Source organism: Paraburkholderia unamae, from assembly GCF_003268775.1.
Classification (GTDB): Bacteria; Pseudomonadota; Gammaproteobacteria; order Burkholderiales; family Burkholderiaceae; genus Paraburkholderia; species Paraburkholderia unamae.
The window spans coordinates 1,254-56,788 of record NZ_QLSU01000021.1 but is presented as its reverse complement, the minus strand read 5'-3'; the positions used below and the strand labels follow the sequence as shown (position 1 = coordinate 56,788).

Sequence of the window (55,535 nt, the reverse complement as noted above, 5' to 3'; positions counted from 1 at the left end):
CGCGGTGGAACCGTCCACCGCCACGGGCGTCACGCCAAGGCGCACGCCCAGCTCGCGCGAGAGTCCCTCGTCCCCCTCGACGATACGCGCCTCGATCAGCACCTGCCGCGCTGGCGCGTCCAGACGCCGCACGAGCTCGCCGATCTGGTCGAGCCGCGCTGGCAGATCGGTGACGAACAGCAGGTTCGTGCGCGTATCCGCCACGGCAGCGCCACGCTTCGAAAGCGCGCGCTGCGCACCCGAGCCGCTCAGGAGCCGGCGCAAGTCTTCGGCGCGTGCATAGTGCAGCTCGAACGCGCGGCTCGCGAGCGGCTCCAGCTCGGCGGCCCGCGCATGCGCCTCGAAGCGCTGGCGCTCGCGCGCCGCGAGCTCGGCGGCGGGCGCGACCCAGATCACGTCGCCAATGCGCGACATCGCCAGGCCGTTCGCCTCGAGCAGCAGGTCGAACGCGGTGCGCCACGGCACGCGATCGAGGCGCAACGTGACCTGGCCGCGCGCCCGTTCGCTCGCGACGATATTGAGCTTCGTGAACTGGGCGAATGCATGCAGTACGGCCGTGAGCTCCGCGCGCTGGAAGTTGAGCGTGATGGGCCGGTCGGGCGGCAAACCGTCGTCACCGGAGGCGGAGTCGCTGAGCCGCGCCGGTGCGCGTATGGGCACGGGCGGCCCTTCGAGTGGCGCGGCCACCGGTGGGGTGCTGCTGGGTTCTCGTGCGGGCGGCGCGGCGCCGGCAGCCTCGTCGGCATTGTCTGCCGGGGTATTTTCTGGAGCCGCGCCCTCGCCGCCGCCCGTAAAAGGATTGGCCACCCATTGCGACGACGACGCTTCCGCGCCCCCTGTGCCTACCGTGTCTTTCGGCAACGGCGGCGCTTCGTAATGCGCGAGCGCCCCTGACTGCCGCGCCCACGCAGGCTGCGGCAATGGCGTGGCGGCCGATACAGCGACACTCCACAGCGATGCGCAGAGCACGCAAACGCCCCAACGGACCGCGCTCATTTCGCCGCCTCGGTCCAGCCGAGCGCATGCGTCGCCCCGCCCGCCAGCACGACAACACGCGCCGGCCCGACCTGCACGACGCGCCCGTCGCCAATCGCCTGCCCTGCCTGCGCCGTGACGACGCCTTCGGGCGTTTCCACGAGCGCGACAATGCGCTGCCGGTCCTGAAGGATGCCGGCGAGCCGCCAGCCGCTCTGAGCGCTTCCGGCCGCCGTGGCGCGAGCGAACGGGTCGGCAACCGCCCCGGCGCCTTCGGCGGACGCCAAGGCAAGCGGTGCGGCGGGCAGCGCGTCGTACACGCGCAATGTCGCCGATATCGAAAGGCCGGCGTTCGTGCGCCGGATCGCCAGTTCGGCTGGCACCGTCAAGGCAGGCTCGCTGACGAACGCTTCCAGTAGCGAACGCAATTGCGCAAAGCTGCCTTGCGCGACCAGCTTGATCGAACGGAACGCTTCGGCGTGAGCACCGCCGGCGGCACCTGGCTCCAGGGCGTGCAAGACGAGGCCCGCTTGTGCGGCAAGCTGCGAGATCCGGCGAATGTCGTCCGCAGAATTGCCGGCGTGCGGCACGTGCGCGGCCTCCCCGGCCGCTGCCTCGCGCAACGCGGGCAAGCGCGCCAACGCTCGCCTGGCGTCGTCGTAACGCATCTGGGCGTCCGCCAGCGCGGTGCGCCCCGCATGCACGCCCAGCGGATCCCCGACGATGCACGCGCAGCTCGCCACCGCTCCCGACAGGAATGCGATCGCCAACGCGACGGCAAGACGCCGGGGCGCGCTCCACGCATGAAGCGGCGGCCAGCCACGCCATGCAACGCTCGCTCGCGCCTGCACGGCGGCGCTCATTTCGCCTCCTTCGCTGCGGGACTTCGCTGCACGCCGGGCCTGTCGGCGCGCGGCACATCGCTCGCCCCTTGCCAGACGAGATGCGCTGCGACGCGAATCGGCTCCCCCTCCTGCGGGCGTGCACTTGAACTTGAACCTGCGCGTGCGCCGCCCGCCGGTGTTGCGCGCTTGAGCTCTCGCACGCTCACGGTCTCGACGCCGGGCAGCGCGCGCAACCGTCCAAGCCATGCTGCCGCAGCCGACTCGTCCGCCGCGCTCGCCAGCAGATCGGTTTCATCAGCGAACTGGGCAAGCTGCTCCAAACCTGTGCCCGGTGGAACGCCGCTCGCCAGCGCATCGGCGAGCGCGAAAAGGCGCGTTGCCGCCCGCGCATGCTGTCGCGCGAGTTGCTCGCCGGTACGCCGCGCCTCGGCCTCGCGCGCCAGCCGCTGCGCTTCGCCCAACGGAGCACGCCAGTGCGCAAGCGGTTGCTCCAATACGTCACGCCGCGCCTCGATCCCGCCGCGCTCCTCGAACTGCCAGAGCACAACCCCGAGCGCACACGCGCCGCCCGCGACCGCGGCGGCCAACCACTCGAACAACCGCCGCCGGCGCAGCCGACGGATCGCACGCTGCCGCCAAGGCAGCAGATTGAACCCGCCGAGCGCGCGTGGCGAGACAATGCGCACAGCACGCCCGCCCGACACCGCGCCCGTCATTCGCTCACCCCGCGCAGCGCGAGCCCGAACGCCACAGCGCACGCGGGATCATGCAGGAGGTGCGCATCGAGAGACCGTTCGATGTCGGCGAGCGGCGCGCACTCGAACGGCAGCACCGGCGCGCTCAGCGCGTCGCCGATGTCGGCCAGCGTGAAGTTCACGCCGCGCAGCATGGCAAGCTCGCCCGAAACCTGCACGCAGCCGGGCTGTTCGCCATCGACAAGATCGCGCAACGCCTCCACGAGGTCGGCATGCTCGAGCGCCGGAAAGTGCATCTGCCGAATAACCGAGTCGTCGACCAGATGCCAGCCGTGCACGCCTTCCTGTCCGATCCAGAGCGCCACCCAGGGTTCGTGCGGCGGCAGCTCGTAAGCCGCCGCATACCGCATGGCGCGCAACGCGGCGTGCGCTTCGTCGTCCATGGCGCATAGCGTGATGCCGGCCATGGCCGCACATTCGATGCGCGTTTCCAGGTGCTGCCGCGCCGTTGCCGCGATCGTGATCTGCGCTTCGCGCGCCTGCCGGGCGTCGAGGGCGGGCGTGGCCGGCAGCACGCTCCAGTCGACCGCGAGTTCGCCGCGCTCGACGCCGGCCACACGCTCGGCCTCCGCAAGCACGAGCGGCTCCAGGCCCGCATGAATGCCGGAGTCGTCTACCGGGCCGGATGGCGCGAAGCGCGCGAGCGGTACTGTCGCGACGAGCGTGGCGCTCGCGGGCAGCGCCATCGCGCAACGCAGCGACGCCGCCGCGCAAGCACGCGGCAACTCGCCAAACACACTGCGCAACGCACCGACAACGGCTGCGCGATCGACGATCTCGGCGCCCGCCAGCGCCTCGCGCGCGAGCGGCGCGCTCGCCAGCCATTCGAGCCGGGCCGGCCCCGCGCCGACGACGCGCTGGCTCAACACCACCAGCGTGAGGCCGCGCACGCCGAGATCCACGCCCGCGGCATAGCGGCGCGCGCCCAACAACACCGAACTCCCGAATCCCATTGCACTTCTCCCATACGCCCGCGCGCCGCGAACCATTCGCCGCGCGTCGATGGGGACATTGTGCGAACCCGCGCCTCGCCCGAATACTCGGCCATATGGCCAACGTTCGACCTGCGTGCTACCCACACGCGAGAGGCGCGTCTACAGTGCGGATATCGGGTTGCCCAATCGCATGGGTCCGCGTATGTAAGCATCTCGAAAGCCCCGCGGCGAGCGGCGGCTATAATCGCGGGACCGTTTTTCTGGTGTTCGTATGCAAGATCAGCTTCCTTCGTCCGTGCCGCCCTCCACGCCGCCCGAACCACCCAGGCGGCGCAAACGCCCATGGTGGGCTACGCTGCTGATCGCCTTTTTCGGCCTGATCTTCGCGGGCGTGGTGTGCGTGGCGCTGGTGCTCGGCTACGCGCTCGTCGTGGCCACCCCGAACCTGCCTTCGCTCGAGGCGCTCACCGACTACCGCCCGAAGGTGCCGCTGCGCATCTACACGCGCGACCACGTGCTGATCGGCGAATTCGGCGAGGAACGGCGCGACATCGTCCATTTCCAGGACGTGCCCGACAATCTCAAGAAGGCCATTCTCGCCATCGAGGACGCGCGCTTCTACGACCACGGCGGCGTCGACCTCGCGGGCATCGCGCGCGCGGGCGTGGTCGCGCTCACCAATGGCCACGCCACCCAGGGCGCGAGCACGATCACCATGCAGGTGGCGCGCAACTTCTTCCTTTCGAGCGAAAAGACCTACACGCGCAAGATTTACGAGATGCTGCTCGCCTACAAGATCGAGTCCAAGCTCTCGAAGGATCAGATTCTCGAGGTGTACATGAATCAGATCTATCTGGGTCAGCGCGCGTATGGCTTCGCGAGCGCCGCGCGCGTGTATTTCGGAAAGGATCTGAAAGATCTCACGCTCGCCGAATGCGCGATGCTCGCCGGGCTGCCCAAGGCGCCCTCGGCCTATAACCCGGTCGTCAATCCGAAGCGCGCGAAGGTGCGTCAGGAGTACATCCTCCAGCGCATGCTGGAACTGCACTACATCACGCAGGAGCAGTACGACACGGCCGCGGCGCAACCGCTCGTCGTCAAGGGCGCGGGCAAGGAGTTCAGCGTCCACGCCGAATACGTGGCGGAAATGGTGCGCCAGATGATGTACGCGCAGTACCACGAAGAGGCGTACACGCGCGGCCTGAACGTCGTCACGACCATCGACTCGGCCGATCAGGACGTCGCCTATCACGCGCTGCGCAAGGGGCTCATGGACTATGAGCGCCGCCACGGCTATCGCGGGCCGGAAGCGTTCATCGACCTGCCCTCCGACGCCGAGGACCGCGAGCAGGCCATCGACGACGCCCTCGTCGAGCACCCCGACAACGGCGAGCTGGTGGCGGCCGTCGTCACCGCCGCGAGCCCGAAGGAAGTGCAGGCCACCCTCATGGACGGCAACACTGCGATCATTACCGGCGACGGTCTGCGCTTCGCGCAGTTCGCGCTGAGCACGCGCGCGCAGCCGTCGCAGAGAATCCGGCCAGGCGCGATCATCCGCGTGGCGCGCAACAACGCAGGCGAATGGTCGATCACGCAGTTGCCGCAGATCGAAGGCGCGTTCATCTCGATCGTGCCGCAGGACGGCGCGATCCGCGCGCTCGTGGGCGGCTTCGACTTCAACAAGAACAAGTTCAACCACGTCACGCAGGCGTGGCGGCAGCCCGGTTCGAGCTTCAAGCCGTTCATCTATTCGGCGTCGCTCGACAAGGGCCTCGGGCCGGCCACCGTCATCAACGACGCGCCGCTCTTCTTCAGTGCTGCGGAAACCGGCGGCCAGGCGTGGGAGCCGAAGAACTACGGCGGCGGCTTCGACGGCCCCATGAGCATGCGCACGGCGCTCATGAAGTCGAAGAACCTCGTGTCGATCCGCATCCTCAACCATATCGGCACGAAGTACGCGCAGCAGTACATCACGCATTTCGGCTTCGACGCCGACCGCCACCCGGCCTACCTGCCAATGGCGCTCGGCGCGGGTCTCGTCACGCCGTTGCAGATGGCGGGCGCCTACTCGGTGTTCGCCAACGGCGGCTATCGCGTGAATCCGTATCTGATCGCCGAGGTCACGGACCAGCGCGGCATGGTGGTCGCCCAGGCGCAGCCGCTCGTGGCCGGGCAGAACGCACCGCGCGCCATCGACCCGCGCAACGCGTACATCATGAACAGCCTCTTGCAGAGCGTCGCCCAGCGCGGCACGGGCGCGAAGTCGAACGTCCTCAAGCGCACCGACCTGGGCGGCAAGACCGGCACGACCAACGACTCGCGCGACGCCTGGTTCGCCGGCTACCAGCACACGCTGGCCGCGATCGCGTGGATCGGCTACGACAACCCGCGCAGTCTGGGCGACAAGGAAACGGGCGGCGGCCTCGCGTTGCCGGTATGGATCGACTACATGCAGAAGGCGCTCAACGGCGTGCCCGAGTACAAGATGGCGATGCCCGACGGCATCGTCACGCTCGGCGACGAGCTTTACTACGCCGACGCCACGCCGGGTCGCGGCTTCGTCTCCACGGTGGGCATCAGCCAGGCGGCGCTGGAAGCCTCGGCGAGCGGGGCTTCGGGCGCGGGCGGGGGTGACAGCGCCGGCGCGGCGCCCACGCCCGAGCACGTGAATGCGAAGGAAAAGGAAGACATCATGAATCTGTTCCGGGGGCACTGAATCTCGCCGGAACCGGAACCATGAAAAACGGGCGCCAGCTTTGCAACTGGCGCCCGCTTTTTTTACGTGCTCACGCTTTTGGCTTCAGGGCGCGAACCGAACCGGCTCGCCCGCCTGCTCCGTCGCGTAGGCCGTGAGCGCCGAGAAGAACTCGGTGCCCGTGCGCGTATCGCGCCACTCGCCGTCGATGAAGCGATAGTGGAAACCGCCTGCCTTCGCCGCGATCCAGATCTCGCTCATCGGCGGTTGCAGATTCACGATGATCTTCGTGCGATTCTCGAATTCGAGCGTCAGAACGTTGCCGCTACGCTCAAGTTCGATGTCGGCCTCGGTCTCGTCCACGGCGCGCTCAACGGCCGCCAGCACGGCCTCCGCGCGGCTCAGGTAGTCACTGTCTGGCATGCTAAACTCCACCGGTTATTCATTCAGGGACAATTATGCGTGTCATTTCAGAGATGCGCGCAGCGGCATCCCGCGTATCGACCCGCGCGATTCTAGCGGCTTTTGCGATAAGCGCCGTTGCGCTCGCGGGTTGCGGCCAGCGCGGGCCGCTGTACATGCCCACCGTGCCGCCGCTTCCGCCCAAGCCCAGCTTCGAATCCGAGCCGCAGGACACCGGTGCGAACACGCCCGCGAATGCGCCTGACTCGGCATCGGCGGCGTCGGCTCCGCTCGGGACGATTCCCGACACCTCGGGCACGCCGCTCTCGTTGTCCCCGGACACCGAACTCAGCACCCCACCTTCGGCCACCGGCAGTCCGCAACCGGCTTCCGGCGCCGAGCCAACCCAATAAGATGCTCGCATGACCCAGTCCGCTTTTCACCGTGACAACGGCACGCTCTTCGTAGAAGGCGTGTCCGCCGCCGATCTCGCCGCGCAGTACGGCACGCCGCTTTACGTGTACTCGCGCGCGGCCCTCACCGCCGCATGGCACGCCTATGCCGACGCCTGCGCCGGCCGCCACGCCAAGGTGCACGTCGCGGTGAAAGCGAACAGCAACCTCGCGGTGCTCAATCTGTTCGCGCGCGAAGGCGCCGGCTTCGACATCGTTTCGGCGGGCGAGCTCGCGCGCGTGCTCGCGGCGGGCGGCAAGGCGCAGGACGTGGTGTTCTCGGGCGTCGGCAAGACCGCGGGTGAAATGCGCGAAGCGCTCGAAGCGGGCGTCAAGTGCTTCAACGTCGAATCGATTCCCGAACTCGACCGCCTGAACGACGTGGCGGGCCAGCTCGGCAAGAAGGCGCCGGTCTCGCTGCGCGTGAACCCGGACGTCGATCCGAAAACGCATCCGTACATTTCCACGGGCCTGAAGGCGAACAAGTTCGGCGTCGCGTTCGAAGAGGCGCGCGCCACTTATCGCGCGGCCGCGGCCATGCAGAATCTCGAAGTGGTCGGCATCGACTGCCACATCGGCTCGCAGATCACCGAAATCGCGCCGTACCTCGACGCCATCGACAAGCTGCTCGAACTCGTCGACCAGATTGAAGCCGACGGCGTGAGCATCCGCCACATCGACGTGGGCGGCGGCCTCGGCATTCGCTACGACGACGAAACGCCGCCCGATATCGGCGAGTTCGTGCGCACGGTGCTCGACCGCATCGAGGCATACGGCAAGCAGGTCGGCCGGGCGCGCGAGGTGTATTTCGAGCCGGGCCGCTCGCTCGTGGGCAACGCGGGCATCCTGCTCACCACTGTCGAATTCCTGAAGCCGGGCTCGGAGAAGAATTTCGCGATCGTCGATGCGGCGATGAACGACCTCGCCCGCCCCGCGATGTACGACGCGTATCACGCGATCGAGCCGGTCGTGGAGCGCAATGCGCAGGCCCACACCTACGACGTGGTCGGCCCGGTGTGCGAAAGCGGCGACTGGCTGGGCCGCTCGCGCGACCTGGCGATCGAGCCGGGCGACGTGCTCGCGATCCGCTCGGCGGGCGCTTATGGCTTCGTGATGAGCTCGAACTACAACACGCGTGCGCGCGCGGCCGAGGTGATGGTCGACGGCACGCGCGTGCATCTCGCGCGCGAGCGCGAAAACGTGGCGCAGTTGTTCGCTAGCGAGCGCGTGCTGCCGGACTAAGCGCTTGCGGTGCTCAGTCCATGTGAAAAAGCGACGCCCCGGCGTCGCTTTTTTGTTGTCTGCTCGCGCGAGAAACGCCTGAGAAGCGCCTGTATGGCGGCTACACGGCGCGAGCGCCCGCCCGCGCGGCGCGCCATCGCGCAAGCAGCCACACGCCCAGCCGCCAGCCGAGCAACACCAGCATGATCGCGCCGTAGAGCTTGGGCAGCGCGAGATCGTGCTTGCCCGCCTTCATCCACCAGAAGTGGAGGATCGCCAGCACGCCGATCGCGTAGACAACGCGATGCAGCGTCTGCCAGCGCCGCCCTAGCCGCCGCGCCATCGCACGCGTGGACGTCACCGCAAGCGGAATCAGCAGCACGAACGCCGCAAAGCCCACCGTTATAAACGGCCGCTTGCCCACGTCCTTGAGCATTGCGGCGACGTCGAACCACTTGTCGAACCAGATGTAAGTGGTGAAGTGCAGCGCCGCGTAAAAGAACGCGTACAGGCCCAGCATGCGGCGAAAGCGGATCAGCGCGTTCCAGCCGGTGAGTCGGCGCAGCGGCGTGACCGCGAGCGTGATGCAGAGGAACACGAGCGTCCAGAGGCCCGTGGAACGCGTGATGAACTCGATCGGATTCGCGCCCAGCCGATCGGTGAAGCCGAAGAACACGATGCGTGCGAGCGGATACCACGCGGCGACGAACACCGCCCCCTTCGCCCATGGCAGCCAGCGCGGGCCGGTGGCGCCCGCCGCGCGCGCGCCCGCTTTCGCAGCCTTCGCACGCGGCAAGGCCGCTGCCTGCGGTGTGGTTGTCGATTCCATCTCTCGCTCCATCGCGCGTGCGCCGCTCAAAAGTTCTTGCGCAGATCCATGCCCTGATACATCGACGCCACGAGATCGCCGTAGCCGTTGTACATGAGCGTCTTACGCTTGGGCTGGAAGAAACCGTCCTCGCCGATGCGCCGCTCCGTGGCCTGGCTCCAGCGCGGGTGATCGACATTCGGGTTCACGTTCGAATAAAAGCCGTATTCGCTCGGCGCGTACTTGTTCCAGCTCGTGGGCGGCTGGTTCGCGACGAAGCGGATCTTCACGATCGACTTCGCGCTCTTGAAGCCATACTTCCACGGCACGATCACACGCACAGGCGCGCCATTCTGGTTCGGCAGCACCTGGCCGTACAGGCCCACGGTGAGCAGCGTGAGCGGATTCATCGCTTCGTCCATGCGCAGGCCTTCCGAATACGGCCAGTCGAGAATCGGCTCGGCGAGGCCCGGCATCTGCGAAGGGTCGGCAAGCGTGACGAACTGCACGTAACGCGCATTGCCCGTAGGTTGCGCGCGGCGAATCAGTTCGGAAAGCGAAATACCGATCCACGGAACGACAATCGACCACCCCTCCACGCAGCGGTGCCGGTACACGCGCTCTTCGAGCGGCGCGAGCTTGAGGATCTCGTCGATGTCATAGACCTTCGGGTTCTTCACCTCACCTTCGACGCTCAGCTTCCACGGACGTGGGCGCAGCGTGTGCGCGTTCTGGGCCGGGTCGCCTTTATCGGTGCCGAACTCGTAGAAGTTGTTGTAGGTCGTGACGTCCTTGTAGGGCGTGACCTTGTCGAGCGCGACGAACTTCGTGTTCGTTTGCGCGGCGAGCTTCTGGGCCTTCGGGTCGCTGGGCGCGTATTCCGCGAGCGCCTGCGTCGCGCCGAATGGCCCCGCAATGCCGCCCAGCGCGAGCGCGCCCGCCGCCTGCAAAATGCGTCGGCGCTGCTCGAACACCTTTTGCGGCGTGATTTCGCTCGCGGGGATGTCGTCACCGTTGAGCAAGATCCTGCTGCTCCGCTTGATCCACATGTTGCTGCTCCTGCTTCCTGCGCGGCTTGGCGCCACCGGCGCGTTGATGGTGTCGCGATCCGTCCCTGCCGCGACTCGCGAGGGGGCGCGGGGTGGATCGACTGGATGACCTCAAGCGGGCAAACGCACGTGGCGCGCAAAGCTTCCAGGCTGACGAAAAAAAACCGTCGGAGCGCGAGGCATCCGACGGTTAGTTCGTCCTGCGAGCGGTTTCGGTTACAGCTTGCCGTAGCTGTGCAGGCCCGAGAGGAACATGTTCACGCCAAGGAACGCGAAGGTCGTGACGAGCAGGCCCGTGAGCGCCCACCAGGCCGCCACGCCGCCGCGCAGCCCCTTCATAAGCCGCATGTGCAGCCAGGCCGCGTAGTTGAGCCAGACGATCAGCGCCCAGGTTTCCTTCGGGTCCCAGCTCCAGTAGCCGCCCCAGGCCTGCGCGGCCCACAGCGCGCCAAGGATCGTGGCGATGGTGAAGAACGCGAAACCGACGGCGATCGACTTGTACATGACGTCGTCGAGCACGTCGAGCGAGGGCAGGCGGTCCGCCAGCACGCCGCGCTCCTTCATGATGTAGGCCACGCCCACCATGGCCGAGAGCGCGAAGCTGCCGTAGCCGATGAAGTTCGCCGGGACGTGAATCTTCATCCACCAGCTTTGCAGCGCGGGCACGAGCGGCTGGATCTGCTGCGCGTCGCGCGCGATCGAGTACCACATCAGGAAGCCCACGGCCGCGCTGATCACGAGCAGCACGAACGCGCCGAGCGCGCGCGTGTTGTAGTGCTTTTCGTAATACAGATAGAAGAGCGCCGTGATGAGGCTGAACAGCACGAACACTTCGTAGAGGTTCGAGATGGGAATATGGCCCACGTCCGCGCCGATCAGATACGACTCGTACCAGCGCACCATCAGGCCGACGAAGCCCATTAGCACCGCCGCCCACGTGAGCTTCGTGCCGATCGCGCCGCCGGTGGCCGAGCGCGAGAGCAGCCCGATCCAGTAGAACAGCGTGGCGAGCACGAAGAGCGCGCTCATCCACAGAATGGCCGACTGGCTGGAGAGGAAATACTTGAGGAAGAAGGCTTGATCGGCGCGCGCGAGGTCGCCCTGGTAGATCTGGATGGCCCCGATCGCGAGCACGGCGATGCCGGCCATGAGCAGCCGCGCCGGTTTCCAGCGCCAGCCCAGCACCACGAGCGCCGGTGTCGTGCCGCAGAGCACCAGCTTGTCGTAGTAGTTCATGTGCGCGTGGTAGCGCGAGAGCGCGAAACCCGCGCCCGCCACGAGCGCCAGCGCGAACAGCCAGTCGAGCGCGCTCAGGCGGCGCAGGAACGGGCGTTCGTCGAAGAAGTCGTCCGTGTGGAGGTCGTGAGCGCCCGCGGCGTCGCGCGCCGCGGAGCCGGCCAAAGCAGCGCGTTCGGCGCGGCGAGCCTTTGCGGAAGAGGAAACCTGAGTCAAGTCCATGGGCTTACCGGTGTCGATCGTGAATATCCTGGATCACGGCGCACGGTCCGTGCCGTTGCCGTTCGCGTCGCCAGTCTTCGGCGCCGCGCCCAGCGCGCGGCCGACCGCGTCGCGGGTACGGGCGAACTCCTTCTCGAAGTCGAGGGTACGGCGGGCGGTCGACATCGCCATGATGACGTCGACGCCGTGGCCCTCGCCATCCGGATCTTTCCGATCCTTCAGCCAGAACCACAACCGCCGCTCACGCACGTAGAACATCGAGAAGATGCCAAGCACGAGCAACAGGCTGCCAAGATACACGACTTTCTTGCCCGGCGCGCGCGTCAACTGAAATACCGAAGCTTGCACCTGCTTGAATGAATCGAGCTGTAGATAGACAGGCGATCCATACAGGAAGCTGTCGGATATGGCATTGATCGAGTCCTGCACGAAGCGCGCGGAATCGGCATCGGGCTTCAGGTCCGGCTCGCCGGCCTGCTCGCGGGCGAGCTGCCACAGGTCCCACGTCGCGCCTTCCAGCATGCGCAGCAGCAGGCCCGCAGCCTTTTCCTGCTGGTCCTTCGGCACCGATTTGTCGATGAAGGTCGCCACCGCCTGGAAGCCGCCTGCCGGCGTTGCCGCGCCCGTCTTCGGCGCGTCCGTGCCTGCGAAAAGGGTCAGCACGCGTTCCGCGCTCTCCTCCAGATGCTGTTGCAGTTCGCGGTTCGAATCGGGGACGGAGCGCGTCGCGAAGCGCTTCGCCGCCTGCACGCGCAACGCGGGATCTTCGAAGGCCGCGCGCAACATCATCCATTCTTTGGGCGTGCCGCCGCTGTCGGCGGGAATGCGAAGGTAGCGGAACGGATCGTCGGGATTCTCGCGCATGCCCGCGAGGAACATGCGATCGCCGCCGCCCACGTCCACGGGCAGCATGTAGTTGTTGTACTCGCGCGCCTGGCCGTCCTTGTCACGCACCTTGTACTGCACCGAGGGCCCGACGTTATGCAGGTCGAGCGGCTTCGAGCTCTTCGCGCCGGAACCGAGACGCTCGTCGAACGCTTCCTTGAGCGACTGGTGTGCCACGCCGCGCACGTCGTTCGCCCCGCTGCCGTTCGAGATGTTCTCGACGTTGATCGCGCGGAAGTCGGCGAATTCGATCGTCTGGCCGTCCATGCCCGGCAGGCTCTGGCCCGCGGGCGCCGCGAGCGGCGCCGAATTGCCGATCGTGCCGCCGAACGGGAAGCTCTTCATGCTTGCGCCCGCCATGGGCCATGCGGTCATCGACATCTGCGAGCCGCCGTCCTGGAAGCTCGACTGATAGATCGACACGCCGTCGTACTCGAACGGCTCGTTCACCTCGATGCGCGCCGGAACGCGCTGGCCCGTCTTGTGGTCGATCACGACGATGTCGCTCGCGAACAGCTTGGGCATGCCGGTCGAGTAGTAATCGACGATGAACTTGTTGAGCTGGATCGAGAACGGCAGGTCCTGGATCAGCGAGCCGTCGGGCTGGTTGAGGATGGCCGTGGACACATACTGGCCCTCCGGCACCCACGCGTAGCCGCGGAAGGTCGGGTTCGACTGCGAGAGCCGGTGCTCGGGCGGAATGTCGTTGATGACGGCATTGCTGCGAATGGGCGTCTTGTCGAAGAGCCACATCTGGAATTTGATCGGCAGATTGCTGTCGAGCAGGCCGCCGATGCAGATCACCACGATCGCGAGGTGCGCGAAGATGTAGCCGATCTTCGTGAGCGCGCCGCGCTTGGCGGCGATGAGCGTGGCGCCTTCGGTTTCGCGCGTGACGAAGCGGTAGCCCATGCGGCCCGCGAGCTTGCCGAGCGTGGCCGCGGTTTGCTCGCGCGTGCCGCCTTCCACCGCGAATTCGCCCTTGTGATGGAACGCGCGCAGGCTGCCTTCGCGGACCTTGTCCTTCCAGCTCTTCATGTCCGCGAGCATCTTCGGCGCGTTGCGGATCACGCACAGCGAGACCGACACCACGAGAAAGCCGAGGATCGTCATGAACCACCACGCACTGTAGACCGTGTAGAGGCTCAGCGAGCGGAAGATGTCGGCCCAGAACGGGCCGAACTGGTTGACGTAGTTCGGGTAAGGGTCGTCCTGCGTGAGCACCGTGCCGATGATGCTCGCAATGGCGAGCACGACGAGCAGCGCAATCGCGAAGCGCATCGAACTGATCAGCTCGACGGCGCCTTTCACCGCCTTCTGGCGAACATTCAACTGCAAACCCTGCGTGGTGACGCTCATTCAAACTCCGCTTTTCGCTTCTCGCTCGTGCGTCGGTTTCGCACGCGTGTCAGACGCTACAGCAAAAAAGGGTGCAGGCGCGCCGCTGGCGTGGCGACGTCCTCACCCTTTCTTGTTCTCCTGCCGGCCGCTTCGATCGACGCGCGGCAATCGCGCGGCAAACTCACAGTCAGTGCAAGCCCGCGGCGTAGTCGGCGACGGCTTTGATTTCGTCGTCCGAGAGCCGGTGCGCGACGGTGCGCATCGGGTCGTTGTTGTTGCGCGTGCCCTGCTGGAACGCGTTGAGCTGCGCGACGATGTACTCCGACCACTGGCCCGACAGGCGCGGGTACTGGATCGGAATGCCCTGCCCCGTGGGCCCGTGGCAGGCCGCGCACGCCGGCACGCCCTTGTCGGCGATGCCGCCGCGCCAGATGGCCTGACCTTGCGGCACGGTCTTCGCGTCGTGCGCGTAACCGGGCTTGGGTGTCTGGGAGGCGAACCAGGCTGCGACGTTGATCATATCCTGGTCTGACAGCGCTGCCGCAAAGCCCGCCATGATCGGGTTGGCGCGCGCGGCCGGCTTGCCGCCGGGCTGTGGCTTGAAGTCCTTGAGTTGCTTGACGAGATAGTCGGCGTGCTGGCCGGCGAGCTTCGGATAAGCGCCGCCGGCGCTGTTGCCGTCGGCCGCGTGACAGGCCGCGCAAACCTGCGCGGCGATCGCTTGCCCCCGGGCGAGATCGGGCTTGGCCGGCGTGCCCTGCTCCGCCGCTTTTGCTTGCCCCGCCATCATGACTAAACTTGCTGTAAGACCCGCCGCTATCGCACTCTCGAACACCTTCAAGGACTTGCCCAGTCGATTCATTCGCGCACCTTGTTTCGTCTTGTGGGAATCAGGTTCTGCAATGGACGACAGCGACCGATCTACCTCGAAAGGCCCGCGCTGGCCTCACTGGTATTCAGTAAACCATCGCATTGTACAATAGCGCGCAAGGCGTCACCGCGCCAGTCGGGCCTCGCCCCGATATCCCAGATTCCATCCCGGGCGCTTCCGGGCCCGGCGGGGCCACCCGCCGCGTTGTTTCATAATGTGGTCCTTTTCCGATGGCCTTCCTGCTGCATCAAGCCCGCTTCTTTACGACGGTCAACCACCTGCGCGATCTGCCCGCCACGGCGCGGCCCGAGGTCGCGTTCGCCGGCCGCTCGAACGCCGGCAAGTCCACCGCCATCAATCTGTTGTGCAACCAGAAGCGCCTCGCCTTCGCCTCGAAGACGCCTGGCCGCACCCAGCACATCAACTATTTCGGCGTCGGCCCCGCTGACGAACCGGCCGGCTATCTCGTCGACCTGCCGGGCTACGGCTACGCCGAAGTGCCGCTGGCCGCGAAGGCGCACTGGGAGCAACTGCTCTCGCTGTATCTGCAAACGCGCGCCCAGCTCGTGGGGCTCGTCCTGATGATGGACGCGCGTCGCCCGCTCACCGACCTCGACCGCCGCATGATCGAGTGGTTCGCGCCGACGGGCAAGCCGATCCACGCCCTCCTCACGAAATGCGACAAATTGACGCGTCAGGAAAGCGTGCTCGCGCTGCGTACGACGAACAAGGCGTTCGACGAATATCGTCAGCAAGGCTACGAAGGGAAATTGAGCGCCCAGCTTTTCTCCGCGCTCAAGCGCGTGGGGCTGGACGAGGCGCACGCGGTGATCGAAAGCTGGATCGTGCCGCAGGCATCCGAGGAAGAAACCGGCGCGGCAGCGAAGTAACGAAGTAACGCCGCTCGGGGCTGCGGCCCGCGCCAGCGGGCGTTTGGCGCGCTTTCGTCTGACCTTCCGGCAAGACGCGCAGCCTTGAGACCCGCTATGTGCGCTACCGCACACAACGCTCACCGGCTACGGCCGTCAATGCCCTTTGCGGGCCCGCTCGCGGCGCCAAAACCGCGATTTTCAGCCTCCCAGAAAAAAACCCGCCGTAAATGCCGGCGGGTTAAACAGCCTTATCGAAAAACGACAGGCACCCGCTCAGGGAGGAGAAGCGGGGAGCTCGGCGCCAGGCGCCTCGCTCGATCGGTATGATATACCATTGTCCCGAAAAGTTTCCCGCGCCCCGGGACCCATCCCGTTTCAAGATATCCGCCGACATGAGCTTCTACCCGCATCATCGTCCGCGCCGCATGCGACGTGACGATTTCTCGCGCCGTCTGATGCGCGAAAACCTCCTCACCACCAACGACCTGATCTACCCCGTGTTTGTCGTCGCGGGCAACAACGTGCGCGAAGCCGTGCCGTCGATGCCCGGCGTCGAGCGCGTGTCCATCGATCTGCTGATGGGGGTCGCCGAGCAGTGCGTCGAACTCGGCATTCCGGTGCTCTCGCTCTTCCCCGTGGTCGACCCGGCGCTCAAGACGCCCGATGGCGTCGAGGCGACGAACCCGGACGGCGTGATTCCGCGTGCCGTGCGCGAGTTGAAGAAACGTTTCCCCGATCTCGGCGTGCTCTGCGACGTTGCGCTCGACCCGTACACGAGCCACGGCCAGGACGGCGTGCTCGACGAAAACGGCTACGTCATCAACGACGAAACCATCGAGATCCTCGTCGCGCAGGCGCGCACGCAGGCCGAAGCGGGCGTCGATATCGTCGCGCCTTCGGACATGATGGACGGCCGCATCGGCGCGATCCGCGAGATGCTCGAAAGCGAGAACCATATTCATACGCGCATCATGGCGTACTCGGCCAAGTACGCTTCGGCGTTCTACGGTCCGTTCCGTGACGCCGTCGGTTCGGCGTCGAATCTGGGCAAGGGCAACAAGATGACCTACCAGATGGACCCGTCCAACTCCGATGAAGCGCTGCGCGAAGTGCGCCTCGACATCGAGGAAGGCGCGGACATGGTGATGGTCAAGCCCGGCATGCCGTATCTCGACATCGTGCGCCGCGTGAAGGACGAGTTCCGCTTCCCGACCTACGTGTACCAGGTGAGCGGCGAGTACGCCATGCTCAAGGCCGCCGCGCAAAACGGCTGGCTCGATCACGACAAGGTGATGATGGAGTCGCTCCTCGCGTTCAAGCGCGCGGGCGCCGACGGCATCCTCACGTATTTCGCGCTCGACGCCGCGCGTTTGCTGCGCGCGCAGAAGTAAGCGTCGCGTACCTCATATGCAAAAGGGCACGTCCACGGACGTGCCCTTTTGTTTTTGCGGCCGCGCTCAGGCTGACGGAGAAGCCTGTGGTTGCGCTGCGGGCGCCGTCACGCGATCGAGCCGCGCGAGGAAACGGTCGGCGTTTTCGTAGCCCACCACGCGCAGCACTTCGCGCCCTTGCGCATCGAAGAAGATGATGCCCGGCGGCCCGAACAGGCCAAAGCGCTTGAGCAGCGCCTGATCGTCGGGATTGTTGGCCGTCACGTCGGCGCGCAACAACCCGAGTTGCGCGAGGCGCGCCTGCACGCGTGGGTCGCTGAAGGTGAACTTCTCCATTTCCTTGCAGCTCACGCACCAGTCGGCGTAGAAGTCGAGCATCGACGGCTTGCCTGCCGACTTGAGCGCCGCGTCGAGTTGCGAAGGCGAACGCACGGGCGCAAACGCCAGCGCATCGGCTGCGTTCGCACCGGCGTTCTGGTTTCCGGTCGCGGCGGCGGAAGCGCCCACACCGCCCGCACCACCCTCGCGCGCGGCGAGCACCGCGAGCGGACGCAGCGGGTCGCTGGAGCCGGCGGCAAGCCCGACGATGAGCGTCGCCGCCCAGATGGCGAACGCCGCGCCCAGACCGCGCCCAAGACGGCGCCAGACGTTGGACGACCCCGCATTCGGCGTGAACAGGCCGAGCGCCGCCGCCGCGAGCAGCAGCCAGAGCGCGGCGAGCAGCATTTGCGCGGTCGCGCCGAGCACCGGCCAGACGATCCACAGCGCGGCGGCCAGCAGCACGACGCCGAAGAACACCTTCACGCCATCCATCCACGTGCCCGCGCGCGGCAGCAGCGCGCCAGCGCCAAGCCCGAGAATCATCAGCGGAACGCCAAGGCCCAGGCCCATCGCAAAGAGCGCTGCGCCGCCGAGCACGGCGTTGCCCGTGTGGGCGATGAACGCGAGCACCGCGAACAGCGGCGCGGTCATGCAGGCGCCCACCACGAGCGCGGAAAGCGCACCCATCAGGGCGACCGCCGCGAATTTTCCGCCCGAGCGGCCCTGCGTGGCGCGCGAGGCGCCGTCCTGCCAGCGCTGCGGCAGCGCGATGTCGTAGCCCGCGATCAGCATCACCGCAAAGGCCGTGAGCAGCACCGCAAACACGCCGAGCACCCACGGATTCTGCAACCACGCGCCCAGACTCTGGCCCACGAGGGCGGCAGCAATGCCGAGCGCGGTATAGACGAGCGCCATGCCGAGCACGTAGACGAACGAGAGCGCGAAGCCGCGGCTCCGCGTCACGCGCGCGCCCTCACCGACGATGATCGCCGAAAGGATCGGGATCATCGGATAGGAGCAGGGCAAGAGGCTCAGCACCATGCCCGCGACGAAGTACAGGCCGACCACCGCGAAGAAGCCGCCGCCTTGCAGCAGTGACTGGGCGTAGTCTGCGCTCGTGGCGCGCTCGTACCAAGGCTCGGCATCAGACGGGGCCGGTGCGGCGCTCGTCTGGGGCAAGGGCGCGGGCGTGGACGGCGCCCGAGCCGCGTCAGGCACGACGCTCTGGCCTGCCGTGGCGGCCTGCAAAGCCGCACCGCTCACGTGATAGACGTGCTCCGCCGGCGGATAGCAGATGCCCGCATCGGCGCAGCCTTGCGATGTCACGGCGAGATCGAACGGGCCGCCCGCCTTCTGCACCGGCACGCGAATCGTCAATTCGCCGCGATAGGTCTCCACGTTCTTCTGGAACGTCGGATCGAACTTCACGTGGCCAGGCGGGATCTGCGCATCGCCAAGTTGCGTCGTACCGTTGCGCGCGGCGAAGGCGAAGCGCTCGCGGTACATGTAGTAGCCGTCCGCGATCTTGAAATGCACGTCGACCATGCCTGGCTCCTCGCTCGCGCTGAACGTGAAGGCTTGATCGGGGGGCAGGAAGTCATCGTCGGCGGCACGCGCCAGCGACGCGCCGAACAGCAGCGGCAGCAGACAGCAGACTAGTGCGAAGAAGCTGAAGAGCGAAGGCGCGACGCGCGAGCGCCGATTGATGCGGTTAGACATGTAGGGGACGCTGAGTCTCGGCATTGACCCACTGCCCATAGGCGTTCGACGCCGTGGCCTGCCACGAGAGAATCTCGGGCGTCTCGTAGGGATGCTGGGTCTGGATGAACTGTTCGAGCTCGGCCGCGCGGGCGAGGCTCGTCTTGAAAAGCAGCTGGATCTCTTCGCCCGACTCGATCTTCCCCTGCCAGTGATATTCCGAATGCACGACGCCAAGACGCGTCACGCAGGCGGCGAGGCGCTGCGCAAGCGAGCCGGAGGCAAGCTTTTCGGCCGTGCCATCGTCGGGCACCGTGGTCAGCATCAGGGTCACATTGAGGGTCACGACGAACTCCGGCGTGGCGCCCGCGCGCGGCAGCGAACGCGGGCTTCGGGGCAGAACGTAATCGTACCATCGGCGCCGATTGCCTTCTCTCGTGCGCCATGTGGCAAAAGGGACCTGCGACCGGTAAACACGACTCGGCGCGTTTTAATCCGCGCCCAAAAACAAAAAAGCCAGGCTAGGCCTGGCTTTTTCGCGCGCCGCTCGATCGTGAGATCAAGCGACTGAAAGCTTATTCCGCTTCCTGGATGTTCTCTTCCGTGACTTCCGGACGGTCGAGCAGTTCGACCAGTGCCATCGGCGCGTTGTCGCCAACACGGAAACCGAACTTCAGGATACGCAGGTAGCCGCCCGGACGGTTCGCGAAACGCGGACCGAGCACGTCGAACAGCTTCGTGACCGAGTCACGATCGCGCAGGCGGTTGAACGCCAGACGACGGTTTGCCAGCGACGGCTTCTTGCCCAGCGTGATGAGGGGCTCGACAACCTTACGGAGTTCCTTCGCCTTCGGCAGCGTCGTCTTGATGACTTCGTGCTCGATGAGCGAGTTGGACATGTTACGGAGCATTGCCAGACGGTGGCTGCTCGTGCGGTTCAGTTTCCGCAGACCATGACGGTGACGCATTTCAATTTCCTTGAAACAAAGTTTTGGTCCAGCTCTTCTATCGCCTTTCCATGAAGGCACGGGCCGGTACGTGAAAAAGGCAAGACGCGGATTCTAAAGGAAAATCCGCGTCTGTGCCACATACATTACTTGTCGAGACCAGCCGGCGGCCAGTTTTCGAGCTTCATGCCGAGCGTGAGACCGCGCGAAGCGAGCACTTCCTTGATCTCGTTGAGCGACTTGCGACCCAGGTTCGGGGTCTTGAGCAGCTCGTTCTCGGTGCGCTGGATCAGATCGCCGATGTAGTAGATGTTCTCGGCCTTCAGGCAGTTCGCCGAGCGAACCGTGAGTTCGAGATCGTCCACCGGGCGCAGCAGGATCGGATCGATCTGCGGTGCGCGCGAAGGCGCTTCCGCGGCCGTTTCCGTGCCTTCCAGAGCAGCGAACACCGACAGCTGATCCACGAGGATGCGCGCCGACTGGCGGATCGCTTCCTCAGGCGAGATCACGCCGTTGGTTTCGATGTTCATCACGAGCTTGTCGAGGTCGGTACGCTGTTCGACACGCGCGCTTTCCACGGCGTAGCTCACGCGGCGAACCGGCGAGAACGACGCGTCCAGCACGATGCGGCCGATGATCTTGGCCGACTCGTCGCCATAACGGCGCACGTTGCCCGGCACATAGCCGCGGCCCTTTTCGATCTTGATCTGAACGTCGAGCTTGCCGCCCTTCGTCAGATGCGCAACCACGTGTTCCGGATTGATGACTTCGCAGTCGTGCGAGAGTTCGATGTCACCAGCGGTGACAACGCCTTCGCCTTCCTTGCGCAGCGTAACCGTCACTTCGTCACGGTTATGCAACTTGAACACCACACCCTTCAGGTTCAGCAGCAGGTTGACCACATCCTCTTGCACACCATCGAGCGTCGAGTATTCGTGCACGACGCCTGCGATCGTCACTTCGGTCGGCGCATAGCCCACCATCGACGACAGCAGCACGCGCCGGAGCGCGTTACCCAAGGTATGGCCATAACCGCGTTCGAACGGCTCCATGACCACTTTCGCGTGGTTGTCGCCGAGCGATTCCACAGCGATGATCTTGGGTTTCAACAAACTGGTTTGCATAGGTTTTCCTTTTCAATACCCTCGGCTCGTTACACCGATAAGGCTGAGATGGCCACAACCTGAAATTAAACAGCCGAGGCCACCTCCTGCGCGAAGCACAGAGGTCACCCCGGCCGTTAATCCGATTACCGCGAATACAATTCGACGATCAGGCTTTCGTTGATGTCGCCAGCGATGTCGCTGCGCTCAGGCATGCCCTTGTACGTGCCTTCGAACTTCTTCGCGTCGACCGAAACCCAACCTGCGATGCCGCCTTGCTCTGCCAGCGACAGGGCTTCGACGATACGCGCCTGCTTCTTCGCCTTTTCGCGGATCGCGACGACGTCGCCAGCCTTCACTTGCATCGACGGGATGTTCGCGACGACGCCGTTCAGCGTGAGAGCCTTGTGGCTCACGAGCTGACGCGCTTCAGCGCGGGTCGATGCGAAGCCCATGCGGTACACGACGTTGTCGAGACGCGACTCGAGCAGCTTCAGCAGGTTTTCGCCGGTGTTGCCCTTGATACGGTCCGCTTCCGCGAAGTAGCGGCGGAACTGACGCTCGAGCACGCCGTAGATACGCTTCACTTTTTGCTTTTCGCGAAGCTGCGTGCCGTAGTCGGACGTACGGGCACCCGAGGTGCGGCCATGCTGACCCGGCTTGCTGTCGAGCTTGCACTTGTCAGCGAGCGAGCGGCGTGCGCTCTTCAGGAAGAGGTCGGTGCCTTCACGGCGGGACAGCTTGGCCTTCGGGCCGATATAACGTGCCACGTTGCTTTCCTTCGATAATTGATCACGCGAAGTCTAAAACGGGAAGACCCGCGACTCGCGCTAGTTCGGCCCTTTGGACCGAACGGTGGGCTTAGTCAATTCAATAGCGCCGAGAGCCTGGGACGCCGTTTCCGGCGGCTCAGGCGATCGGCAAAAGCGACGCCTTAGATGCGACGGCGCTTCGGCGGACGGCAGCCGTTGTGCGGGACCGGCGTCACGTCGGAGATCGCGGTGATCTTGATGCCAAGACCATGCAGCGCGCGCACCGCCGATTCGCGGCCAGGACCGGGGCCCTTGATCCGCACTTCGAGGTTCTTCACGCCGTATTCCATCGCCACGCGGCCAGCCGATTCGGCTGCGACCTGAGCTGCGAAGGGGGTCGACTTGCGCGAACCCTTGAAGCCCTGACCGCCCGAGGTTGCCCAGGCAAGCGCGTTGCCTTGACGGTCGGTGATCGTGATGATGGTGTTGTTGAACGACGCGTGAACGTGAACCACGCCCTCGGCGACGTTCTTCTTAACCTTCTTGCGAACGCGTTGCGCCGCGGAGTTGTTCGAAGCCTTAGCCATTACGTTTTCCTGTAACTGTCAGATCCGCTTACTTCTTCAGCGACTGTGCTGCGCGGCGCGGACCCTTGCGCGTACGTGCGTTGGTACGCGTACGCTGGCCACGCAGGGGCAGGCCCTTGCGATGGCGCACGCCGCGGTAGCAGCCGAGGTCCATCAGGCGCTTGATGTTCATCGTCGTTTCACGGCGGAGATCGCCTTCGACGACAAACTTGCCCACTTCCTCACGCAGCTTTTCCAGATCCGCGTCGTCCAGGTCCTTGACCTTCTTGTTGAACGGCACACCCGCGGCCACGCAGATGTTGCGCGAACGCGTGCGGCCAACACCGAAAATTGCCGTCAGGCCGATTTCAGTGTGCTGGTGGTTCGGGATGTTAACCCCTGCAATACGAGCCATTGTTTTTCCTCAAACAAAAAGCGCAAGCGCGCTAATCAGCCTTGGCGCTGCTTGTGGCGCGGGTCCGAGCTGCAGATCACGCGAACGACGCCGTTACGCTTGATGATTTTGCAGTTGCGGCAAATGCGCTTTACCGATGCCATCACTTTCATGATATTACCCTTTTTCCTAAATCACTTCGCCCGGAACACGATCCGCGCACGCGACAGATCGTAAGGCGTCAACTCAACCGTCACCTTGTCGCCCGGGAGGATACGGATGTAGTGCATCCGCATCTTTCCGGAAATATGCCCTAGAACGACATGGCCATTTTCCAGCTTCACCCGGAAGGTTGCGTTGGGGAGGTTTTCGATCACCTCGCCTTGCATCTGGATTACATCGTCTTTGGCCATAGGTCCTTTCAACGCATCGGGACGCCGCCGCCCTTGAAGTTGGCCTTCTTGAGCAGCGATTCATATTGTTGCGACATCACGTACGACTGTACCTGCGCCATGAAGTCCATTGTGACGACGACAATGATCAGCAACGACGTTCCGCCAAAATAAAACGGCACGTTCCAGCGCAGTACCAGAAACTCCGGCAGCAGGCAAACGAACACGATATAGATCGCACCGGCCAGCGTCAGACGCGTGAGGATGCGGTCGATATAACGTGCCGTCTGATCGCCCGGGCGGATGCCAGGAACGAACGCGCCACTTTTCTTCAGGTTGTCGGCCGTTTCCCTGCTGTTGAACACCAGTGCGGTGTAGAAGAAGCAGAAAAAGACGATCGCCAACGCGTACAGCAACACGTACACAGGCTGGCCAGGCTTGAGAGCTTCGGCCACGTTGTGCAGCGTGTCCGCGAACCAGCCGGAACGCGAACCCGAACTGAACCAGTTCAGAACTGTCGCCGGGAACAGGATGATCGACGACGCGAAGATCGGCGGAATCACACCCGACATGTTCAGCTTGAGCGGCAGGTGAGACGACTGCCCGCCGTAAATCTTGTTACCAACCTGACGCTTCGCATAGTTCACGAGGATCTTGCGCTGGCCGCGTTCAATGAACACTACCAGATACGTCACGGCCGCAATCAGCAACACGATGATGATCGCCGAGACGGGGCCCATCGAGCCAGTGCGAACCAGTTCGAACAGACCGCCGATCGCATTGGGGAAACCCGCCGCGATCCCGCCGAAGATGATGATCGAAATGCCGTTGCCAAGCCCGCGTTCCGTGATCTGCTCACCAAGCCACATCAGGAACATCGTGCCGGTCACGAGCGTCACGACCGTCGTCAAGCGGAACACCATGCCCGGATCGATCACGAGGCCGGGCTGGTTCTCCAGCGCGACCGCGATGCCGAACGCCTGAAACGTCGCCAGCACCACCGTGAAGATCCGCGTGTACTGCGTGATCTTGCGTTGTCCAGCCTGCCCTTCCTTCTTCAGCGCCTCGAGCTGCGGCGAAACAATCGCCATCAGCTGCAAGATGATCGACGCCGAGATATACGGCATCACACCCAGCGCGAAGATCGTGAACCGCGACAGTGCGCCACCCGAGAACATGTTGAACATGCCAAGGATGCCGCCCGACTGGCTCTGAAAGAGCTTCGCCAGTTGGTCCGGATCGATACCCGGAACCGGAATGTGCGCGCCGATGCGATAAACGACCAGCGCCAGCAGCAGGAACACTGCACGCCGACGCAGGTCGCCGAACTTCGGTGCGCTGCGACCGGTTTTTGCGAGACTCGGGCTGTTAGCCAAGTAGCTTCTCCGATGCAGATGCTAGTGACGGCGGGCAAGCCCGCACGCACCACTCACAATCACTCGGCAAAAGAACCGCCTGCTGCTTCAATCGCAGCACGCGCATTCTTCGTCGCACCCAGGCCCTTCACGACGACCTTGCGCTTGATCTCGCCGGTGGCGATGATCTTCGCGCTGCGGGTCAGTTCGCCCACGAGGCCTGCCTGCTTGAGAGCCAGCAGATCGATTTCGTCGACCGGCAGCTTCTCGAGGTCGGCGAGGCGCACTTCACCAACGAATTCCTTCGTCAGCGAGGTGAAGCCGCGCTTCGGCAGACGACGTTGCAGCGGCATTTGACCGCCTTCGAAGCCAACCTTGTGGAAGCCGCCCGAACGCGATTTCTGACCCTTGTGACCACGGCCGGCAGTCTTGCCGAGGCCGGAGCCGATGCCGCGACCGACGCGACGCTTAGCGTGCTTCGCGCCTTCTGCCGGCTTCAGGTTATTCAATTCCATTTCAAACTCCTGGAGTCTTTTGGTCCGCGTGCGCGTTAACCGATGACCTTGACGAGGTACGAGACCTTGTTGATCATGCCGCGCACAGCCGGCGTGTCCTGCAACTCGGAAACCGAGTTCAGGCGGCGCAGGCCGAGACCGCGCACGGTGGCACGGTGCGTTTCGCGGGTCCCAATCAGGCTCTTGACGAGCTGAACCTTGACAGTTTTTTCAGACATGGTGCCCACCCTTAGCCCAGAATGTCTTCGACGGACTTGCCGCGCTTCGCCGCGATGTCAGCCGGGGTCGACTGCTTGCGCAGACCGTCCAGCGTGGCGCGAACGAGGTTGTACGGGTTCGTCGAACCGTGGCTCTTGGCCACGACGTTCTGCACGCCCATCACGTCGAACACTGCGCGCATCGGGCCGCCGGCGATCACGCCCGTACCTGCCTTCGCCGGAGCGAGGAGGACGACCGATGCGCCATGCTTGCCGTGCACTTCGTGTTGCAGGGTGCCGTTCTTCAGGGGCACCTTGAACATGTTGCGGCGAGCTTGTTCCATCGCCTTCTGGACAGCAACCGGCACTTCCTTCGACTTGCCCTTGCCCATACCGACGCGGCCATCACCATCGCCAACCACGGTCAGTGCGGCGAAGCCGAGAATACGGCCGCCCTTCACAACCTTGGTCACGCGATTGACCGAAATCATTTTTTCGCGAAGGCCGTCGTCGCGTTCGTCAGCCTGAACTTTCGCTTGCATCTTTGCCATGACGAATTCCTTCCTTAGAACTTGAGCCCGGCTTCGCGCGCTGCATCAGCCAGCGCCTTGACGCGGCCGTGGTAGCGGAAACCCGAGCGGTCAAAGGCGACGGATTCGATGCCGGCGGCCTTAGCCTTTTCTGCAATACGCTTGCCGATCAGCGAGGCAGCGGCGACGTTGCCGCCCTTGCCCGACTGGTCAGCCAGTTGCGCACGCACTTCAGCTTCAAGCGTCGACGCGCTGGCCAGCACCTTGGTGCCGCAGGGCGAAAACACTTGCGCGTAGATGTGCGTGTTCGTGCGATGCACGGCCAGACGCGCGACCTGAAGCTCAGCGATCTTGAGACGCGTCTGACGAGCGCGGCGCAGGCGAGATTGAACCTTATCCATGATTGCGCACCCTTACTTCTTCTTCGTTTCTTTGAGGATCACGACCTCGTCGGAATAACGCACGCCCTTGCCCTTGTACGGCTCAGGCGGACGATAGCCGCGCACTTCTGCTGCGGTCTGTCCGACTTTCTGCTTGTCGATCCCCTTGATCACGATTTCCGTTTGCGACGGGGTTTCGGCCTTGATGCCTTCGGGCATCTGGTGCACCACGGGGTGCGAGAAACCCAGCGACAGATTCAGCTTGTCGCCTTGCGCCTGAGCACGGTAACCAACGCCAACCAGCGTCAGCTTGCGCTCAAAACCCTTCGTCACGCCTTGCACCATGTTCGCGACGATCGCGCGCATCGTGCCCGACATCGCATTGGCTTCGCGGCTGTCGTCGGTCGGCTCAAACTTGAGCGTGCCGTTGTCGTTCACCACCTTGACGAGGCGGTTCGCAGCTTGCGAAATCGTACCCAGCGCGCCCTTGACGGTAATCTTCTCGTCGCTGAGCGTCGCTTCTGCGCCTTGCAGCGCGACCGGGCTCTTACCTACTCGAGACATGTTTCTTCTCCTTAGGTCTTAAGCGACGTAGCAGATAACTTCGCCGCCGACGCCAGTAGCGCGCGCCTTGCGGTCCGTCATCACACCCTTCGGCGTCGAGACGATCGCAACGCCCAGGCCATTCATGACCTGCGGGATGTCGTTACGGCCGCGGTACACGCGCAGACCCGGCTTCGAGACGCGTTCGATGCGCTCGATAACGGGACGGCCAGCGTAGTACTTCAACGCGATGTTCAATTCCGACTTCGCACCTTCGGTTTTCACCGCGAAGTCGTCGATATAACCTTCGTCCTTCAGAACCTGCGCAATCGCAATCTTCACTTTCGACGAGGGCATAGCAACCGAAACTTTCTCGACCATCTGCGCATTGCGGATGCGAGTCAGCATATCGGCGATAGGATCACTCATGCTCATTTATGTTTCTCCTATTACCAGCTCGCCTTGGTGATGCCAGGGATCTCACCACGGAACGCGATTTCACGAATCTTGTTACGTGCGAGACCGAATTTGCGGAACGTGCCACGCGGACGACCCGTGATCGCGCAGCGGTTACGCTTGCGGGTCGGGTTCGAGTTGCGGGGCAGTTGTTGCAGTTCGAGGCGAGCTGCGTAACGCTCTTCTTCAGACTTGCTTTGGTCGTCGATGATCGCCTTCAGCTCTGCACGCTTCGGTGCAAATTTCGCTGCCAGACGAGCGCGCTTCTTTTCACGTTCGATCAGTGCCAGTTTAGCCACGGTAACCTCAGTTTCTGAACGGGAACTTGAAGCTGGCGAGCAGTGCCTTCGCTTCTTCGTCGGTCTTCGCAGTCGTCGTGATGCTGATGTTCAGCCCACGCAGCGCGTCGATCTTGTCGTAGTCGATTTCGGGGAAAATGATCTGCTCTTTCACACCGATGTTGTAGTTACCACGGCCGTCGAACGCCTTGCCCGACACGCCACGGAAGTCGCGCACGCGGGGGAGCGCAACCGTCACGAAACGGTCCAGGAATTCGTACATGGCATTGCCACGCAGGGTAACCATCGTACCGATCGGGTAGCTTTCGCGGATCTTGAAACCAGCGATTGCCTTACGCGACTTGGTGATGACGGGCTTTTGGCCGGCGATCTTCGTGAGGTCGCCAACGGCGTGCTCGAGGACCTTCTTGTCAGCGACGGCTTCACCGACACCCATGTTCAGGGTGATCTTGGTGAGGCGCGGCACTTCCATGACCGACTTGTAACCGAACTTCTCGATCAGGCCAGGAACGACCTTCTCTTTGTAAAATTCTTGCAAACGTGCCATTTTTTACTCCGCAGCGTCAGGCGCTCAGAACAGCACCGGTCGTCTTCAGGAAACGAACTTTCTTGTCCCCTTCGACCTTGATGCCCACGCGCGACGGCTTACCGTTCGCGTCGACCAGTGCGACGTTCGAGATAGCCAGCGGCATTGCCTTGGCTTCCACGCCACCCGTCGTACCCTTCATCGGGTTCGGCTTCACATGTTTTTTGACAATGTTGATGCCTTCGACAGTAACGCGCTCTTCGCCAATCGCCACTACGACGCCGCGCTTGCCCTTGTCTTTGCCAGTGACGACGATGACTTCGTCACCCTTGCGAATCTTGTTCATCGCGACTCCTTACAGCACTTCCGGCGCCAGCGAAACGATCTTCATGAATCGTTCGCTACGCAGCTCACGCGTAACCGGCCCGAAAATACGGGTGCCGATCGGCTCAAGCTTGGTGTTCAAAAGCACGGCGGCGTTGCCATCGAACTTGATCAGCGAGCCGTCTTGACGGCGCACGCCCTTCGCGGTGCGAACCACAACGGCGTTGTAGATTTCGCCCTTTTTCACGCGCCCACGCGGCGTTGCTTCCTTGACGGTCACCTTGATGATGTCGCCAATGCTGGCATAACGACGCTTCGAGCCGCCGAGCACCTTGATGCACATGACTTCACGCGCACCCGTGTTGTCGGCTACTTCAAGCCGAGTTTCGGTCTGGATCATGGTTTATCTTTCCCAACTTAATCCGGTTGCGCCACCATGGCACATCCAGTCAGTCTTGGTCCCGTCAGCCGCGCCGCCACTAGAACGACCGCTCAGCTGCTTGGGTTAGAACAGCAGCGACGGCAAACGAAACCGGCCATCGCATTCCGGTGAATCTTGCAGATCCGGACTGGCGCCCGAACCACCTCCCTCACTACTTCTGCCCGTTGCTTTGCCAACAACGTGCTCATAAAGAGGGAAGACCAAGACTATAACTCGATAATCTTGGTCTAGCAAGCGAAATCTTTAGCGATTTCAACAACTTCTGCATCCCGGAGAATGGCTCCCCGGGATGTTGCTGCTTTACAACTGCGCTTTTAGATCACGCGTGCTGCTTCGATCAGCTTCGACACGGTCCAGGCCTTCGTCTTCGAGAGAGGACGGGTCTCCTGGATTTCAACGAGGTCACCCTCGTTGTACGTGTTCGCTTCGTCGTGAGCGTGGTACTTCTTCGACTGCACAACGTACTTGCCGTAGATCGGGTGCTTGACGCGGCGCTCGACCAGAACGGTGACCGTCTTGTCCATCTTGTTGCTGACGACCTTGCCGACCAGCGTCCGCTTAAGCGAGGTTTTCACGCTTTCGTTCATTTCTGGTTCGCCTTCTCAGTCAGGACGGTCCGCACACGTGCGATGTCGCGACGAACCTTCTTCAGCTGGCTCGTGTTCGTGAGCTGCTGGGTCGCGAGTTGCATGCGCAGGCCGAATTGCGCCTTAAGCAGGTCCGACAGCTCCTTGTTGAGCGCGGCCTGGTCTTTCTGGTGAAGTTCGGATGCCTTCATCATTCACTCCTTAGGCGCCGAGCTGGCGAACCATGAAGACCGTCTTCAGCGGCAGCTTGGCTGCGGCCAGACGGAAGGCTTCACGGGCCAGTTCTTCGGACACACCATCCATTTCGTACAGCATCTTGCCCGGCTGAATCTCGGCGACGTAGTACTCCGGGTTACCCTTACCGTTACCCATACGCACTTCCGCCGGCTTTTGCGAGATCGGCTTGTCCGGGAAAATACGGATCCAGATACGGCCGCCGCGCTTGATGTGACGCGTCATTGCACGACGCGCTGCTTCAATCTGACGCGCGGTCAGGCGACCACGACCGATAGCCTTCAGACCGTATTCACCGAACGAAACCGCGTTGCCGCGCGTTGCGATACCGGTGTTACGACCCTTCTGCTCTTTGCGATACTTCCTGCGTTTCGGTTGCAGCATCGTTATTCTCCACTCTTGCCGTCACCGCCGGCGCCACGGCGCGGTGCGCCACGACGGGCACCCGGTGCGCCTTCGCCATCACGGCGCGGACGACGATCGCCCGGACGCGCATTGCGGCGCGGACGCTTTTCTTCGGCGACTTCTTCCACCACCGGTGCGTCGTTGCGGCCGAGCGTGTCGCCCTTGTAGACCCAAACCTTCACGCCGATGATGCCGTACGTCGTCTTCGCTTCCGAGGTTGCGTAGTCGATGTCAGCACGCAGCGTGTGAAGCGGCACTCGACCTTCGCGGTACCACTCGGTACGTGCGATTTCGATACCGTTCAGACGGCCGGCGCTCATGATCTTGATGCCCTGGGCACCCAGACGCATTGCGTTCTGCATCGCGCGCTTCATTGCGCGACGGAACATGATGCGGCGCTCGAGCTGCTGCGTGATCGAGTCGGCGATCAGTTGCGCGTCGGTTTCCGGCTTGCGAATTTCTTCGATGTTCACGTGAACCGGAACGCCCATGCGCTTCTGGAGTTCGGCCTTGAGGAGTTCGATGTCCTCGCCCTTCTTGCCGATCACCACACCCGGGCGCGAGCTGTAAATCGTGATGCGAGCGTTCTTTGCCGGACGCTCGATCACAACACGGCCCACCGAAGCGTTCTTCAGCTTCTTCTTCAGGTACTCACGAACACCGATGTCTTCCTTCAACATCGCCGCGAAATTGTTGTTGTTCGCGTACCAACGCGAAGCCCAATTGCGGCTGACGGCCAAACGGAAGCCAGTCGGATGAATTTTCTGTCCCATCGTATGGCTCCTTAATTCCCGACCGTCACAGTGATGTGACAGGATTGCTTCTCGATGCGGTTGCCGCGGCCCTTGGCGCGCGCGGTGAAACGCTTCAGCGAAGCTGCCTTGTCGACGTAGATGCTCTTGATCTTGAGCTCGTCGATATCAGCACCTTCGTTGTGTTCCGCGTTTGCGATCGCCGAGAGCACAACCTTTTTCACGATGCCAGCCGCTTTCTTCGGCGAGAACGTCAGAACGTTCAGCGCCTTGTCGACCGGCAGACCGCGGATCTGGTCAGCCACAAGGCGCGTCTTCTGCGCCGAGATGCGGGCACCGCGATGAATTGCCTTCACTTCCATCTTGATTGCCCCTTATTTCTTGGCCTTCTTGTCGGCTGCGTGACCCTTGAACGTACGGGTCAATGCGAACTCGCCAAGCTTGTGGCCGACCATGTTTTCCGTGACATACACCGGAACGTGTTGACGGCCGTTGTGAACGGCGATCGTCAGGCCGATGAAGTCCGGCAGGATCGTCGAACGACGCGACCAGGTCTTGATAGGTTTCTTGTCGCGCGTAGCTGCTGCCGCCTCAACCTTCTTCAGCAAATGGGCGTCGCAGAACGGACCTTTCTTAATAGAACGTGCCATTGCCTACTCCTTAACGCTTGTGACGGCGCTGGACGATCATGCTCGTCGTGCGCTTGTTGCTGCGGGTGCGGTAGCCCTTCGCCGGCGTGCCCCACGGGCTCACCGGGTCGCGACCAGCAGCAGTCTTGCCCTCACCACCACCGTGCGGGTGGTCGACCGGGTTCATTGCAACGCCACGGACCGTCGGGCGGATACCGCGCCAGCGGTTCGCGCCAGCCTTACCGATTTGACGGAGGCTGTGCTCTTCGTTGCCGACTTCACCGATCGTCGCGCGGCATTCAACGTGCACGCGGCGGATTTCGCCCGAACGCAGACGAACCTGCGCGTAGACGCCTTCACGTGCCAGCAGCATGGCCGACGTGCCAGCCGAACGCGCGATTTGCGCGCCCTTGCCCGGCAGCATTTCGATGCAGTGGACCGTCGTACCGACCGGAATGTTGCGGATCGGCAGCGTGTTGCCTGCACGGATCGGCGCTTCCGAACCCGACATCAGCTGCGTGCCAACCGTCACGCCCTTCGGCGCGATGATGTAGCGGCGCTCGCCGTCTGCGTAAAGAACCAGCGCAATGTTCGCGCTACGGTTCGGGTCATACTCGAGACGCTCCACCTTCGCGGGGATGCCATCCTTCGTACGACGGAAATCGATCACGCGGTAGTGATGCTTGTGACCACCACCCTGGTGACGCGTCGTGATGCGACCATTGTTGTTACGACCGGCCTTCGAGGATTGCTTTTCGAGCAGCGCAGCATGCGGCGCACCCTTGTGCAGATCCTTGTGGACGATCTTCACCATCGCACGGCGACCCGGCGAGGTCGGCTTAACTTTCACGATTGCCATGATTACTTGGCCTCCGCTTCAAAGTTGATTTCCTGGCCGGGCTTCAGGCAGACGTAAGCCTTCTTCACGTCCTTGCGCTTGCCGTTGAAGCGGCCAAAGCGCTTGGCTTTGCCCTTCTGGACCAGCACGTTGACGGACTCGACTTCCACCTTGAACAGCAGCTCGACAGCAGCCTTGACTTCCTGCTTGTTCGCGTCCGGCGCGACTTCGAAGACGACTTGCTCGTTCTTCTCCGCAACCAGCGTCGCCTTTTCGGAGATCACCGGTGCGAGCAGGACCTGCATCAAACGATGATCGTTCTTGCGAATCTCGCTCATGACAGCAACTCCTCGATCTGGGCGACCGCTGCCTTCGTGATCAGCACTTTCTTGAAGTTGATCAGCGAGAGCGGGTCGGCAAAACGCGGCTCAACGACTGCCACGTGGGGCAGGTTGCGCGACGCGAGATACAGGTTCTCGTCGACCGTGTCGGTGATGACCAGCACGGATTCGAGACCCATGGCCTTGAACTTCTCGGCCAGCAGCTTCGTCTTCGGCGCTTCGAGCGAGAACTCTTCCACCACCGAGATGCGGCCTTCGCGAGCCAACTGCGAATAGATCGAGCAGAGGCCTGCGCGATGCATCTTCTTGTTGACCTTGTGCGAGAAGTTTTCTTCCGGCGAATTCGGGAAGATACGACCACCGCCGCGCCACAACGGGCTCGACGACATACCGGCACGAGCGCGGCCCGTACCCTTCTGACGCCACGGCTTCTTGGTGGTGTGCTTGACCTGTTCGCGGTCCTTCTGTGCGCGGTTACCGCTACGCGCGTTCGCCTGGTAGGCGACAACGATCTGATGGATCAGCGCTTCGTTGTAGTCACGGCCGAACACGACGTCCGACGCGTTGACTGCTACGCCTTCCTGACCATTAGCGTTCAGGAGCTTCAGTTCCATTATTGCGCTCCTTTCTTGGCGCGCGCCTTGACGGCGGGCGTCACGAAAACCTTGCCGCCCTTTGCACCCGGCACGGCACCCTTGACCAGCAGCAGCTTGCGCTCTGCGTCGATACGGGCGATTTCGAGGTTCTGCACCGTCACGGTTTCGTCACCCATGTGACCGGTCATGCGCTTACCCGGGAACACACGACCCGGATCCTGCGCCATACCGATCGAGCCCGGCACATTGTGCGAGCGCGAGTTACCGTGCGAAGCACGACCCGAAGCGAAGTTGTAACGCTTGATGGTACCGGCGTAGCCCTTACCGATCGAGGTGCCTTGCACGTCGATCTTCTGGCCTTCTTCGAAGAGTTCCACACCGATCACAGCGCCAGCGGACAGTTCGGCGGCCTTAGCGGCGTCGATCTGGAATTCCTTGAGGATTTCACCGGCTTGAACGCCAGCTTTGGCGAGATGACCTGCGAGCGGCTTCGTCACGCGCGATGCGCGGCGAGTACCGAAAGCAACCTGCACGGCCGTGTAGCCGTCGGTTTCTACAGTCTTGATCTGCGTCACGCGGTTGTCGGACACGTCCAGCACGGTCACGGGAATCGAATCCCCGTCAGCCGTGAAGATACGCGTCATGCCAACCTTGCGACCTACGAGTCCAAGGCTCATCGTTTTCTCCATTCCCGACTGCGATTGGTCGGGGCTAATTTACAAAGTACCGGCGCGTTTTCGAGGTAAAGGCCCGAAAGGGACACACCGATTTTTTGCGCAAACGCGCGAAAAGACGTCAAGTATAACGTCCTTTCTCGTTTTCCGCAAGCAATCAAAGACTTAGCGCGATCAGGCTATCCTGGCCGCGCGGGAGACCCTTATTGCAGCTTGATTTCGACGTCCACGCCAGCCGGAAGGTCCAGCTTCATCAGCGCGTCAACGGTCTTGTCCGTCGGGTCGACGATGTCCATCAGGCGCAGGTGGGTGCGGATTTCGAGCTGGTCACGCGACGTCTTGTTGACGTGCGGCGAGCGCAGGATGTCGAAACGCTGGATACGCGTCGGCAGCGGCACCGGACCGCGGACGATTGCGCCCGTGCGCTTCGCCGTATCGACGATTTCAGCAGCCGACTGGTCGATCAGGCGATAGTCGAAAGCCTTCAGGCGGATACGGATTTTTTGGTTCTGCATGATGATTCCTTGAAAAGAGCGAGGCGGACTTGCGCCGCCAGACGATATAAAGAGCGCAGGACCGCCCCGCGACATGGCGTCGCGAGGGCGGTCCCAGGGTACATCAACTTCTACAGCAAGCCGAGTATTCTACTCGATTTACTCGATGATCTTTGCAACCACGCCGGCGCCGACGGTACGGCCACCTTCGCGGATTGCGAAGCGCAGACCTTCTTCCATCGCGATCGGAGCGATCAGCTTCACCGTGATCGACACGTTGTCGCCCGGCATGACCATTTCCTTGTCCTTCGGCAGCTCGATCGAGCCCGTCACGTCCGTCGTACGGAAGTAGAACTGCGGACGGTAGTTGTTGAAGAACGGCGTGTGACGGCCGCCTTCGTCCTTGCTCAGCACGTACACTTCAGCCGTGAAGTGCGTGTGCGGCGTGATCGAACCCGGCTTCGCCAGAACCTGGCCACGCTCCACGTCTTCACGCTTCGTGCCGCGCAGCAGGATACCCACGTTGTCGCCTGCCTGACCCTGGTCGAGCAGCTTGCGGAACATTTCCACGCCCGTGCAGGTCGTCTTCACCGTCGGCTTGATACCGACGATTTCGATTTCCTCGCCGACCTTGACCAGACCGCGCTCGATACGACCCGTCACCACCGTGCCGCGACCCGAGATCGAGAACACGTCTTCCACCGGCATCAGGAACGCGCCGTCAACTGCGCGCTCCGGCGTCGGGATGTACGTGTCGAGTGCGTCGGCCAGGTTCATGATTGCCACTTCGCCCAGCTCGCCCGTGTCGCCTTCCAGCGCCAGCTTGGCCGAACCCTTGATGATCGGCGTGTCGTCGCCCGGGAAGTCGTACTTCGAGAGAAGCTCGCGCACTTCCATTTCGACCAGCTCGAGCAGCTCGGCGTCGTCGACCATGTCGCACTTGTTCAGGAACACGATGATGTAAGGCACGCCAACCTGACGGGCGAGCAGGATGTGCTCACGCGTTTGCGGCATCGGGCCGTCAGCGGCCGAGCACACCAGGATTGCGCCGTCCATCTGTGCCGCGCCCGTGATCATGTTCTTCACGTAGTCAGCGTGGCCCGGGCAGTCGACGTGTGCGTAGTGGCGGTTAGCCGTTTCGTACTCGACGTGCGCGGTGTTGATGGTAATACCACGTGCCTTTTCTTCCGGTGCCGCGTCGATCTGGTCGTACGCCTTCGCTTCACCGCCAAACTTCTTGGTCAGAACCGTCGTGATCGCTGCCGTCAGCGTGGTCTTGCCGTGGTCAACGTGACCGATCGTGCCGACGTTGACGTGCGGCTTGGTCCGTTCGAATTTACCTTTTGCCATGTTTCTCTTCTTTCAAAAAAGTTGTGAATCGGTGACTGTGCGATGTGGACCAGACCCATGCCCGATCCACACCATGCTCAAATGAGCGCCGATGCTTACTTCGCCTTCGCGCTGATGATCGCGTCGGCCACGTTACGCGGTGCTTCTGCGTAGTGCTTGAATTCCATCGTGTACGTTGCACGACCTTGCGACAGCGAGCGCAGCGACGTCGAATAGCCGAACATTTCCGACAGCGGCACTTCGGCGCGAACGATCTTGCCGCCGCCAACCATGTCTTCCATGCCCTGGACGATACCGCGACGGCTCGACAAGTCGCCCATCACGTTGCCCATGTAGTCTTCCGGCGTTTCGACTTCCACAGCCATCATCGGTTCGAGGATGACCGGCTGCGCCTTGCGCATGGCTTCCTTGAACGCCATCGAACCGGCCATGCGGAACGCATTTTCGTTCGAGTCAACGTCGTGGTACGAACCGAACGTCAGGTGAACCTTGACGTCGACGACCGGGAAGCCCGCCAGCACGCCAGCCTTCAGCGTGTCCTGGATACCCTTGTCGACCGCCGGGATGTATTCACGCGGAATCACACCACCCTTGATCTCGTCCAGGAACTCATAGCCCTTGCCCTGCTCGTTCGGCTCGAGCGTGATGACCGCGTGACCGTACTGGCCGCGACCACCCGACTGCTTGACGAACTTGCCGTCCACGTCCTTCGCCGTGGCGCGGATCGTTTCGCGGTAGGCAACCTGCGGCTTGCCGACAGTCGCTTCCACGCCGAATTCGCGCTTCATGCGGTCAACCAGAATTTCGAGGTGGAGCTCGCCCATGCCCGAAATAATGGTCTGGCCCGATTCTTCGTCCGTCTGGACGCGGAACGACGGGTCTTCCTGCGCCAAGCGGTTCAGGGCGATGCCCATCTTTTCCTGGTCAGGCTTGGTCTTCGGCTCGACGGCCTGCGAAATCACCGGCTCCGGGAACACCATGCGTTCCAGAATGATCGGGTTCGCCGGGTCGCACAGCGTGTCACCCGTGGTCGCTTCCTTCAGGCCGACCGCAGCAGCGATGTCGCCTGCGCGAACTTCCTTGATTTCTTCACGGTTGTTCGCGTGCATCTGCAGAATACGGCCGAGGCGTTCCTTCTTGCCCTTGGTCGAATTCAACACGGTGTCGCCCGAATTGACGATGCCCGAGTACGCGCGGAAGAAAATCAGTTGGCCGACGAACGGGTCGGTCATGATCTTGAACGCGAGTGCAGCGAACTTCTCATCGTCGGCTGCGCGGCGCTCTGCCACGTCACCGTTTTCGAGCTCGCCCTTAACCGGGGGAATGTCCACCGGCGACGGCAGGAAGTCGATCACGGCGTCGAGCATGCGCTGCACGCCCTTGTTCTTGAACGCAGTGCCGCACAGCATCGGCTGGATTTCGCACGCGATGGTCCGGTCGCGGATCGCCTTGACGACTTCCGCTTCGCTCAGCTCTTCGCCGCCGAGGTACTTTTCCATCAGCTCTTCGCTGGCTTCGGCCGCCGACTCGATCATCTTTTCGCGCCACTCGTTGCACGTGTCAACGAGTTCCGCCGGGATGTCGACGTAGTCGAACTTCGTGCCTTGCGAGGCCTCGTCCCAAATGATCGCCTTCATCTTGATCAGATCGACGACGCCCTTGAAGGTGTCTTCCGCACCGATCGGCACCACGACCGGAACCGGATTTGCCTTCAGGCGGGTCTTCAACTGGTCGTAGACCTTGAAGAAGTTCGCGCCGGTACGGTCCATCTTGTTGACGAATGCGAGACGGGGAACCTTGTACTTGTTCGCCTGACGCCACACCGTTTCCGACTGCGGCTGCACGCCGCCCACTGCGCAGTAGACCATGCACGCGCCGTCGAGCACGCGCATCGAGCGCTCGACTTCAATCGTGAAGTCGACGTGGCCCGGGGTGTCGATGATGTTGATGCGGTGTTCCGGGTAGTTGCCGGCCATGCCCTTCCAGAAGGCGGTGGTAGCAGCCGAGGTAATCGTGATGCCACGCTCCTGCTCCTGCTCCATCCAGTCCATGGTCGCAGCGCCGTCGTGAACTTCACCAATCTTGTGGTTCACGCCGGTGTAAAACAGAATGCGCTCGGTCGTCGTCGTCTTGCCGGCGTCGATGTGAGCGCTAATACCGATGTTGCGGTAGCGCTCGATAGGAGTCTTGCGAGCCACTTTGATCCTCTATGGGGAGGTGCGCGCCGGGTCCGACCCAACGCGCCTGAACACAAACGGGCGAGGCGCTCGATAAGCGCACCCGCCCGGAATTTTTTCCGCGTTTTGAGCAAACCCCGGTAGGGGTTTTCTCTTAGAAACGGAAATGCGAGAACGCCTTGTTCGCTTCTGCCATCCGGTGAACTTCGTCGCGCTTCTTCATCGCGCCGCCACGGCCTTCGGCCGCTTCGGAGAGTTCACCTGCCAGACGCAGGGCCATCGACTTCTCGCTGCGCTTCTTCGCGGCTTCACGCAGCCAACGCATCGCCAATGCCATACGACGCGAGGGGCGCACTTCGACCGGAACCTGATAGTTCGCACCACCAACGCGGCGGCTCTTCACTTCCACCACCGGCTTCACGTTGTTGAGCGCGACAGTGAACACTTCCAGCGGGTCCTTGCCACCCTTGGTCTGGATCTGTTCGAAAGCGCCGTACACGATACGCTCGGCAACCGACTTCTTGCCGGAGAGCATCAGCACGTTCATGAACTTGGCTACATCAACGTTGCCGAACTTCGGATCCGGCAACACTTCCCGCTTGGGGACTTCGCGACGACGCGGCATGTTTCTTCCTTTAACTTTTCAGTTGAAGCGCGGGTGTATCCCTTGCGCTCCGCGGCCACCAACTAACCCGATTCATCTCACGACTTACCAGCCTGGTCGGGTGACCACTTACTCGACAGCACCGGCCAATCCGGCACCTGTCGCTCTTATCGCCCGCTCCCGAAAAAGCGAGACGACGCTTGACTCTTACTTCGCAGCCTTCGCGCGCTTTGCGCCGTACTTCGAACGAGCCTGCTTACGATCCTTGACGCCCTGGGTATCCAGCGAGCCGCGAACCATGTGGTAACGCACACCCGGCAAGTCCTTCACACGGCCGCCGCGGATCAGCACAACCGAGTGCTCTTGCAGGTTGTGGCCTTCACCACCGATGTACGAAATGACTTCGAAGCCGTTCGTCAGACGAACCTTGGCGACCTTACGAAGTGCCGAGTTCGGCTTCTTCGGCGTCGTCGTGTACACACGGGTGCACACGCCGCGACGCTGCGGGCAGTCCTGCAGGGCCGGCGACTTGCTCTTCGTAGCTTCCGAAGCGCGGCCTTTGCGAACCAGTTGATTGATGGTTGGCATTGTTTATTCCTGAAATTGAACAAAATCGACGCATTTATTCCCGGGCAAAGCGGAAAATCACGCGCCTTATACTCCTACGGAACTCCGAATCTCTTTATTTGACGTTAGTTTTCGTCAAATCAACTGACGAGCGCACACGTCCCAAAGACCGGAACCCAGCATGATATTCCGAAAATACCAACTGAGTCAACGGCTTGCGACATTTCGGACGACAGAGGAAGTGACAGCGCCGTGACAATCCGGCGGCGACAGGCGAGCGAGCGACTTATTCGTCGCCCACGACCTCGACGAGTTCCTCGCCGAAGCGTTCGAGCTTGCGCGCGCCGATGCCCGGGATATCGCGCAGCTCGTCCACCGATTCCGGGCCGTTGCGCGCGATTTCCGCCAGCGTGGCGTCGTGGAAGATGACGTAGGCCGGCACGCCCTCGCTCTTGGCGGTTTCCGTGCGCCACAAGCGCAGACGCTCCCAGCGCGAACGCTGGCGCGGGCTCATGCCGAGGGTCGGATCGGCACGCTCGCTCGTGCGGCCCGACGAGGCGCGCGTACGCGTGGGCTTCACGTAGCGGCGCATCGTGACGTTCTGCTCGCCCTTGAGGACGGCTTTGCTGGCCTCGGTGAGGACGAGCGAGCCGTACCCGTCGTGGTCGACGGTGAGATAGCCGAACGCCACCAGTTGCCGGAAGATCGCGCGCCATTCGGGTTCCGAAAGCGCGGAGCCGATGCCGAAGGTGGAAATCTTCTCGTGCCCGCGCTGCAAGATCTTTTCGTTGCGGTTGCCGCGCAGGATGTCGATCAGGTGGCCGGCGCCGAAATTGAAGCCGCTCGCGCGCTGCGCGCGGAACACGCAGGAAAGCGCCATTTGCGCCTCTCGCGTGGCGTCCCATGTGGCGGGCGGCTCGATGCACGTGTCGCAGTTGCCGCACGGCTGGCTCTCCTCGCCAAAGTACGCGAGCAGGCGCACGCGGCGGCATGTGGCCGTTTCGCACAGGCCGAGCAGCGCGTCGAGCTTGCCGGTCTGCACGCGCTTGTGCTGCTCGTCGGCTTCGGACTCGTCGATCATCTTGCGCTGCTGCACGACGTCGCCGAGACCGTAGGCCATCCATGCATTGGCCGCCAGCCCGTCGCGGCCCGCGCGGCCGGTTTCCTGGTAGTAGCCTTCCACGCTTTTGGGCAAATCCAGGTGCGCGACGAAACGCACGTCCGGCTTGTCGATCCCCATGCCGAACGCGATGGTCGCGCACATCACCACACCCTCTTCGCGCTGGAACAGTTCCTGGTGCTTCTGGCGTATCTCGAACTCCATGCCGGCGTGGTACGGCAGCGCGCGCACCCCCTGCCCCTTCAGCCACTCCGCCGTTTCCTCGACCTTGCGGCGCGAGAGGCAGTACACGACACCCGCATCGGTGGTGCCGTCGGCGCGCGTATGCTCCGCGCGGATGAAGTCGAGCAACTGCGTGCGCGCATTGTCCTTCTCGACAATGCGATAGCGGATGTTCGGACGGTCGAAACTCGAAACGAACACGCGCGCGTCGTCCAGCGCGAGGCGATGCGCGATCTCGTCGCGCGTGATGGCGTCGGCGGTGGCCGTGAGCGCGATACGCGGCACGTCCGGAAAGCGCTCGTGCAGCACCGAGAGCTGGATGTATTCGGGGCGGAAGTCGTGGCCCCATTGCGATACGCAGTGCGCCTCATCGATCGCGAAGAGGCCGATGCGCGTGCGTTCGAGCAGGTCGAGAAAGCGCGGGGTCATCAGCCGCTCGGGCGCAACGTAGAGCAGATCGAGATCGCCCTCGCGTAGCGCGCGCTCGGTCGCCGCCGCTTCCGCGCCGCTCAGCGTCGAATTGAGATAAGCGGCGCGTACGCCGACTTCCGTGAGCGCCGCCACCTGGTCCTGCATGAGCGCGATGAGCGGCGACACGACGATGCCCGCGCCGAGCCCCGCTTCATGCCGCACGAGCGCGGGAATCTGGTAGCAGAGCGATTTGCCGCCGCCGGTCGGCATGAGCACCAGCGAATCGCCGCCCGCTGCGACGTGCTCGACGATCTCGGCTTGCTGCCCTCTAAATGCGGGATAACCGAAGACTTCGTTGAGAATTTCGAGGGAGCGGGACATGAAGGGCACGGGAAGTGAAGCGGGTCGGCGCATTTTACCAACCGCGGCGCTCCTTAAACGTCACTTGAAACAACGTTAGCCAAAAGGTCGAGGCGCAAAGCCTGCATCGAACCTCCGTCAGAGGCAACTTCCCAACCGGAGTATGGCCGGAAACCCAGGCGAACTACCGGTCGAATCTGAAATGACGGGGCAAGGTGCGCCGCAACGCGTTTGCGCGGCAGAACGGAAAGCGCGCGCCGGCAACGCACTTGTGCGTCGAGCCGGCGAGCCGAAAGAGGAAGGAAGCGGAAAGTGCGGACCGGCTTGTTCGGACCCGGCCCTACGTGAAGCCGGGTTCGTCAGGCAGCGCGGCGGCGCGCGACCCGAACCGCGCCAACGATCGTGAGGATAGCCACGACCACGGCGGCGATCACGAACACGCCGGAGCCGAAGAGCACGACATTCGCGCCGACGAACAGAAGCGAGCCGATCGCGAGCAGCGCGACGCCGCCTTTGAGCCGGTTCGCGAGCAGCATGATGAAGCCGATGATCAGGAATGCCCACATCACGAGGAAGGTCGCGAAGAAGTTCGCCGCCGGCTGATTGCCGACGTGATGCAGCAACTGCGAAAAGCTGGCGACGCACGCCGCCAGATTCAGGATGAGACCGAGTCCAACGACCCACATGATTACCGCCTCCAGATTCAGATAAATGCCGCCCGCGCCGTACGAAAAGACCCACGCAGACTGCCTTGGCGCGTTACGTTAGCACGCCTCACCGATGCGCGCAGCGAGCGATCCGGCGCTGCGGCACGAGGCCGCAGGCGTCAGTGCGCAAGCTTGCATGCCGCCAGCGCGCAAAGCGCGCGCCAATAAAAAAAGCCGCCCGGTCGAAACCAGGCGGCTTTGCGAGGCCATTCCAGCCCGAGGGCGAAAGGCGGCTTGCGCCGCCCCGCGCTTACTCGTCCGTCGTATGCGGCTGTTGCGGCTGCGGTTCGACAGCCGGGGTTTCCGGCGTGCCGAACTCGAACGCTTCTTCCGCTGCGATCTGGTCGAAACGCTCGCGATCCGACGATTCCTTCGCACGGCGCGCCTTGTGGAACGCGAGACCCGTACCGGCCGGAATCAGACGGCCGACGATTACGTTTTCCTTCAGGCCACGCAGATCGTCGCGCTTGCCCATGATCGCCGCTTCGGTCAGCACGCGGGTCGTTTCCTGGAACGATGCCGCCGAGATGAACGAGTCGGTCGAGAGCGATGCCTTCGTGATACCGAGCAGCACGTTCTCGTACGTCGCCGGACGCTTGTCTTCCGCGATCATCTTGTCGTTCTCGTCGAGCATGTCCGAACGCTCGACTTGTTCGCCAGGAATGAAACGCGTATCGCCGTTGTCGGTGATCTGCACGCGGCGCAGCATCTGACGCACGATCACTTCGATGTGCTTGTCGTTGATCTTCACGCCCTGCAAACGGTACACGTCCTGCACTTCGTCCACGATGTAACGCGACAGCGCTTCGATACCCTGCAAACGCAGGATGTCGTGCGGATCGGCCGGGCCGTCCACGATCATTTCGCCCTTGTTGACGACCTGTGCATCGTGAACCAGAACCTGCTTTTCCTTCGCGATCAGGAACTCGTGCTGATTGCCTTCGAGGTCCGTGATAACGAGACGCTGCTTGCCCTTCGTGTCCTTACCGAACGACGTCGTACCCGTGACTTCCGCCAGGATACCTGCGTCCTTCGGCGAACGTGCTTCGAACAGTTCCGCCACACGCGGCAGACCGCCGGTAATGTCACGCGTCTTCTGCGCTTCGGTCGGGATACGTGCGAGCACTTCACCGACTTGCACCTGCTGACCGTCCTTCACCGTGATCAGTGCGCCGACCTGGAAGCCGATCTGCACCGAATGCTCGGTGTTCGGGATCTTGACTTCTTCGCCGTTCGCGTCGAGCAGCTTGACCTGCGGACGCACGCTCTTCGAAGCCTGCGAACCACGGCGCTTCACGTCGATCACGACGAGGGTCGACAGACCCGTCACATCGTCGATCTGCTTGGCGACCGTCACGCCTTCCTCGACGTTTTCGAACTTCACCGTACCGCCGTACTCGGTGATGATCGGACGCGTCAGCGGATCCCACGTGGCGAGCTGCGTGCCGGCCTTGATCGTGTCGCCGTCGAGTTGCAGCAGCGTCGCGCCGTACGGCACCTTGTGACGCTCGCGCTCGCGGCCGTGATCGTCGGCAATGATGGCTTCGCCCGAACGCGAAATGACGATCTGCTCGCCCTTCGCATTCGTGACGTAACGCATCGTCGCCGTGAAGCGGACCGTACCGTTCGACTTGGCTTCAACCGACGAGGCCACTGCTGCACGCGATGCCGCACCACCGATGTGGAACGTACGCATCGTGAGCTGCGTGCCCGGTTCGCCGATCGACTGTGCTGCGATCACGCCGACGGCTTCGCCGACGTTCACACGCGAACCACGACCCAGGTCGCGGCCATAGCACGATGCGCACAGGCCGTAACGCGTTTCGCAGGTCAGCGGCGTGCGCACGCGCACTTCGTCGATGCCGAGGCTTTCGATCGTTTCGACTGCGTCTTCGTCGAGCAGGTCGCCCGAAGCGTAGATCGTTTCCTGGGTTTCAGGATTGACGACGTCCGCCACCGCAACGCGGCCGAGAATACGGTCGCGCAGCGCTTCGACGACTTCACCGCCTTCCACGAGGGCCTTCATCGCCACGCCGTTCGACGTGCCGCAATCTTCCTCGACGACCACGAGATCCTGCGTGACGTCGACGAGACGACGCGTCAGGTAACCCGAGTTCGCGGTCTTCAGTGCCGTATCAGCCAGACCCTTACGTGCACCGTGGGTCGAGATGAAGTACTGCAACACGTTCAGACCTTCACGGAAGTTCGCGGTAATCGGCGTTTCGATAATCGAGCCGTCCGGCTTCGCCATCAGGCCGCGCATACCCGCCAGCTGGCGAATCTGCGTTGCGGAACCCCGCGCGCCCGAGTCGGCCATCATGTAGATCGAGTTGAACGATTCCTGACGCGTTTCCTTGCCGTCGCGGTCGATGACCGGTTCCGTCGCGAGCTGCTCCATCATCGCCTTGCCGACCGCTTCCGACGTGTTCGACCAGATGTCGACCACGTTGTTGTAGCGTTCTTGCGCAGTGACGAGACCCGACATGTACTGACGGTCGTACTCCTTCACCTTCTTCGCGGCTTCGCCGACGATGGTTTCCTTCTGCGGCGGCACGAGCATGTCGTCCACGCAGATGGAAATGCCGGCGCGCGTTGCGAGGCGGAAGCCCGACTGCATCAGCTGGTCAGCGAAGATCACCGTTTCGCGCAGACCGCACTTGCGGAATGCCGTGTTGATCAGACGCGAAATTTCCTTCTTCTTCAGCGGCTTGTTCAGCACCGAGAACGGCAGACCCGGCGGCAGGATTTCCGACAGGATCGAACGGCCGACGGTCGTGGCGTACAGCGAGATCTTCGGCACGAATGCCGGTGCGCCTTCCGACTTGTCCTCGTTGTGGACCATTTCGGTAATACGCACGTTCACGCGCGAGGCCAGCTCGACTTCCTTGTTCTCGTACGCGCGGATCACTTCCGACACGCCCGTGAACGTCATGCCTTCGCCCTTGCCATTGATCGCTTCACGCGTGGCGTAGTACAGGCCCAGCACGATATCCTGCGACGGCACGATCGACGGATCGCCGTTGGCCGGGAACAGGACGTTGTTCGACGCGAGCATGAGCGTACGCGCTTCCATCTGCGCTTCGAGCGACAGCGGAACGTGAACAGCCATCTGGTCACCGTCGAAGTCGGCGTTGAACGCCGCGCAAACGAGCGGGTGCAGCTGGATTGCCTTACCTTCGATCAGCACCGGCTCGAAAGCCTGAATGCCAAGACGGTGCAGCGTCGGCGCACGGTTGAGCATGACCGGATGCTCGCGGATCACCTCTTCCAGGATGTCCCACACCACCGGCGTCTGGTTCTCGACTTCCTTCTTCGCAGCCTTGATGGTCGTGGCAACGCCCATCGTTTCCAGCTTGTTGAAGATGAACGGCTTGAAGAGTTCGAGCGCCATCAGCTTCGGCAGACCGCACTGGTGCAGCTTGAGCGTCGGACCCACCACGATGACCGAACGGCCCGAGTAGTCCACGCGCTTGCCCAGCAGGTTCTGACGGAAGCGACCGCCCTTACCCTTGATCATGTCGGCGAGCGACTTCAGCGGGCGCTTGTTGGCGCCCGTCATCGCCTTGCCGCGACGGCCGTTGTCGAGCAGCGAGTCAACCGCTTCCTGGAGCATCCGCTTTTCGTTGCGGACGATGATCTCCGGCGCCTTCAGCTCGAGCAGACGCTTCAGACGGTTGTTACGGTTGATGACGCGGCGATACAGGTCGTTCAGGTCCGAGGTCGCGAAGCGGCCGCCGTCCAGCGGCACCAGCGGACGCAGTTCGGGCGGCAGCACCGGCAGCACTTCGAGCACCATCCACTCGGGCTTGATGCCCGAACGCTGGAAGGCCTCGAGCACCTTCAGGCGCTTCGCGTACTTCTTGATCTTCGCTTCCGAGCCAGTGTTCTTCAGCTCCGTACGGAGCGTTTCGACCTGCTCGTCGATGTTGATCGCGCGCAGCAGTTCGCGCACGCCTTCCGCGCCCATCTCGGCGCGGAATTCGTCACCGTACTCTTCGACCTTGTTGTAGTAATCCTCTTCGGTCATGATCTGCCGCGCCTTCAGCGGCGTCATGCCCGGTTCGATCACCACGTACGCTTCGAAGTACAGCACGCGCTCGATGTCGCGCAGCGTCATGTCGAGCACCATGCCCAGACGCGACGGCAGCGACTTCAGGAACCAGATGTGAGCGACCGGCGAGGCCAGCTCGATGTGGCCCATGCGTTCGCGACGCACCTTGGCGAGCGTGACTTCCACGCCGCACTTCTCGCAGATCACGCCACGATGCTTCAGGCGCTTGTACTTGCCGCAAAGGCATTCGTAGTCCTTGATCGGACCAAAAATCTTCGCGCAGAACAGACCATCCCGCTCCGGCTTGAACGTGCGGTAATTGATGGTCTCCGGCTTCTTCACTTCGCCGAACGACCACGAACGGATCTTGTCCGGCGAGGCCAGACCGATCTTGATCGCGTCAAAAACTTCTTCTTGTTGGACTTGCTTGAATAGATCGAGCAGAGCTTTCATTGCCTTCTCTCCGTAGTCCGATTAGTTGCGGTCGAGGTCGATGTCGATGCCGAGCGAGCGGATTTCCTTCACCAGCACATTGAAGGATTCCGGCATGCCCGCGTCGATCACGTGGTCGCCCTTGACGAGGTTCTCGTACACCTTCGTCCGGCCCGTCACGTCATCGGACTTCACCGTCAACATTTCTTGCAGCACATACGAAGCGCCATACGCTTCGAGCGCCCACACTTCCATTTCACCGAAGCGCTGGCCACCGAACTGCGCCTTACCACCCAGCGGCTGCTGCGTGACGAGCGAGTACGGACCCGTCGAACGCGCGTGCATCTTGTCGTCGACCAAGTGGTGCAGCTTCAGGTAGTGCATGTAACCCACGGTCACCGTGCGCTCGAACATCTCGCCCGTGCGGCCGTCGTACAGACGCACCTGGTTCTTCGACGGCGTCATGCCGAGGTTCTGTGCGATGTCGTCCGGGAATGCCAGATCGAGCATCTTGCCCATTTCCTCTTCGGTCGCACCGTCGAACACCGGCGTTGCGAACGGCACGCCTTCGCGCAGGTTGCGCGCGAGTTCGAGGATGTCGTCGTCGCTGAAGCTGTCGAGGTCTTCCTTGTGGCCCGACTCGTTGTAGATCTTCGTGAGGAACTCACGCATCTCCGCAACCTTCGTCTGACGCGCAAGCATCTCGCCAATACGCCAGCCCAGACCCTTCGCGGCCCAGCCCAGGTGCACTTCGAGAACCTGACCCACGTTCATCCGTGACGGCACGCCCAGCGGGTTCAGCACGACGTCGGCCGGACGGCCGTCGGCCATGTACGGCATGTCTTCGATCGGCACGATCTTCGACACAACACCCTTGTTACCGTGACGGCCTGCCATCTTGTCGCCAGGCTGGAGACGGCGCTTCACCGCGAGGTACACCTTGACCATCTTCAGCACGCCCGGCGGCAGTTCGTCGCCTTGCGTGAGCTTCTTGCGCTTCTCTTCGAACGCCAGATCGAACTGGTGACGCTTTTCTTCGATCGAGTTCTTGATGGCTTCGAGCTGCGCCGCTGCTTCTTCGTCCGCGAGGCGGATGTCGAACCAGTGGTAGTGGTCGAGGTCGCTCAGGTAAGCCTGATCGATCTTCGTGCCCTTCGCGAGCTTCTTCGGACCACCGTTCGCGACCTTGCCGTCGAGCATACGTGCGAGACGCTGGAACGCGTCGCCTTCCACGATACGCAGCTGGTCGTTCAGGTCGAGGCGATAGCGCTTCAGTTCATCGTCGATGATCTGTTGAGCACGCTTGTCGCGGGTGATGCCTTCACGCGTGAACACCTGCACGTCGATGACCGTGCCGCTCATGCCCGAGGGCACGCGCAGCGACGTGTCCTTCACGTCCGAAGCCTTCTCGCCGAAGATCGCGCGCAGCAGCTTTTCTTCCGGCGTGAGCTGGGTTTCGCCCTTAGGCGTGACCTTGCCCACGAGCACGTCGCCCGCTTCGACTTCCGCGCCGATGTACACGATGCCCGACTCGTCGAGACGGCCAAGCTGCACTTCCGCGAGGTTCGAAATGTCGCGCGTGATTTCTTCCGGTCCGAGCTTCGTGTCGCGTGCAACGACATTCAGTTCTTCGATGTGGATCGACGTGTAACGGTCGTCCGCCACCACCTTCTCCGAGATCAGGATCGAGTCTTCGAAGTTGTAGCCGTTCCACGGCATGAACGCGATCAGCATGTTCTGGCCGAGCGCGAGCTCGCCCAGATCGGTCGATGCGCCGTCAGCCAGCACGTCGCCACGCGCAACCTTGTCGCCCATCTTCACGATCGGACGCTGGTTGATGTTCGTGTTCTGGTTCGAACGCGTGTACTTGATCAGGTTGTAGATGTCCACGCCGACTTCACCGGCGACGGCTTCATCGTCGTTCACGCGAATCACGATACGGCCCGCGTCGACGTAGTCCACCACGCCGCCACGCAACGCCTGAACCGTCGTACCCGAGTCGACCGCAACCGTGCGCTCGATACCCGTACCAACGACCGGCTTTTCCGGACGCAGGCAAGGCACGGCCTGACGCTGCATGTTCGAACCCATCAGTGCGCGGTTCGCGTCGTCGTGCTCGAGGAACGGAATCAGCGATGCTGCCACCGAGACGATCTGCGACGGCGCCACGTCCATGTACTGGATGCGGTCCGGCGTGACCATCAGCGTTTCGCCCGCTTCACGCGACGACACGAGTTCGTCGGTCAGCGTGCCGTCTTCGGCCACCATCGCGTTCGCCTGAGCGATCACGTAACGGCCTTCTTCGATTGCCGACAGGTAGTCGATCTGGTCGGTCACCTTGCTGTCCACGACCTTGCGATACGGCGTTTCGAGGAAGCCGTATTCGTTCAGGTGCGCGTACAGTGCGAGCGAGTTGATCAGACCAATGTTCGGACCTTCCGGCGTCTCAATCGGACACACGCGGCCGTAGTGGGTCGGGTGCACGTCGCGGACTTCAAAGCCAGCGCGCTCACGCGTCAGACCGCCCGGGCCAAGTGCCGACACGCGGCGCTTGTGGGTGATTTCCGACAGCGGGTTGGTCTGGTCCATGAACTGCGACAGCTGCGACGAACCGAAGAACTCGCGAATCGCCGACGAAATCGGCTTCGAGTTGATCAGGTCGTGCGGCATCAGGTTTTCGCTTTCGGCCTGGCCGAGGCGCTCCTTGACTGCACGCTCCACGCGCACGAGACCCGCGCGGAACTGGTTCTCCGCGAGTTCGCCCACGCAACGCACGCGACGATTGCCCAAGTGGTCGATGTCGTCCACTTCGCCCTTGCCGTTGCGCAGCTCGACGAGGATCTTGATGGTCGCGAGGATGTCGTCGTCTTGCAGCGTCATCGGGCCGACGATTTCGTCACGGCCCACGCGGCGATTGAACTTCATACGACCCACCTTCGAGAGGTCGTACGCTTCTTCGCTGTAGAACAGACGATTGAACAGCGCCTCGACCGCTTCTTCGGTCGGCGGTTCGCCCGGACGCATCATGCGGTAGATCGCGATGCGCGCGGCCATCTTGTCGGCGGTTTCGTCGATACGCAGCGTCGACGAGATGTACGGACCCTGGTCCAGATCGTTCGTGTAGAGCGTCTGGATGTCCTTGATCTTCGCTTCGCGCAGCTTGTCGAGCACGCTTTCCGTGATCTCGTCGTTCGCGTTCGAGATCACTTCGCCCGTGTCGCCGTCGACCACGTTCTTCGCGAGCACGCGGCCGAGCAGATAATCTTCGGGGACCGAAATGTACGTGGTCTTCGCGTTTTCGAGGTCGCGAATGTGCTTCGCGTTGATCCGCTTGTCCTTCTGGACGATGACCTTGCCTTCGCGATCGCTGATGTCGAAGCGCGCGACTTCACCGCGCAGACGCTCCGGCACGAACTCCATCTGCGCGCCTTCCGGCATCAGCGTGAAGTTGTCGAACACGAAGAAGTTCGCGAGGATCTGTTCCGGCGTGAGGCCGATCGCCTTCAGCAGGATCGTGACCGGCATCTTGCGGCGACGGTCCACACGGAAGTACAGCACGTCCTTCGGATCGAATTCGAAGTCGAGCCACGAGCCGCGGTAAGGAATGATACGGGCCGAGAAGAGCAGCTTGCCCGAGCTGTGCGTCTTGCCCTTGTCGTGTTCGAAGAACACGCCGGGCGAGCGATGCAGCTGCGAGACGATGACACGCTCGGTGCCGTTGATGACGAACGAACCCGTCGGCGTCATGAGCGGAATTTCGCCCATGTACACTTCCTGCTCCTTCACTTCCTTCACGACCGGCTTGCTCGGCGATTCCTTGTCGAGCAGGACGAGACGGACTTTGGCGCGCAGCGCCGAGCAGTACGTGAGGCCACGCTGCTGACATTCCTTGATGTTGAATGCCGGCGGCGAGAGCATGTAGCTCACGAACTCTAGACGAGCAAAGCCGTTATGGGAAACAATAGGAAAAACGGACGAGAACGCAGCTTGCAGACCTTCCGGTTTGCGTTGTGCGGTCGCCGTTTCTGCTTGCAGAAACGTGCTGAATGATTCAAGCTGGGTGGCCAGCAGGAAAGGAACCTGGTGAACGATGGGGCGTTTCGCGAAACTCTTGCGAATACGCTTCTTCTCGGTGAAGGAATAGTGCATACGATCTCCGAATCACGGCGGGTAGGACGACCCGAGTGTTCACCGACTGAGACCCGATGGCTTCGCGAGCCCTGGAAGCTTGGTGGTTGGCCTCTACCAACCGCTGGCTGACGGCAACGGATTTCGGCTTGTCATAACGTGCCCGCTGCCCGACCAAACTTGCCTTCTGCAGTCGCTTCAGAAGACAAAGAGAAGCGCCGCCCCCCACGCATACCTCACGCAGCGAAAGACGATTTTCTTTGGCTTCTCGGTCCCGCATTCACGCCTCCGACTTGCAAAAAATCGAACACAAAAACGCAGAACCCACAAAGCACAAAAAGGCCGGCGGTGTAAAAACCGCCAGCCTTCGCACAGCGCGCTGAAACTTACTTGATTTCAGCCTTCGCGCCGGCTTCTTCCAGCTTCTTCTTGGCTTCTTCAGCAGCAGCCTTGGGCACAGCTTCCTTAACAGGCTTCGGTGCACCGTCAACCAGGTCCTTCGCTTCCTTCAGGCCGAGACCCGTCAGTTCGCGAACAGCCTTAATGACCGAAACCTTGTTTGCGCCTGCTTCGAGCAGGTTGACCGTGAATTCGGTCTGCTCTTCAGCAGCAGCAGCAGCGCCGCCGCCTGCCGGGCCAGCGACTGCCACAGCAGCTGCCGACACGCCAAACTTCTCTTCGAATGCCTTGACCAGTTCGTTCAGTTCGAGAACCGACATCGAGCCAACGGCTTCGAGGATGTCTTCTTTTGCGATTGCCATTTGAAATTACTCCAGATTTGAATTCGGAAACAGCTAGCGATCTTCGCTCGCTCTTGCTTGTTCGACTGCCTGAAATCAGGCAGCTTCTTCTGCTTGCTTCTTCTCTGCCAGCGCGGCGAGTGCACGCGCAAAGCCGGAGACAGGAGCTTGCATAACGAACAGCAGCTTCGAGAGCAGTTCTTCGCGGCTCGGGATGCTGGCCAGCGCTTGCACGCCTGCCTTGTCCATCACGTTGCCTTCGTAGGAACCAGCCTTGATGACCAACTTGTCATTGCTCTTTGCGAAGTCGTTGACGACCTTCGCAGCAGCAATTGCATCTTCCGAGATGCCGTAGATCAGGGGGCCAGTCATCTGCTCTGCCAGCGAAGCAAACGGGGTACCTTCGACAGCGCGACGCGCCAGCGTGTTCTTCAACACGCGCAGGTACACCTGTTGCTCACGCGCTTTCGCGCGCAGCTTGGTCAGATCGCCAACCGCGATTCCACGATACTCGGCCAACACGACGGTCTGAGCCTTCGCGACTTGCGCGGAGACTTCAGCCACGACGGCCTGCTTACCTTCTTTGTTCAGTGGCACGGTTAACCTCCAGATTCGACACCCAACGCAGTTGCGCCAGATGCCGCGTTCAACAACGGCGACCGACCAGTCCGGAGTAAATCAGCTTGCATCTTCGGGCGTTACCGCCCGCTCCCGCTCACATCAGCACTTCAAAACCTTTTCGGGTTCGCCATCTGCGTTGGCTTTACATTAAGGAAGCGCCCAACTGCTGCACTTCCGCCAACGGTCTTTGACAACCGGTTGCGCGATGCGGTACTTGCCACCGCGCAACCGCCCAAAGCCCTTTAAATCCGCGCTGCTGCCCAATCGAGCGTCAACGCGGCAAAACTTTTTGCGAAGCTTACGCTGCCAGCGACGACTGGTCGACGCGAACGCCAACACCCATCGTGCTCGAAACAGCGACCTTACGCAGGTACACGCCCTTGCTCGTTGCCGGCTTGGCCTTGGTCAGCGCTTCGAGGAGCGCGTCCAGGTTGCTGCGCAGCGCGGTCGGCTCGAACGAAGCACGGCCGATGGTCGCGTGGATGATACCGGCCTTGTCGACACGGAATTGCACCTGACCAGCCTTCGCGTTCTTGACCGCGGTGGCGACGTCCGGCGTGACCGTACCGACCTTCGGGTTCGGCATGAGGCCGCGCGGGCCGAGGATCTGACCGAGCGTACCGACGACGCGCATCGTGTCCGGCGAAGCGATCACGATGTCGAAGTTCAGGTTGCCGCCCTTGATCTGCTCGGCGAGGTCTTCCATACCGACGATCTCAGCGCCTGCTGCCTTGGCTTGTTCAGCCTTTTCACCTTGCGCGAACACTGCAACGCGGACCGACTTGCCGGTACCAGCGGGCAGAACGACCGAGCCGCGAACGACCTGGTCCGACTTCTTCGCATCGATGCCGAGCTGCACTGCAACGTCGATCGACTCGTCGAACTTCGCCGTGGCGCATTCCTTCACGAGCGACAGTGCGTCGCCGATCGGGTATTGCTTCTGGCGGTCGATCTTGGCGGCCAGTGCCTTTTGACGCTTGGAAACCTTAGCCATTTACACGCCCTCCACGACGATGCCCATCGAGCGGGCGCTACCAGCGATCGTGCGGACCGCTGCATCCATATCGGCTGCCGTGAGGTCCGGCATCTTGGTCTTGGCGATTTCTTCGGCTTGCGCGCGCGTGATCGTGGCGACCTTGTCGGTGTGCGGCTTGGCCGAACCCTTGTCGACCTTCGCTGCCTTCTTGATCAGAACCGTAGCCGGCGGCGTCTTCAGGACGAACGTGAAGCTCTTGTCCGCGAACGCGGTGATGACGACCGGAATCGGCAGACCCGGTTCCATCGCTTGAGTCTGCGCGTTGAACGCCTTGCAGAACTCCATGATGTTCAGGCCGCGTTGACCCAGTGCCGGGCCGACCGGCGGCGACGGATTGGCTTTACCTGCAGGAATCTGCAGCTTGATAAAGCCGATGATTTTCTTTGCCATGTTGAAAACCTCTTTGGAACGCGTGAGCGTTCTGGTGAGTGGTAGCGCGCGTTCGCCGCAATCTTCGCTGTGCCAACTGCTTTGGCTACATCTACAGCCGACAGGACTACTGGCGCTCCTCTACGGCCATGACGCGGACCGTAAGCGCGGAAAAACGGACCGCACCAAAAGTGCGATCCGTCGTATTCGATTTATAGCTTTTCGACCTGGCCGAATTCGAGTTCGACCGGTGTGGCGCGACCGAAAATGGTAACAGAGACCCGGACGCGCGACTTTTCGTAGTTGACTTCTTCGACGCTGCCGTTGAAGTCCGTGAACGGACCTTCCTTCACGCGGACCATCTCGCCGACTTCGAACAGGGTCTTGGGGCGCGGCTTCTCAACGCCTTCCTGCATCTGCGACATGATCTTTTCGACTTCGCGCGGCGAAATCGGGCTCGGGCGATTGCGCGCCCCGCCGACGAAACCGGTCACCTTTGCCGTGTTCTTCACGAGGTGCCACGTTTCGTCCGTCATTTCCATCTCAACCAGGACATAGCCCGGGAAGAAACGACGTTCGGTCACCGATTTGTGACCACCCTTCACCTCGACCACTTCTTCAGTCGGAACGAGGATCTGGCCAAACTTATCTTGCATGTCAGCACGTTCGATACGCTCTTGAAGCGCACGTTGCACGCTCTTCTCCATGCCGGAGTAGGCGTGCACCACATACCAACGTTTTCCGCTCGGGGGTGCCGGTGTATCGCTCATATCATTTCCAACCCAGAATCGCCGAGAAAATCACCCACTCGATGGATTTGTCGCAAACCCACAGAATGATGGCCATTGCCAGCACAAAACCGAAGACCACCAACGTCGTTTGCGTGGCCTCTTTGCGAGTCGGCCAGACGACCTTGCGAACTTCCTTGTACGAGTCTTTGGCAAATGCGATGAAGCTCTTGCCGGGCGCCGAGAGAAGACCGACTACCACCCCCGCGATCACGCCCACTGCGAGCGCTGCACCGCGGACATACCACTCCTGGCTAGCGAGCCAGTAGAACCCTACGAACCCGGCCACAACCAACAATACACCCGCTGCAAGCATCAGCTTGTCGCTGGAAGTATTAACAGTTTCGACGGAAGGATTCGCCATAACACCTTAAAGAACAACGCGCTTGAGCGCGAGAAGTTGGCAGGGGCAGAGGGAATCGAACCCCCAACCTTCGGTTTTGGAGACCGACGCTCTGCCAGTTGAGCTATACCCCTAAACCATGTTGGGGTTGGCGGCAAAGCCAACCCCGAAACCACTTAGTCGATCAACGAGACTGGCAAAAAACTTACTCGATGATCTTTGCAACCACGCCGGCGCCGACGGTACGGCCACCTTCGCGGATTGCGAAGCGCAGACCTTCTTCCATCGCGATCGGAGCGATCAGCTTCACCGTGATCGACACGTTGTCGCCCGGCATGACCATTTCCTTGTCCTTCGGCAGCTCGATCGAGCCCGTCACGTCCGTCGTACGGAAGTAGAACTGCGGACGGTAGTTGTTGAAGAACGGCGTGTGACGGCCGCCTTCGTCCTTGCTCAGCACGTACACTTCAGCCGTGAAGTGCGTGTGCGGCGTGATCGAACCCGGCTTCGCCAGAACCTGGCCACGCTCCACGTCTTCACGCTTCGTGCCGCGCAGCAGGATACCCACGTTGTCGCCTGCCTGACCCTGGTCGAGCAGCTTGCGGAACATTTCCACGCCCGTGCAGGTCGTCTTCACCGTCGGCTTGATACCGACGATTTCGATTTCCTCGCCGACCTTGACCAGACCGCGCTCGATACGACCCGTCACCACCGTGCCGCGACCCGAGATCGAGAACACGTCTTCCACCGGCATCAGGAACGCGCCGTCAACTGCGCGCTCCGGCGTCGGGATGTACGTGTCGAGTGCGTCGGCCAGGTTCATGATTGCCACTTCGCCCAGCTCGCCCGTGTCGCCTTCCAGCGCCAGCTTGGCCGAACCCTTGATGATCGGCGTGTCGTCGCCCGGGAAGTCGTACTTCGAGAGAAGCTCGCGCACTTCCATTTCGACCAGCTCGAGCAGCTCGGCGTCGTCGACCATGTCGCACTTGTTCAGGAACACGATGATGTAAGGCACGCCAACCTGACGGGCGAGCAGGATGTGCTCACGCGTTTGCGGCATCGGGCCGTCAGCGGCCGAGCACACCAGGATTGCGCCGTCCATCTGTGCCGCGCCCGTGATCATGTTCTTCACATAGTCAGCGTGGCCCGGGCAGTCGACGTGTGCGTAGTGGCGGTTAGCCGTTTCGTACTCGACGTGCGCGGTGTTGATGGTAATACCACGTGCCTTTTCTTCCGGTGCCGCGTCGATCTGGTCGTACGCCTT

Annotated in this window: 61 protein-coding genes and 1 tRNA gene (1 of these 62 only partly in view); 5 read left to right on the top strand and 57 right to left on the bottom strand. The window is 62.5% G+C overall.

All coding sequences use genetic code 11. The features are described from left to right. The 4 genes in view from C7401_RS28980 to pilM are tightly spaced (each overlapping or abutting the next) and all read right to left on the bottom strand, a layout consistent with a single transcriptional unit that may run on beyond the window. Positions 1 to 996, bottom strand: partial view of a type IV pilus secretin PilQ gene (locus tag C7401_RS28980; protein ID WP_112174839.1) — the 5' portion only. 612 nt of this gene lie to the left of the window's left edge; the window shows 996 of its 1,608 coding nt (coding positions 1–996); it begins with the start codon at positions 994 to 996; its stop codon lies off the left edge, out of view. Further along, positions 993 to 1,838, bottom strand: a complete 846-nt coding sequence (locus C7401_RS45690) for a hypothetical protein (protein WP_112174838.1) — start codon at positions 1,836 to 1,838, stop codon at positions 993 to 995. The genes C7401_RS28980 and C7401_RS45690 overlap by 4 nt, the downstream gene beginning before the upstream one ends. Continuing rightward, positions 1,835 to 2,536, bottom strand: coding sequence for a hypothetical protein (locus tag C7401_RS28970; RefSeq protein ID WP_112174837.1), 702 nt, complete (start codon positions 2,534 to 2,536; stop codon positions 1,835 to 1,837). The genes C7401_RS45690 and C7401_RS28970 overlap by 4 nt, the downstream gene beginning before the upstream one ends. Then, the gene (gene pilM, locus C7401_RS28965; protein WP_112174836.1) at positions 2,533 to 3,528 is read right to left on the bottom strand and encodes a type IV pilus biogenesis protein PilM; all 996 of its coding nucleotides are present in this window, start codon (positions 3,526 to 3,528) and stop codon (positions 2,533 to 2,535) included. Before pilM ends, C7401_RS28970 begins: the two co-directional genes overlap by 4 nt. Positions 3,529 to 3,781: 253 nt before the next feature. Between pilM and C7401_RS28960 the strand changes: the two genes are divergently transcribed. Then, the gene (locus C7401_RS28960; RefSeq protein WP_112174835.1) at positions 3,782 to 6,226 is read left to right on the top strand and encodes a penicillin-binding protein 1A; all 2,445 of its coding nucleotides are present in this window, start codon (positions 3,782 to 3,784) and stop codon (positions 6,224 to 6,226) included. Between the two features lie 84 nt (positions 6,227 to 6,310). On the opposite strand, the gene cyaY is transcribed toward C7401_RS28960, so the two are convergent. Then, positions 6,311 to 6,628 carry an iron donor protein CyaY gene (gene cyaY / locus C7401_RS28955; protein WP_112174834.1) on the bottom strand — a complete coding sequence of 106 codons (318 nt, stop codon included), beginning with the start codon at positions 6,626 to 6,628 and terminating at the stop codon, positions 6,311 to 6,313. Positions 6,629 to 6,663: 35 nt separating this feature from the next. Here cyaY and lptM point away from each other — a divergent pair, with 35 nt between their 5' ends. Together lptM and lysA are read left to right on the top strand one after the other, a co-directional pair. Beyond that, complete coding sequence (lptM, locus tag C7401_RS46140) at positions 6,664 to 7,020, top strand: LPS translocon maturation chaperone LptM (protein ID WP_112174833.1); 357 nt, start codon at positions 6,664 to 6,666, stop codon at positions 7,018 to 7,020. A 9-nt stretch (positions 7,021 to 7,029) separates the two neighbouring features. After that, positions 7,030 to 8,301 (top strand): diaminopimelate decarboxylase, encoded by a 1,272-nt coding sequence (lysA, locus tag C7401_RS28945; RefSeq protein ID WP_112174832.1) that lies wholly within the window; start codon positions 7,030 to 7,032, stop codon positions 8,299 to 8,301. A 100-nt stretch (positions 8,302 to 8,401) separates the two neighbouring features. Here lysA and msrQ read toward each other — a convergent pair whose 3' ends face one another. From msrQ to C7401_RS28920, 5 genes are all read right to left on the bottom strand, one after another. Then, the gene (gene msrQ / locus C7401_RS28940) at positions 8,402 to 9,121 is read right to left on the bottom strand and encodes a protein-methionine-sulfoxide reductase heme-binding subunit MsrQ (RefSeq protein ID WP_181565717.1); all 720 of its coding nucleotides are present in this window, start codon (positions 9,119 to 9,121) and stop codon (positions 8,402 to 8,404) included. Positions 9,122 to 9,135: 14 nt separating this feature from the next. After that, the gene (msrP, locus tag C7401_RS28935; RefSeq protein ID WP_112174830.1) at positions 9,136 to 10,137 is read right to left on the bottom strand and encodes a protein-methionine-sulfoxide reductase catalytic subunit MsrP; all 1,002 of its coding nucleotides are present in this window, start codon (positions 10,135 to 10,137) and stop codon (positions 9,136 to 9,138) included. A 216-nt stretch (positions 10,138 to 10,353) separates the two neighbouring features. Further along, positions 10,354 to 11,595 carry a c-type cytochrome biogenesis protein CcsB gene (ccsB, locus tag C7401_RS28930; RefSeq protein ID WP_112174829.1) on the bottom strand — a complete coding sequence of 414 codons (1,242 nt, stop codon included), beginning with the start codon at positions 11,593 to 11,595 and terminating at the stop codon, positions 10,354 to 10,356. A 33-nt stretch (positions 11,596 to 11,628) separates the two neighbouring features. Beyond that, complete coding sequence (locus C7401_RS28925; protein ID WP_112174828.1) at positions 11,629 to 13,839, bottom strand: cytochrome c biogenesis protein ResB; 2,211 nt, start codon at positions 13,837 to 13,839, stop codon at positions 11,629 to 11,631. Positions 13,840 to 14,008: 169 nt separating this feature from the next. After that, positions 14,009 to 14,683, bottom strand: coding sequence for a c-type cytochrome (locus C7401_RS28920; RefSeq protein WP_112174827.1), 675 nt, complete (start codon positions 14,681 to 14,683; stop codon positions 14,009 to 14,011). 239 nt (positions 14,684 to 14,922) lie between these two features. Between C7401_RS28920 and yihA the strand changes: the two genes are divergently transcribed. Both yihA and hemB read left to right on the top strand, forming a co-directional pair. Beyond that, complete coding sequence (yihA, locus tag C7401_RS28915; protein ID WP_112174826.1) at positions 14,923 to 15,582, top strand: ribosome biogenesis GTP-binding protein YihA/YsxC; 660 nt, start codon at positions 14,923 to 14,925, stop codon at positions 15,580 to 15,582. Positions 15,583 to 15,956: 374 nt separating this feature from the next. Further along, a complete protein-coding gene (gene hemB / locus C7401_RS28910; protein ID WP_112174825.1) occupies positions 15,957 to 16,955 on the top strand; it encodes a porphobilinogen synthase in 999 nt (332 codons plus the stop codon). A gap of 66 nt (positions 16,956 to 17,021) precedes the next feature. On the opposite strand, the gene dsbD is transcribed toward hemB, so the two are convergent. From dsbD to tuf (C7401_RS28675), 47 genes are all read right to left on the bottom strand, one after another. Beyond that, a complete protein-coding gene (gene dsbD / locus C7401_RS28905) occupies positions 17,022 to 18,995 on the bottom strand; it encodes a protein-disulfide reductase DsbD (RefSeq protein WP_112174824.1) in 1,974 nt (657 codons plus the stop codon). Beyond that, positions 18,988 to 19,299 carry a divalent-cation tolerance protein CutA gene (gene cutA, locus C7401_RS28900; RefSeq protein WP_181565720.1) on the bottom strand — a complete coding sequence of 104 codons (312 nt, stop codon included), beginning with the start codon at positions 19,297 to 19,299 and terminating at the stop codon, positions 18,988 to 18,990. The genes dsbD and cutA overlap by 8 nt, the downstream gene beginning before the upstream one ends. Positions 19,300 to 19,549: 250 nt before the next feature. Further along, a complete protein-coding gene (gene rplQ / locus C7401_RS28895) occupies positions 19,550 to 19,942 on the bottom strand; it encodes a 50S ribosomal protein L17 (protein ID WP_027819334.1) in 393 nt (130 codons plus the stop codon). Between the two features lie 125 nt (positions 19,943 to 20,067). Then, entirely contained in the window at positions 20,068 to 21,045 is a 978-nt protein-coding gene (locus C7401_RS28890) for a DNA-directed RNA polymerase subunit alpha (RefSeq protein WP_027819335.1), read from the bottom strand. A gap of 125 nt (positions 21,046 to 21,170) precedes the next feature. Next, on the bottom strand, positions 21,171 to 21,794 hold the full coding sequence (gene rpsD, locus C7401_RS28885; RefSeq protein WP_112174822.1) for a 30S ribosomal protein S4: 624 nt from the start codon (positions 21,792 to 21,794) through the stop codon (positions 21,171 to 21,173). Between the two features lie 164 nt (positions 21,795 to 21,958). Further along, a complete protein-coding gene (rpsK, locus tag C7401_RS28880) occupies positions 21,959 to 22,363 on the bottom strand; it encodes a 30S ribosomal protein S11 (RefSeq protein ID WP_006052224.1) in 405 nt (134 codons plus the stop codon). A gap of 28 nt (positions 22,364 to 22,391) precedes the next feature. Continuing rightward, complete coding sequence (gene rpsM / locus C7401_RS28875) at positions 22,392 to 22,757, bottom strand: 30S ribosomal protein S13 (RefSeq protein ID WP_027819337.1); 366 nt, start codon at positions 22,755 to 22,757, stop codon at positions 22,392 to 22,394. A 35-nt stretch (positions 22,758 to 22,792) separates the two neighbouring features. After that, entirely contained in the window at positions 22,793 to 22,909 is a 117-nt protein-coding gene (gene rpmJ / locus C7401_RS28870) for a 50S ribosomal protein L36 (protein ID WP_027819338.1), read from the bottom strand. Between the two features lie 21 nt (positions 22,910 to 22,930). Further along, positions 22,931 to 23,149 carry a translation initiation factor IF-1 gene (infA, locus tag C7401_RS28865; RefSeq protein ID WP_004521905.1) on the bottom strand — a complete coding sequence of 73 codons (219 nt, stop codon included), beginning with the start codon at positions 23,147 to 23,149 and terminating at the stop codon, positions 22,931 to 22,933. A gap of 8 nt (positions 23,150 to 23,157) precedes the next feature. Further along, positions 23,158 to 24,504, bottom strand: coding sequence for a preprotein translocase subunit SecY (secY, locus tag C7401_RS28860; protein WP_112174821.1), 1,347 nt, complete (start codon positions 24,502 to 24,504; stop codon positions 23,158 to 23,160). A 59-nt stretch (positions 24,505 to 24,563) separates the two neighbouring features. Further along, positions 24,564 to 24,998, bottom strand: coding sequence for a 50S ribosomal protein L15 (gene rplO, locus C7401_RS28855; protein ID WP_028228146.1), 435 nt, complete (start codon positions 24,996 to 24,998; stop codon positions 24,564 to 24,566). Positions 24,999 to 25,033: 35 nt separating this feature from the next. Next, complete coding sequence (rpmD, locus tag C7401_RS28850; RefSeq protein WP_010106952.1) at positions 25,034 to 25,216, bottom strand: 50S ribosomal protein L30; 183 nt, start codon at positions 25,214 to 25,216, stop codon at positions 25,034 to 25,036. 11 nt (positions 25,217 to 25,227) lie between these two features. Next, positions 25,228 to 25,746 carry a 30S ribosomal protein S5 gene (rpsE, locus tag C7401_RS28845; RefSeq protein ID WP_028206522.1) on the bottom strand — a complete coding sequence of 173 codons (519 nt, stop codon included), beginning with the start codon at positions 25,744 to 25,746 and terminating at the stop codon, positions 25,228 to 25,230. A gap of 14 nt (positions 25,747 to 25,760) precedes the next feature. Next, positions 25,761 to 26,126, bottom strand: coding sequence for a 50S ribosomal protein L18 (rplR, locus tag C7401_RS28840; protein ID WP_112174820.1), 366 nt, complete (start codon positions 26,124 to 26,126; stop codon positions 25,761 to 25,763). Positions 26,127 to 26,138: 12 nt separating this feature from the next. Then, positions 26,139 to 26,669, bottom strand: a complete 531-nt coding sequence (rplF, locus tag C7401_RS28835; protein WP_112174819.1) for a 50S ribosomal protein L6 — start codon at positions 26,667 to 26,669, stop codon at positions 26,139 to 26,141. An 18-nt stretch (positions 26,670 to 26,687) separates the two neighbouring features. Next, a complete protein-coding gene (rpsH, locus tag C7401_RS28830) occupies positions 26,688 to 27,083 on the bottom strand; it encodes a 30S ribosomal protein S8 (RefSeq protein WP_027819345.1) in 396 nt (131 codons plus the stop codon). Between the two features lie 14 nt (positions 27,084 to 27,097). Then, a complete protein-coding gene (gene rpsN / locus C7401_RS28825; RefSeq protein ID WP_027819346.1) occupies positions 27,098 to 27,403 on the bottom strand; it encodes a 30S ribosomal protein S14 in 306 nt (101 codons plus the stop codon). A 7-nt stretch (positions 27,404 to 27,410) separates the two neighbouring features. Then, positions 27,411 to 27,950, bottom strand: a complete 540-nt coding sequence (gene rplE, locus C7401_RS28820; RefSeq protein WP_027819347.1) for a 50S ribosomal protein L5 — start codon at positions 27,948 to 27,950, stop codon at positions 27,411 to 27,413. A gap of 16 nt (positions 27,951 to 27,966) precedes the next feature. Next, positions 27,967 to 28,275 carry a 50S ribosomal protein L24 gene (rplX, locus tag C7401_RS28815; protein ID WP_112174818.1) on the bottom strand — a complete coding sequence of 103 codons (309 nt, stop codon included), beginning with the start codon at positions 28,273 to 28,275 and terminating at the stop codon, positions 27,967 to 27,969. Between the two features lie 9 nt (positions 28,276 to 28,284). Continuing rightward, a complete protein-coding gene (gene rplN / locus C7401_RS28810) occupies positions 28,285 to 28,653 on the bottom strand; it encodes a 50S ribosomal protein L14 (protein ID WP_006998478.1) in 369 nt (122 codons plus the stop codon). Positions 28,654 to 29,009: 356 nt separating this feature from the next. After that, on the bottom strand, positions 29,010 to 29,282 hold the full coding sequence (rpsQ, locus tag C7401_RS28805; protein WP_028206516.1) for a 30S ribosomal protein S17: 273 nt from the start codon (positions 29,280 to 29,282) through the stop codon (positions 29,010 to 29,012). Beyond that, positions 29,279 to 29,473, bottom strand: a complete 195-nt coding sequence (rpmC, locus tag C7401_RS28800; RefSeq protein ID WP_007180130.1) for a 50S ribosomal protein L29 — start codon at positions 29,471 to 29,473, stop codon at positions 29,279 to 29,281. The genes rpsQ and rpmC overlap by 4 nt, the downstream gene beginning before the upstream one ends. 10 nt (positions 29,474 to 29,483) lie before the next feature. Then, positions 29,484 to 29,900, bottom strand: a complete 417-nt coding sequence (gene rplP, locus C7401_RS28795; RefSeq protein WP_042269753.1) for a 50S ribosomal protein L16 — start codon at positions 29,898 to 29,900, stop codon at positions 29,484 to 29,486. Between the two features lie 2 nt (positions 29,901 to 29,902). After that, complete coding sequence (rpsC, locus tag C7401_RS28790) at positions 29,903 to 30,694, bottom strand: 30S ribosomal protein S3 (RefSeq protein WP_027797287.1); 792 nt, start codon at positions 30,692 to 30,694, stop codon at positions 29,903 to 29,905. A gap of 11 nt (positions 30,695 to 30,705) precedes the next feature. Then, positions 30,706 to 31,035 carry a 50S ribosomal protein L22 gene (rplV, locus tag C7401_RS28785; RefSeq protein ID WP_004199272.1) on the bottom strand — a complete coding sequence of 110 codons (330 nt, stop codon included), beginning with the start codon at positions 31,033 to 31,035 and terminating at the stop codon, positions 30,706 to 30,708. 12 nt (positions 31,036 to 31,047) lie between these two features. Continuing rightward, positions 31,048 to 31,323 (bottom strand): 30S ribosomal protein S19, encoded by a 276-nt coding sequence (rpsS, locus tag C7401_RS28780; RefSeq protein WP_027797286.1) that lies wholly within the window; start codon positions 31,321 to 31,323, stop codon positions 31,048 to 31,050. A 10-nt stretch (positions 31,324 to 31,333) separates the two neighbouring features. Then, on the bottom strand, positions 31,334 to 32,161 hold the full coding sequence (rplB, locus tag C7401_RS28775; RefSeq protein ID WP_112174817.1) for a 50S ribosomal protein L2: 828 nt from the start codon (positions 32,159 to 32,161) through the stop codon (positions 31,334 to 31,336). Positions 32,162 to 32,163: 2 nt separating this feature from the next. Beyond that, the gene (gene rplW, locus C7401_RS28770; protein WP_028206513.1) at positions 32,164 to 32,478 is read right to left on the bottom strand and encodes a 50S ribosomal protein L23; all 315 of its coding nucleotides are present in this window, start codon (positions 32,476 to 32,478) and stop codon (positions 32,164 to 32,166) included. Next, entirely contained in the window at positions 32,475 to 33,095 is a 621-nt protein-coding gene (gene rplD / locus C7401_RS28765; protein ID WP_112174816.1) for a 50S ribosomal protein L4, read from the bottom strand. The genes rplW and rplD overlap by 4 nt, the downstream gene beginning before the upstream one ends. After that, entirely contained in the window at positions 33,095 to 33,754 is a 660-nt protein-coding gene (gene rplC / locus C7401_RS28760) for a 50S ribosomal protein L3 (protein ID WP_028222628.1), read from the bottom strand. Before rplC ends, rplD begins: the two co-directional genes overlap by 1 nt. Before the next feature lie 200 nt (positions 33,755 to 33,954). Further along, the gene (gene rpsJ, locus C7401_RS28755; RefSeq protein WP_017777154.1) at positions 33,955 to 34,266 is read right to left on the bottom strand and encodes a 30S ribosomal protein S10; all 312 of its coding nucleotides are present in this window, start codon (positions 34,264 to 34,266) and stop codon (positions 33,955 to 33,957) included. 138 nt (positions 34,267 to 34,404) lie between these two features. Next, positions 34,405 to 35,595, bottom strand: a complete 1,191-nt coding sequence (gene tuf / locus C7401_RS28750) for an elongation factor Tu (RefSeq protein ID WP_112174815.1) — start codon at positions 35,593 to 35,595, stop codon at positions 34,405 to 34,407. Between the two features lie 95 nt (positions 35,596 to 35,690). Then, the gene (fusA, locus tag C7401_RS28745) at positions 35,691 to 37,793 is read right to left on the bottom strand and encodes an elongation factor G (protein ID WP_112174814.1); all 2,103 of its coding nucleotides are present in this window, start codon (positions 37,791 to 37,793) and stop codon (positions 35,691 to 35,693) included. A 133-nt stretch (positions 37,794 to 37,926) separates the two neighbouring features. Further along, positions 37,927 to 38,397, bottom strand: coding sequence for a 30S ribosomal protein S7 (gene rpsG, locus C7401_RS28740; protein WP_006053291.1), 471 nt, complete (start codon positions 38,395 to 38,397; stop codon positions 37,927 to 37,929). Between the two features lie 186 nt (positions 38,398 to 38,583). Further along, positions 38,584 to 38,964 (bottom strand): 30S ribosomal protein S12, encoded by a 381-nt coding sequence (gene rpsL / locus C7401_RS28735; protein WP_027797953.1) that lies wholly within the window; start codon positions 38,962 to 38,964, stop codon positions 38,584 to 38,586. 265 nt (positions 38,965 to 39,229) lie between these two features. After that, a complete protein-coding gene (recQ, locus tag C7401_RS28730; RefSeq protein WP_112174813.1) occupies positions 39,230 to 41,077 on the bottom strand; it encodes a DNA helicase RecQ in 1,848 nt (615 codons plus the stop codon). Between the two features lie 338 nt (positions 41,078 to 41,415). Further along, positions 41,416 to 41,742, bottom strand: a complete 327-nt coding sequence (locus C7401_RS28725) for a hypothetical protein (protein WP_112174812.1) — start codon at positions 41,740 to 41,742, stop codon at positions 41,416 to 41,418. Positions 41,743 to 42,013: 271 nt separating this feature from the next. After that, entirely contained in the window at positions 42,014 to 46,267 is a 4,254-nt protein-coding gene (gene rpoC, locus C7401_RS28720; RefSeq protein WP_112174811.1) for a DNA-directed RNA polymerase subunit beta', read from the bottom strand. Positions 46,268 to 46,288: 21 nt separating this feature from the next. Then, positions 46,289 to 50,395, bottom strand: a complete 4,107-nt coding sequence (rpoB, locus tag C7401_RS28715) for a DNA-directed RNA polymerase subunit beta (protein WP_112174810.1) — start codon at positions 50,393 to 50,395, stop codon at positions 46,289 to 46,291. A 365-nt stretch (positions 50,396 to 50,760) separates the two neighbouring features. Continuing rightward, positions 50,761 to 51,135: a 50S ribosomal protein L7/L12 gene (rplL, locus tag C7401_RS28710; RefSeq protein ID WP_027821097.1), complete on the bottom strand. Its 375-nt coding sequence runs from the start codon at positions 51,133 to 51,135 to the stop codon at positions 50,761 to 50,763. Positions 51,136 to 51,210: 75 nt separating this feature from the next. Beyond that, positions 51,211 to 51,711 carry a 50S ribosomal protein L10 gene (rplJ, locus tag C7401_RS28705; RefSeq protein WP_112174809.1) on the bottom strand — a complete coding sequence of 167 codons (501 nt, stop codon included), beginning with the start codon at positions 51,709 to 51,711 and terminating at the stop codon, positions 51,211 to 51,213. A 322-nt stretch (positions 51,712 to 52,033) separates the two neighbouring features. After that, positions 52,034 to 52,729, bottom strand: a complete 696-nt coding sequence (gene rplA, locus C7401_RS28700) for a 50S ribosomal protein L1 (RefSeq protein ID WP_112174808.1) — start codon at positions 52,727 to 52,729, stop codon at positions 52,034 to 52,036. Further along, a complete protein-coding gene (gene rplK, locus C7401_RS28695; RefSeq protein ID WP_027821100.1) occupies positions 52,730 to 53,161 on the bottom strand; it encodes a 50S ribosomal protein L11 in 432 nt (143 codons plus the stop codon). A gap of 191 nt (positions 53,162 to 53,352) precedes the next feature. Next, positions 53,353 to 53,910, bottom strand: coding sequence for a transcription termination/antitermination protein NusG (nusG, locus tag C7401_RS28690; RefSeq protein ID WP_112174807.1), 558 nt, complete (start codon positions 53,908 to 53,910; stop codon positions 53,353 to 53,355). Position 53,911: 1 nt separating this feature from the next. Continuing rightward, entirely contained in the window at positions 53,912 to 54,292 is a 381-nt protein-coding gene (secE, locus tag C7401_RS28685; RefSeq protein WP_112174806.1) for a preprotein translocase subunit SecE, read from the bottom strand. 37 nt (positions 54,293 to 54,329) lie between these two features. After that, a tRNA-Trp gene (locus tag C7401_RS28680) sits at positions 54,330 to 54,405 on the bottom strand. A gap of 71 nt (positions 54,406 to 54,476) precedes the next feature. After that, positions 54,477 to 55,535, bottom strand: a 1,059-nt coding sequence (gene tuf / locus C7401_RS28675) for an elongation factor Tu (RefSeq protein ID WP_112174805.1), incomplete at its 5' end; no start/stop codon positions are given.

Excerpts from the sequence above, each read along its gene's own strand:
- rplP (WP_042269753.1), bottom strand. The coding sequence starts at position 29,900 with ATGCTGCAACCGAAACGCAGGAAGTATCGCAAAGAGCAGAAGGGTCGT.
- rplL (WP_027821097.1), bottom strand. The coding sequence starts at position 51,135 with ATGGCAATCGCAAAAGAAGACATCCTCGAAGCCGTTGGCTCGATGTCG.
- rpmD (WP_010106952.1), bottom strand. The coding sequence starts at position 25,216 with ATGTCTGAAAAAACTGTCAAGGTTCAGCTCGTCAAGAGCCTGATTGGG.
- secE (WP_112174806.1), bottom strand. The coding sequence starts at position 54,292 with ATGGCGAATCCTTCCGTCGAAACTGTTAATACTTCCAGCGACAAGCTG.
- rpmJ (WP_027819338.1), bottom strand. The coding sequence starts at position 22,909 with ATGAAAGTGATGGCATCGGTAAAGCGCATTTGCCGCAACTGCAAAATC.
- rpsH (WP_027819345.1), bottom strand. The coding sequence starts at position 27,083 with ATGAGCATGAGTGATCCTATCGCCGATATGCTGACTCGCATCCGCAAT.
- rpoC (WP_112174811.1), bottom strand. The coding sequence starts at position 46,267 with ATGAAAGCTCTGCTCGATCTATTCAAGCAAGTCCAACAAGAAGAAGTT.
- yihA (WP_112174826.1), top strand. The coding sequence starts at position 14,923 with ATGGCCTTCCTGCTGCATCAAGCCCGCTTCTTTACGACGGTCAACCAC.
- rplO (WP_028228146.1), bottom strand. The coding sequence starts at position 24,998 with ATGGAATTGAATAACCTGAAGCCGGCAGAAGGCGCGAAGCACGCTAAG.
- msrQ (WP_181565717.1), bottom strand. The coding sequence starts at position 9,121 with ATGGAGCGAGAGATGGAATCGACAACCACACCGCAGGCAGCGGCCTTG.
- rpsL (WP_027797953.1), bottom strand. The coding sequence starts at position 38,964 with ATGCCAACCATCAATCAACTGGTTCGCAAAGGCCGCGCTTCGGAAGCT.
- rplF (WP_112174819.1), bottom strand. The coding sequence starts at position 26,669 with ATGTCTCGAGTAGGTAAGAGCCCGGTCGCGCTGCAAGGCGCAGAAGCG.
- C7401_RS28725 (WP_112174812.1), bottom strand. The coding sequence starts at position 41,742 with ATGTGGGTCGTTGGACTCGGTCTCATCCTGAATCTGGCGGCGTGCGTC.
- dsbD (WP_112174824.1), bottom strand. The coding sequence starts at position 18,995 with ATGTCTAACCGCATCAATCGGCGCTCGCGCGTCGCGCCTTCGCTCTTC.
- pilM (WP_112174836.1), bottom strand. The coding sequence starts at position 3,528 with ATGGGATTCGGGAGTTCGGTGTTGTTGGGCGCGCGCCGCTATGCCGCG.
- rpsM (WP_027819337.1), bottom strand. The coding sequence starts at position 22,757 with ATGGCTCGTATTGCAGGGGTTAACATCCCGAACCACCAGCACACTGAA.
- C7401_RS28920 (WP_112174827.1), bottom strand. The coding sequence starts at position 14,683 with ATGAATCGACTGGGCAAGTCCTTGAAGGTGTTCGAGAGTGCGATAGCG.
- rplK (WP_027821100.1), bottom strand. The coding sequence starts at position 53,161 with ATGGCAAAGAAAATCATCGGCTTTATCAAGCTGCAGATTCCTGCAGGT.
- rplR (WP_112174820.1), bottom strand. The coding sequence starts at position 26,126 with ATGGATAAGGTTCAATCTCGCCTGCGCCGCGCTCGTCAGACGCGTCTC.
- lptM (WP_112174833.1), top strand. The coding sequence starts at position 6,664 with ATGCGTGTCATTTCAGAGATGCGCGCAGCGGCATCCCGCGTATCGACC.
- msrP (WP_112174830.1), bottom strand. The coding sequence starts at position 10,137 with ATGTGGATCAAGCGGAGCAGCAGGATCTTGCTCAACGGTGACGACATC.
- rpsG (WP_006053291.1), bottom strand. The coding sequence starts at position 38,397 with ATGCCGCGTCGTCGCGAAGTCCCCAAGCGGGAAGTGTTGCCGGATCCG.
- rplA (WP_112174808.1), bottom strand. The coding sequence starts at position 52,729 with ATGGCTAAGGTTTCCAAGCGTCAAAAGGCACTGGCCGCCAAGATCGAC.
- rpsC (WP_027797287.1), bottom strand. The coding sequence starts at position 30,694 with ATGGGACAGAAAATTCATCCGACTGGCTTCCGTTTGGCCGTCAGCCGC.
- rpsQ (WP_028206516.1), bottom strand. The coding sequence starts at position 29,282 with ATGAACGAAAGCGTGAAAACCTCGCTTAAGCGGACGCTGGTCGGCAAG.
- C7401_RS28925 (WP_112174828.1), bottom strand. The coding sequence starts at position 13,839 with ATGAGCGTCACCACGCAGGGTTTGCAGTTGAATGTTCGCCAGAAGGCG.
- C7401_RS28890 (WP_027819335.1), bottom strand. The coding sequence starts at position 21,045 with ATGCAAACCAGTTTGTTGAAACCCAAGATCATCGCTGTGGAATCGCTC.
- hemB (WP_112174825.1), top strand. The coding sequence starts at position 15,957 with ATGAGCTTCTACCCGCATCATCGTCCGCGCCGCATGCGACGTGACGAT.
- rplN (WP_006998478.1), bottom strand. The coding sequence starts at position 28,653 with ATGATCCAGACCGAAACTCGGCTTGAAGTAGCCGACAACACGGGTGCG.
- rpsJ (WP_017777154.1), bottom strand. The coding sequence starts at position 34,266 with ATGCAGAACCAAAAAATCCGTATCCGCCTGAAGGCTTTCGACTATCGC.
- rplD (WP_112174816.1), bottom strand. The coding sequence starts at position 33,095 with ATGGAACTGAAGCTCCTGAACGCTAATGGTCAGGAAGGCGTAGCAGTC.
- cutA (WP_181565720.1), bottom strand. The coding sequence starts at position 19,299 with ATGCTGACCACGGTGCCCGACGATGGCACGGCCGAAAAGCTTGCCTCC.
- recQ (WP_112174813.1), bottom strand. The coding sequence starts at position 41,077 with ATGTCCCGCTCCCTCGAAATTCTCAACGAAGTCTTCGGTTATCCCGCA.
- nusG (WP_112174807.1), bottom strand. The coding sequence starts at position 53,910 with ATGAGCGATACACCGGCACCCCCGAGCGGAAAACGTTGGTATGTGGTG.
- C7401_RS45690 (WP_112174838.1), bottom strand. The coding sequence starts at position 1,838 with ATGAGCGCCGCCGTGCAGGCGCGAGCGAGCGTTGCATGGCGTGGCTGG.
- tuf (WP_112174815.1), bottom strand. The coding sequence starts at position 35,595 with ATGGCAAAAGGTAAATTCGAACGGACCAAGCCGCACGTCAACGTCGGC.
- rpoB (WP_112174810.1), bottom strand. The coding sequence starts at position 50,395 with ATGCACTATTCCTTCACCGAGAAGAAGCGTATTCGCAAGAGTTTCGCG.
- rplV (WP_004199272.1), bottom strand. The coding sequence starts at position 31,035 with ATGGAAGTGAAGGCAATTCATCGCGGTGCCCGCATCTCGGCGCAGAAG.
- rpsK (WP_006052224.1), bottom strand. The coding sequence starts at position 22,363 with ATGGCTAAGGCTTCGAACAACTCCGCGGCGCAACGCGTTCGCAAGAAG.
- rplC (WP_028222628.1), bottom strand. The coding sequence starts at position 33,754 with ATGAGCCTTGGACTCGTAGGTCGCAAGGTTGGCATGACGCGTATCTTC.
- rpmC (WP_007180130.1), bottom strand. The coding sequence starts at position 29,473 with ATGAAGGCATCCGAACTTCACCAGAAAGACCAGGCCGCGCTCAACAAG.
- cyaY (WP_112174834.1), bottom strand. The coding sequence starts at position 6,628 with ATGCCAGACAGTGACTACCTGAGCCGCGCGGAGGCCGTGCTGGCGGCC.
- rplQ (WP_027819334.1), bottom strand. The coding sequence starts at position 19,942 with ATGCGTCACCGTCATGGTCTGCGGAAACTGAACCGCACGAGCAGCCAC.
- lysA (WP_112174832.1), top strand. The coding sequence starts at position 7,030 with ATGACCCAGTCCGCTTTTCACCGTGACAACGGCACGCTCTTCGTAGAA.
- rplW (WP_028206513.1), bottom strand. The coding sequence starts at position 32,478 with ATGAGCGAGATTCGCAAGAACGATCATCGTTTGATGCAGGTCCTGCTC.
- rplX (WP_112174818.1), bottom strand. The coding sequence starts at position 28,275 with ATGAACAAGATTCGCAAGGGTGACGAAGTCATCGTCGTCACTGGCAAA.
- rpsS (WP_027797286.1), bottom strand. The coding sequence starts at position 31,323 with ATGGCACGTTCTATTAAGAAAGGTCCGTTCTGCGACGCCCATTTGCTG.
- C7401_RS28960 (WP_112174835.1), top strand. The coding sequence starts at position 3,782 with ATGCAAGATCAGCTTCCTTCGTCCGTGCCGCCCTCCACGCCGCCCGAA.
- ccsB (WP_112174829.1), bottom strand. The coding sequence starts at position 11,595 with ATGGACTTGACTCAGGTTTCCTCTTCCGCAAAGGCTCGCCGCGCCGAA.
- C7401_RS28970 (WP_112174837.1), bottom strand. The coding sequence starts at position 2,536 with ATGACGGGCGCGGTGTCGGGCGGGCGTGCTGTGCGCATTGTCTCGCCA.
- rplB (WP_112174817.1), bottom strand. The coding sequence starts at position 32,161 with ATGGCAATCGTGAAAGTTAAGCCGACCTCGCCGGGTCGCCGTGCGATG.
- infA (WP_004521905.1), bottom strand. The coding sequence starts at position 23,149 with ATGGCCAAAGACGATGTAATCCAGATGCAAGGCGAGGTGATCGAAAAC.
- rpsE (WP_028206522.1), bottom strand. The coding sequence starts at position 25,746 with ATGGCAAAGATGCAAGCGAAAGTTCAGGCTGACGAACGCGACGACGGC.
- rplE (WP_027819347.1), bottom strand. The coding sequence starts at position 27,950 with ATGGCACGTTTGCAAGAATTTTACAAAGAGAAGGTCGTTCCTGGCCTG.